This is a genomic window from Klebsiella sp. ME-303 (assembly GCF_007910085.1).
GTDB classification, from domain to species: domain Bacteria; phylum Pseudomonadota; class Gammaproteobacteria; order Enterobacterales; family Enterobacteriaceae; genus Klebsiella; species Klebsiella michiganensis.
In genome coordinates, this window is the sequence record NZ_VOJB01000053.1 from 1 (window position 1) to 57671 (window position 57671).

Consider the following 57671-nt stretch of genomic DNA (forward strand, 5'->3'; position numbering starts at 1 on the left):
GGCTTTCAATATATGTTGTTAAGCGACCAGCTATCTCCTGCCGTACTTGGCTTAAAGTTTTGCCTGCGACCTGAACCTTGCCAATGTATGGATAAAAAATAGAACCATCAGAATTCACCCAGTTACCCGTATCACTGGCACTACGATATTGACCAGCAGGAGTAGTTAACTCTGGATGATCCCAAACAGTCACCATAAGCACATCGCCCACGCCGATACGGTACTCATAACTTTTCAGTAAATTGTCTAACTGCGGATTCGGGCGAGCCATGACGGTTTCGGGACGAAGTTGGTCAACTAAGCCCGGAGTCAATGGATAGACATTCACCAGTTTATCCAGGTCGTAATCGCTATCCGGCAGCTCAACCACATTCTTACGAAGGCTATTCAACCCTTGGCCCGGCATGATTGTACAGCCCGATAAAAACCCTATTGCTAATGCCAATGCCGAAAATCTAACAATTTTTTTCTTCATAATGTCACATCATCAGTAAACCAAAAGTTTCTAATTCCCAAACAACAGCCCATTTCCAAAGCTGCGTAAAGGCTATAAATTAAATGGGATTTCTATCCCCGCGCTCGCACCCACATCATCGCTATCGCTATTGTCTGCATCTGTATACCAGAGAGAGGTGTTCAGGCGTACCGATTTATACACATCCCCGCTCCAGCCCAATTGTAGGCCTTTCAAGGTATCCGAACGAGGAAATGCATTATTAATTGACTGATTTTCGGGATTGACTTTCGCATACGCTAAACGCGCACTCCAACGTTGATTATCCTCGGTCACCAGCTCGACTTTTCCTGCAAAGAGCTGACCATCGCCCCCCATTGCATCGCCGAGTGAATATCCCTGTTGGTAGTAACCATCTTTGTAGATATGGTGCGTATAGCTATAGTTGGTTCGGCTCATATTCGTCCGGGTATCATGAGCTTCCAGATACCAGTTGATAGCATCTTTACCCCAACCGTGATGCCCTTCAACGCCACCAAGGAACATATTCGCTGAAGGTAAGAAACCAGACTCGTCTTCACCAATCATCTGCCCATAGACACTAACCGGCCAGCCAAGTGTGGGTTCCAGCTTCAACTTAAAGTCAAATCCAGCCAACTGGTTGCCGGGTTCATTGGGATCGTTTGCTGCTGTATTATCTTTGCCGGTCAGACCATCCCAAAAATTACTAAATGACTCCGGTCTCCCCTCCCCGCCCCACTGCATAATGCGCGATGCGCCCAGTTCAAGGGACTGGAAAGGAGCAAACGTCAGACGCCCGCCGATAATTTTGGTATGCGGTACGGCGGTATATTGATTCATCTGGCTAGCGGAAATCTGATACTGCCATGGGCCAATCCAGCGCAGCCACCAGGTTTCCGGTGCGGCCTGTTCAGCACGCTGCATTAAAACGCCGGTCATTGGCCGCATCGCATCACCGCGGATCAGGCTGCCTTCATAACCCGGCCCCCACCACTGCGGCATCTGACCAAATGAGAGCCACTGGTTCCAGAACTTAACCGCACCATAGGCGCCGTTAGCATTAAAACGTGAACCGTTGCTGATGCGCTCGTCACCTTCAACGTTACCCTGCAGGTGCACATCCCACCATTCGCCGCTGTTATTAAAGGCTAATGATAAAGAGCTATCCGCAGGCTGATTCTGACCAAAACCCTGCGGCGTTCCGGGCTTATCCGTTGAGGTGTAGCCGCTCACACGAAAATCCGCTTTTAAAGAGTCGAGGCGCTGGTTGATTCGCGCCAGAACAACCTGTTCGGAAGAGTAAGAGGGTTTTGCCTTCTTAAGGGCCCGGTTAATCTCTTCCTGGCTCAGCGGCCAGGTCGACAGGCTGAGATGAATAACGCCACGATCGGAGAGCCACGCCAGATCGTTGCGCAGTTCGTTGTCATTCATCACTAACCCGGAGGCATAGGCAAGTGAGCTGGCAGAAGTAAGCAGCCCTAATGCGAGTGCGATTCGCGCAATTTTTATCATTGTACAAGATCCATTTAAAGCCCCGTTTCCGCAAGCTGGTGCGACAAGGGGAACACTGGTAGATGCAGCGCCCTCTGACGCCAACCTTTGCTATGTTTGGTCTACAGGTTTTGGCCCAAGAAAACGAAAGCATGCCGATCGGAACGCCGTGCTAAAGCTCGTTTTCTACTCGCAGGCTACCTGCAGTACACAATGTATGCGAAATTGTTATTGAAGGCTATTCCATCGCACCTCATACCCGCAGTTTATCAGCCCGCCTCAAGATGAATAGGTCCTGATTTGATGACAACTCGCTAGTATATACAGGTTGCGAAGAGAATCACCTGCATGGAGTCCACTTTAGGAATTTCTGTCGCATAAAATGAGATGTGATATAGAGAAAAGGCCTGGTCGCAGGTACGCTACCGCCCTTGGCTTAACAGCTACCAATGCACTGTACTTCTTTCCCTGTAAATTCGATCGTAGATTCCGATAAATCGGCGATTAATCCATCAAAGCAAACAATTTCGCGGCCATAAGTTTACGAGATTCTACCCTCAATTGGGAGCGTAATCTCACATTATCAGTTACGTTGCCAGCGCCACGAACCAATTGCCGATAACGCTATTGTTTTCTGCTCTTCACGTAAAAACGGAACCAGTACAAAGCAACTGAATAATCTCAACTTTATGATTTTATTGCTTTTTTCACCACAAAAAGTGTGTTGACTTAGCTTCAAGTTAATTATAGTTAGTCAACTACAAAAATTGATAGTAAAAAGAAGTATGCCACGCTGTTGTTATCATTAATAAATTCGATATTTAGACAGAAAACTTATTTAGGAAACATCCTGGCTGATTATCATTGCGCTAATTATTGCGCAGAATGACCCAGCACAAATTTATTTCATGGATATGAAATATCGCCGCCACTGACACTTTCTTCATAAATTTCATATTGCATACAATGTGAACACGACATGATTCTTTCTGAATCCTTCATCTTTTCCACGTTTGTCTGAATCAGTAAAATCGCTTATGCAGATCGGCTCGGGTAAAAGGTTTTTCCAGTGGGCCAATCTTCACCGCAATCTCGTTCAGCAAAGATTGGGTTGGCGCCTTCGCCCCCGTATTCAGCAGAAGCGCCGGGATAACCACCATGCTCGCCAGACTGCCAAAGGATAACCGCGCTGTATGAGTGGCGCGAACGCGTGACTGTAGCAGCAGAAAAATTGCGCTGCCTGCGGCTCCCAGCAGTAAGCCGGCAATGACTTCAGAAGTTGAATGTGCGTGGACCATCAGTCGGGAGTAGCCAACCAGTCCGGCCAGAGCATAACCCACTATGACAGCAGTAAAACGAAGAGCTGGTGTAGCACGCGCGCACAGCAGCCATAAGAGGATTGGCCAGAAAGCTGAAGATAATGCGGTGTGCCCGCTAAAGCCAGTGAAGTCCAGCTCGCGAATCCCAATACCCCAACCCATAAATGCCAGTTTTGATGCGCAGACAATTGCGCCGGTTATGCCAAACAGCAGCGCCCAGTGCCAGGCCAGCTGCTTTGAATCTTTTCGCAGAAAAAGCACGATAAACAATACTGCCGCACTGGGTAACAGTACGGTGCTATCGCCAAAAAAAGTGACAACCTGCCAGTTCATTTATCTTTCATCCTTTGACGATCTCTCCAGTTCGCAACGCCTTTCCCGCGACATTTGTGTGGGCGTATGCAATCGTTAAATTCACATTAATATGCACACGCTACCGTTGTTTAATGCGCAAACATGATCTCAGTCAAGTTTTATTTTCATGTTACACCTTGACTAAGGGCTGCTTACTTAAGAAAAATCTTAGTAAGTAATTATCAGCAAAGAGTAAATTTTGCTTGTCTGACCATTTCATCATGCTGCGTCTTATTCGACTACCAGAAGTCTCCGAACATTTGCTGCGTTCAAAAGCGATACACTATAACAATAAAACCAGCTAACTCATTGTATTTATAGGGCTATTAACCAGTTCTACGCGCAGTATCTGATATTGTGAATCTGACGTTGTGAACGGCCACGAATCCTCTTTTCGTCATCAGATAATTCGGACCGTTCACTCTCACGCGCTAATAAGCACTGACGCGAAAACTACGCCAGCAGCTTCTTAATACTCTCGCGGAATTTTGCCCCTTCTTTATGGTTACGCAGCCCGTAGCTGACAAAAGCCTGCATATAGCCCATTTTTTTACCGCAGTCATAGCTGTCGCCAGTCATTAACATCGCATCGACCGACTGTTTTTTCGCCAGCTCGGCGATCGCATCGGTTAACTGAATACGTCCCCAGGCGCCCGGCTCGGTACGCTCCAGTTCAGCCCAGACATCGGCAGAGAGGACATAGCGCCCTACCGCCATCAGGTCGGAATCCAGAGTTTGCGGTTCATCAGGTTTTTCGATGAACTCAACGATTCGGGCAACCTGCCCCGCCGATTCCAGAGAGTCCTTAGTCTGGATAACGGAATACTCGGAGAGATCGCCTTCCATCCGTTTGGCCAGTACCTGGCTACGACCCGTTTCATTGAAACGCGCCACCATCGCGGCAAGGTTATAGCGCAGAGGGTCGGCGCTGGCATCGTCCAGAATGATATCCGGGAGCACCACCACAAACGGGTTATCGCCAATCAGCGGGCGCGCGCAAAGAATGGAGTGACCTAAGCCCAGCTGCTGGCCCTGACGCACATTCATGATCGTTACGCCAGGAGGACAGATAGCCTGCACCTCCGCCAGAAGCTGACGTTTTACGCGTTGTTCAAGCAAGGCTTCCAGTTCGTAGGAGGTGTCGAAATGGTTTTCTACGGCATTCTTGGATGAATGCGTCACCAGCACGATTTCCTTGATACCCGCAGCTACAATTTCATCAACAATGTACTGCACCATTGGCTTGTCGACGATCGGCAACATCTCTTTCGGAATGGCCTTGGTGGCGGGCAACATATGCATCCCTAATCCTGCTACCGGTATAACTGCTTTCAAACTCACCATTTTCATATCCACCCGTATGGTTATAAACCTTTTGATCCTGTCAGTTTGTATGTATCACTGGCATTTATCAGTGATGATACACGCTTGATACCTGCCATTCTGTCCGTCAAATTCTGAAATTACACGCTGAATTTAAGAATACACGCAAAGTCTACATACCAATAGACAGTTTTAAGAAAATTCTTATACGCATAGCTTCTAAAGAATTTCCATTTAATTACAATGAGTTACTCACCAGCAGCACCTTATTTTATTCATAAGGTAGCGTAATGACGCTCATCGCTTCTCCATCATTTCTCTTTTAATACCTTGTAATCTTTCATCATGAATTGACACAGAACAAGTGACTGCAAAAAAATAAAAATCCAGCCCAAATAATCAATTATATTGATAATAAAATTATTTAACGTACAAAAGCGCCTGAATTGCAGCCAATTACCCGTCACGTCTGACTTCACGGTCAGCAATGATATTGCTGAAAAAAACGACGGGCAGCCCGCTGACTTAAACCCTCTTCGCTGCTGTTTTTACCGCTTGCCATCACATATAACGCTCATTACATCGTCCTGCAAAAATTGATCTACGGCAAGCCACGACATTAAGTAGTATAAAAATCCAAATTCAAGAAAATCGTTGATATATACATCAAATCTATTGATTGACTCTCGCGTTATCTAAGTAACGTATCCGCCTTCTGCTGCAGAGCAGCATGGTCCTTCACCGCTCGGGTGACATCTGGCTTAAAATCGTACGCACCGTCTCCGCCCGTATCGCTGAAATTTCGCGCGTTAATTAATAAGTACCATCCCATGGGCGCATTGTGGAAAGGTTATATCCTGCACAACTGACTCTTTTATTTGTTGGTTTATTGGGAGGCGGGTTCAGGGCTGAGCTAATTAACAGCAGAAAATATTGCATTTTATCTATAGCTTATCCATGATCGATTCATGGCACTCTTAGGTTGTAAAGGTTTTAACTGAATATGGAATGGATTGCCGACCCCTCTATCTGGGCCGGGCTCATTACGCTTGTCGTTATTGAACTGGTACTCGGTATTGATAATCTGGTCTTTATCGCCATTCTCGCGGAAAAACTTCCTCCCGCGCAGCGAGACCGGGCCCGCGTCACCGGTCTGCTACTCGCAATGGTGATGCGCCTGCTGCTGCTGGCTTCGATCTCCTGGCTGGTCACGCTAACCAAACCGCTCATGACCTGGCACGATCTGAGCTTTAGCGCCCGCGATCTGATTATGCTGTTTGGCGGATTATTCCTCCTCTTCAAAGCCACCGTTGAACTTAACGAACGGCTGGAAGGGAAAGATAGCGATAACCCGACCCAGCGCAAAGGCGCCAGGTTCTGGGGGGTGGTAGCGCAAATCGTGGTGCTTGATGCCATCTTCTCTCTCGACTCGGTGATAACCGCGGTCGGCATGGTTGACCACCTGGCGGTCATGATGGCTGCGGTGATTATTGCCATTAGCCTGATGCTGATGGCCAGTAAAGCCCTCACCCGCTTTGTTAACAGCCATCCGACCATCGTTATTCTCTGTCTGAGCTTCCTGCTGATGATCGGCTTTAGCCTGATTGCCGAAGGCTTTGGTTTCCCTATTCCTAAAGGCTACCTGTACGCGGCTATCGGCTTCTCGGTCATGATTGAATCCTTCAACCAGCTGGCGATTTTTAACCGCCATCGCTTTCTCTCGGCCAACCTGACCCTACGCCAGCGAACCACCGAAGCGGTGATGAATTTGTTGAGCGGGCGCAAAGACAGTAGCGAACTGGATAGCGAGACCGCCTCGCTGGTTGCCGATCGCGACGATAACCCACTCTTCAATCCGCAAGAGCGGCGGATGATTGAGCGGGTACTGAATCTCAATCAGCGTACCGTCAGCAGCATCATGACCTCGCGTCATGACATTGAACATATTGATCTCAGCGCGCCGGAAGAGGAGATTCGCGCCTTACTCGACAAAAATCAGCATACCCGCCTCGTGGTTACCGGCGGCGATGATGACGAGGATATGCTTGGCGTCGTGCACGTGATCGATCTTCTGCAGCAATCATTACGTCATGAACCGCTCAATCTGCAGGTTCTGATTCGTCAGCCGCTGGTGTTCCCGGAAACGCTGCCGCTGCTTCCTGCGCTGGAGCAGTTCCGAAGAGCCAGAACCCACTTCGCCTTTGTGGTCGATGAATTTGGCTCCGTAGAAGGAATTGTGACGCTCAGCGACGTCATGGAGACCATCGCCGGAAATCTGCCTAATGAAGCAGAAGAGATCGATGCCCGTCACGATATTCACAAAAACGGCGACGGGAGCTGGACGGTCAACGGGCATATGCCGCTGGAAGACCTGGTCCAGTCCGTTCCTCTGCCGCTGGATGAGAAACGTGAATACCATACGGTTGCCGGTCTGCTGATGGAGTACCTACAGCATGTGCCGCAGGAAGGTGAAGAAGTGAAACTTGACGGCTACGTGCTGCGCACGCTGCAGGTGGACAGCCATCGGGTACAAAAAGTACTGATAGTGCCGCCGGCGCAGGATGAAGATGAACTGGATTATGAAGTGTGATGATTTCTTCGATGAAGCATCAAAAGCCGGACGCAGGCGGTTAACCAATTTTTAAGGGTCTGCTAATCTGTCGGCCGGGTAGTGGCTATCGCCTTACCCGGCCGAAAAAAGCCACACGCTCAACGCATCCCTCTTTAGCCGTAGGCCCGCGCAGGCGAAGCGCCGCCGGCAATTCCAGAGGAATGCGCATTGCCGGCAATCTTAGCACGATGCGCTTCTTCTGCTTTTCCTGGCTAACTTACAGTTTGTCGAGCAGCTTCTTCACATCCTTGCCGTCCTGGGTGTTTTTATTGCGTTCAGCCCATTCGCTGAGCCGTTTCCTGGCTTCATCCTGCAGCTGCTTGCGGAGTATCTGGTCAACCTGCAGGCTGTAGCTCAGCGTCTGCCAGTTACCATAAATTCGCAAAGGGATCGCCGTCTGCTTGAGCCTGTCGATGAGTTTGCTTTCGCCCTTCCAGCCGCCCAGTACCCGGACGTTGAAGAGCATATCACAATCTTCTTTCAGCAGGTTGAGCTCACCCTGACCGGTCAGCGCCATCATGTCAGATTGGCCCTGCATATGCGTCAAGGTGACCAGCCCATTATTCAGCGCAAACTCGGTGCTGACAGAGTCCAGACGGGTCGCATTGTCGTAATTTTCCTGCGCCTGAACGTTGGTGCTGCGCTCGACGGCCTGCTGTACCAGCTGCTGGAAGTTGAGCCCTTCAGTGCGCGTATCAGTGAGCTGCGTTACCGCCTGCCCCTGCCAGCTGCGGCGGAACTCGTCGGCATCGATCTTACCGCCGGAGAACTCGCCGGTCAGCGAGAGCTTGCCGGTGAGGTTTATCGAATAATTAAACGCTTTCAGAATCGAGCCGATCTCGACGTTGTCAAGTTGCGGCTGGAAAGAGGCATGCGGCGTTGCGCCCCGCGCGTCGAGCGAGCCGGGGAGCGAGAGTCGTCCACCGTCCAGGCTCCCCTGCATCTGATGAATCGTCAGCAGCCCCTGCTGATTGCTGATTTCACTTTTCACCTGGGTAAAGTGCATTCCCCGCCACTGCAGCTGGTCAGCCGTCAGGTTCAGCCGGGCGTTAAAACCGCGCAGGGCGTTGTAATCCTGCTGAATATCGTTATCCGCAATAACCGGGCGTAGCTGCCTGTTCTGGCTTTGCCCCTGCTGGTTAACGCTATTATCGCCAGAGGCGGAGGCATGAGAAAGCAGGCTATCGAGGTTGAGCGTGCCCGCCTGAAGGTTCAGCGTCCAGTCAGGCTGGTCGCCCAGCACGACGCTGCCGTTGCCGGCAATGGTGCTGCCGTTAGCCGTTAAGTTCAGCCCATCGAAGCTGAGCTTTTTTGCATCCTCGACCCAGCTGGCCTGCATGCTGGCCTGGCCGCTAATCCCTTCGGGGGGAAGCTCCGCGCCGCGAAGCTGCCAGTTCAGTTGTGAAATATCCGCCTTCAGAGAATGAGGATAATCACCGCCCTGCACCTGGGCGGAGAAGGAAAGCGCCAGATCGCGCTGATCGCGGTTCACCCGACCAGAGAAATCGACCGTGGCGCGATGGCTGCTGTCCTGCTCCATCTGCAAACGGATATCGCGCACCGTAACCTGCTCGCCATCTTCATGCTGAAAAAAGAGCACGCTATCGGCAATCTGTAGCTTCTGGACATCATACGACCAGCCGCGATCCTCCGGCACCTGAGGCAGCGTATTGTCGTGCGGGACGACCGGAGCCCCCTTGCTACGCACGGCTTCGGTTTTGGAGGTCAGCTGGATCACCGCGCCCTTCAACATCACCTGCTTGACCTGCAGCTGATGGGAGATCAGCGGCAGCAGCCCGACGTCAAGGCGCATATTATCCGCGCGAATAACGGGTTCTTCAGCACCCGGCGCGGTCAGGGTCATGCGGCCTGAGAGAATGCTGAGCTGCGGCCAGACGTGCCAGCGCAGCGGCCCATTGAGCTCGAGCTGATAGCCGCTACGATCCGCCACCTCTTTAACCATATAGGCGCGAAAATCGTTGGGGTTGACCAGCAATACCAGCGCGGTAAGACCGGCGACAACTACCGCCAGTAAGATCATCAGCGTGGTCAGAATTCGTCTCATGGCATCCTCAGCAAACCGCTAAAATTATCAATCCTTGTCGATTCGACTCGCTACCGCGCCCTGCTGGTCGCGATATTTCGCATCTTCGCGGCGATTATAAGGCCGCATCGCCGGCCCGGATAACGGCTCAAAACTTAACGCCCCGATCAGCATCCCCGGACGCAGCGCCAGCGGCAGCTTACCCGAATTATAGAATTCCAGTACGATGCAGCCGGACCAGCCCGGATCGATGCGGTGCGCGGTGACGTGCACCATCAGGCCCAGACGCGCCAGCGAAGAACGGCCATCCAGCCAGCCGACGAGATCCGGCGGCAGGGTGACCGATTCAAAGGTCACCGCCAGCGCCAGCTCGCCCGGATGCAGGAAGAACGCTTCACCATCCGGCAGAACAATCTCTTCGCTCATCACGCGATCCAGGGCCGCGCTGACTTCCGCTTTAGGCCCGCTCAGGTCAATGAAGCCCGCCGTGTGCCCGCGGAAAGTCCGAAACTTATTTCCCAGCCGAACATCGACCGTCGCGCCGTTAATGCGCTCAACGGGCGGGCGCGGGTTAATGGCCAGACGCCCCTCATCCAACCAGGCTTCTATATCTCGGTCGCACAGACGCATGAACGTTCTCCTTTAAGGCATTGCGCCCCTACGCCTTCCGGGGATAAGGGCAAATTGGCTTCTCTTTGCACGTTACACAATTCGTTCGTGTTATTCAAAGAACTGACTGATTTTGGCCTTCAATATATCGATGGCGATACGGTTCTTACCGCCGCGAGGCACGATAATATCGGCATACTGTTTGGAAGGGTCGATAAACTGCAGGAACATCGGGCGCACCGTTTTCTGGTACTGCGCCATTACCGAATCCATCGAACGCCCACGCTCGTTAACGTCTCGCTTGATGCGCCGCATCAGGCAGATATCCAGCGGGGTGTCGACAAAAATGGAGAAGCTGAGTTCGTTGCGCAGGCGGGCGTCGGTCAGCAGCAGAATCCCTTCGAGAATGATGACTTTCTTCGGTTCAATATGAATGGTTTCCGGCATACGGGTATGCTCAACGTAGCTATACACCGGCAACTCTATCGGCTGGCCGCTTCTCAGCATCTGCAAATGCTGAAACAGCAGACTATGATCCATGGAGCTTGGGTGGTCATAGTTGGTTTTTACACGCTCTTCCATCGACAGATGACCTTGATCCTTGTAATAGCTGTCTTCCGGAATAACGCCGATATGTTCATCGCCGACCTGTTCACGTAATTCACGATATAGCGTACTGGCGATAAGGCTTTTGCCCGAAGCCGATGCGCCGGCGATGCCTATAATGACGCACTGATGAGACGTATCAGTCATAAATTTTTGCGACCTGATTAACCTGGGAATGTAGGAAGGGTGGCGGTTGACCGCCAAACGCCGCAATTATAGGGATTTCAGCGCGTCGATACCAGTGCTAAGCGCCTCCCGGGTCTATTCCTCCTCCGGCGACCAGCCTTGCGTATACCAGATATGCAGTAAAGCGTACGAGCGCCAGGGGTGCCAGCGGCTGGCATAGCGCGCAATCCGCGCCGGCGTCATGCCGGGAAAACGCTGTTTAATCAGATAATCATCCGCCAGGAAGATATCCGGCGCCTGCCAGCCGCGCAGCGCGAAATAGTTCGCCGTCCAGCGGCCTATGCCGGGCAGCGTCTGCAGCTGCTTTATTCCGGCGTCGATATTCTCCGGCGCGGAGAGGGGGAGATCGCCGCGGATAGCCGCCTGCGCCAGGTGGATCAGCGCCTCCGCGCGCCGCAGGGGCATGCCCAGCGCCTTTAGCGCCAGCGGATCGGCCTGCGCCAGCCGCTGCGCGCTCGGGAAGAGATAAAAGCCCGGCGCGTCGGTCAACGGTTCCCCGAATGCGGCCACCACTTTCCCGGTGAGCTTTGCCGCCATGGCCACGCTCACCAGCTGGCCGAGCACCGCCCGTACCGCTTGTTCAAACGCATCCAGGGAGCCCGGCAGACGAAGCCCCGGCCTTGGCAGCGCAAGGCTTCCCAGCGTCAGGGCGATCTGCTGCGGGTCGCAGGACAAATCAAATAAGCGCGCAACCCGCGCCAGGCACGACTCCGCGACCGGCTGCAGCCCGGCGGAAAGCGTCACCCGCATGCCCTGCGCGGCGTCATCCGGCGTCACCGTGATGAGTCCGGCGTGGCCATTCAGGGCGAAGCTGCGGCAATAGCTGTCGCCGGCAAAAGTTTCAATTCCCTGCACCGTACGCGCGCCAAGAAAATGAAACATCCATTGCCAGTCGTAGGGGGAATGCCAGGGTAGCAGCGTCATCATTTCTCCTTTTTTAGCGCTTCAATCATAGCGGCTCCGCGCCGCCTGCGCCTTGCTTTTAAATTCCAGTTGTCGCAGTGCCGTCAATCCGCTAAAGTCGCCCCCCTTCTTCACCGGCATGGGGATTTTGCAGGCTATGTTTATTGGTTTTGACTACGGTACCGCTAACTGTTCAGTGGCGGTGATGCGCGACAATACGCCGCAGCTGCTGACGCTGGAAAACGGCAGTTCACTACTGCCATCAATGCTTTGCGCGCCGACCCGCGAAGCGGTCAGCGAGTGGCTCTACCGCCATCACGACGTCCCGCCCAACGGTGATGAAAACCAGGCGCTGCTGCGTCGCGCGATAAGCTTCAACCGCGAGGAAGATATCGACGTACTCGGCAACAGCGTGCAGTTTGGTCTCGCTTCGCTGCATCAGTACGTTGAAGATCCGCAAGAAGTCTACTTCGTAAAGTCGCCGAAATCGTTTCTCGGCGCCAGCGGGCTCAAGCCGCAGCAGGTAGCGCTGTTTGAAGACTTAGTGTGCGCCATGATGCTGCATATCAAACTCCAGGCGCAAACGCAGCTGCCGGAAACCATCGACCAGGCGGTTATCGGACGGCCGATTAACTTCCAGGGGCTTGGCGGCGATGATGCCAACGCCCAGGCGCAGGGCATTCTCGAACGTGCGGCAAAGCGCGCGGGCTTTCGCGACGTCGTGTTTCAGTTTGAGCCGGTCGCCGCCGGTCTGGATTTCGAAGCGACGCTGAGTGAAGAAAAACGCGTGCTGGTCGTCGATATCGGCGGCGGTACCACCGACTGTTCGCTGCTGTTGATGGGGCCGCAGTGGCGGGAAAAAGCCGATCGCCAGCAAAGCCTGCTCGGCCACAGCGGCTGCCGCGTCGGCGGTAACGACCTGGATATCGCCCTGGCCTTTAAATGCCTGATGCCGCTGCTGGGGATGGGCGGCGATACCGAAAAAGGCATCGCGCTACCGATTCTGCCGTGGTGGAATGCGGTGGCCATTAACGACGTGCCGGCGCAGACCGACTTTTACAGCGCCGCCAACGGTCGCCTGCTTAACGATTTGCTGCGCAGCGCCCGCGATAGCGAAAAAGTCGCGCTGCTGCTGAAGGTCTGGCGTCAGCGCCTGAGCTATCGCCTGGTGCGCAGCGCGGAAGAGAGTAAAATCGCCCTTTCCGCGCAGCCGAGCGTCAACGCGGGGCTGCCGTTTATTAGCGACGAGCTGGCGACAGCCATCAGCCAGCAGGGTCTGGAAGCTGCGCTGGATCAGCCGCTGGCCCGGATCATGGAGCAGGTTCAGCTGGCGCTGGATAACAGTAATGAAAAACCGGACGTGATTTACCTGACCGGCGGCAGCGCTCGATCGCCGTTGATTAAAAAAGCGCTGGCGGCACACCTGCCGGGTATTCCGGTTGCCGGAGGCGATGATTTTGGCTCGGTTACCGCCGGGCTGGCCCGCTGGGCGCAGGTGATGTTTCGTTAAACATCCGCTGCGTTCCCGCACCACAGAACGCAGTGAATTTGTAGCCCGGCTCAGCGCAGCGCGAGCCGGGCTAAATCTTCCCGATTGCCGTCACCCTTCACGCCGCGAAACGTAATCCCGCCGCTTTTCGCCGGTATAAATCTGCCGGGGGCGATAAATATTCAGCGGCGCTTCGTGCATTTCGTTCCAGTGCGCCACCCAGCCAAGCGTTCTGCCTACGGCGGTAATCGCCACAAACATCGATGAAGGCAGCCCCATCGCTTTAAGGATCACCGCGGTGTAGAAATCCACGCTCGGCGACAGGCCATTTTCAACAAAGTAGGGGTCAGTCAGCGCCACCTCTTCAAGGGCCATCGCCACCTGTAGCGGCATATCGGACATCCCCAGTTCCTTCAGCACCCGGTGACAGGTTTCGCGCAAAATAGCGGCGCGCGGATCAAGATGACGGTAGCGAGAGTTACCGAATCCCAGACGACGAAACGCCTGCGGATCGCGTTTCGCTTTGCTCAGAAACGCCGGAATTTGGTCGACGGTGTTGATCTCCTCCAGCATCCGCATACTGGCTTCGTTCGCCCCGCCGTGGGCCGGTCCCCATAAAGAAGCGAGCCCGGCGGCAATGCAGGCAAAAAGATTCGCCCCGGAGGAGCCCGCCGCCCGGACGGTGGTCGTCGATGCGCACTGGCCGTGGTCGGCGTGCAGCACCAGGATCTGGTTCATCGCCTGCTCAATCACCGGATTCAGCTGATACGGCTCCGCCGGGATAGCAAACAGCATATGCAGGAAATTCCCCGCGTAGGAAAGATCGTTGCGCGGATACTGCGCCGGTTGCTCAATAGAAAACTTATAGCTCATCGCCGCCAGCGTCGGCATTTTCGACAGCAGGCGGGTGGCGGCCAGCGCGCGGTGCTCAGGATTTTCAACGTCCAGCACATCGTGATAGAACGCCGCCAGCGTGCCCACCAGAGCGCACATTAAGGCCATCGGATGCGAGTCGCGCCGAAAGCTGCTGCACATGCGGCCAATCTGCTCGTGTACCAGGCTATGGCGGGTAATCGTGTTTTTGAACGACTGATAGCTGGCTTCGTCAGGCGCATCGCCCCGCAGCAGAATCCAGGCTACCTCAAGGAAGTCGCACTGGCGAGCCAGCTGATCGACCGGATAGCCGCGGTGCAGCAAAACGCTGTTTTCGGTATCAATCCAGGAGATGGCCGACGTACAGCCTGCGGTGTTAGCAAAACCGGGGTCGAAACTGCATATACCTGCGGACGCCAGCGGACGAATATCCATGCCGGGATAGCCCTGCGTCCCTGAGACCGTACTCAACGGAATGGACTGTTGTTCATCCAAAGACAGCGTTAGCGATTTCGTCGTCATCCTGTCAGGTCTCCTTGCACAACGAGTGAATGATTTACCTGGTCATTTTTCCAGGCGGAATAACCAACATAACCACAGTCGTCCGCGGATTCTTTGATGTAAATAACCAAAACATTGATAAAGGACCGCTATTACGGGTGGGGAAGAAACAGAAAATCGCCCTTTCAACCGCATAAAATACGCTTACCCCGAAATTACCCTCATCTAAATTCTACTATCACGCCTTAGAATACTGATTTTATTTCATCACAGGTCAATATATAACCATTTTATTTTTTTGCCCGCATAAATCCGCTACTCGTACGCGGTGCCATGGACTGCCGGTGTCAGTTTTTTATCACACGCTCGTCGGCGGTCTTTTATGAGGGTCTGTGCGACCGGTCATCCCATCAGCCGCGGTGGATTCATCGCCAAATGCGCCTCACTCGCCGCAGATATTGTCCGTTATCGTTATTTCAGCGTAAATTAAACTTGAATATAACCCGCTGCTTTTATATGCGCTGATTAAATAATCTAATGCCAATTTTATATAGCTGTCGCGTCAATTTATGGCATAACATCATAAACTCGTATGCTGCGCCTGAACTTTCAGGTTGCTTATTATGCACCTCCCCCCTACTTTAACGTTGATTGAGAATCTTCTTACAGCAGGTCTGGCCAGTTACCCGGCGTGCAGATAACGCTGGAATAATATCTTCGGCACCAGCAGAATGCTGCGTTGCCCGGTCCTGGACGTTTATTTCCCGAATGCGGAGGGGTACCTGTGCCTGCGGCAGCGTTCCTCTGCGTTTATACCGTCTGATTGATTAATCCATGCCACAAGGGGGCGTGATTGAATCGTTTGTGCGCTTTTTATGATCTTATTCGCAGGAGCCGCAGCGCGCATTTCTGGGCATGGTGCGGCGTCATTATCGCTCTGCAGATAGGGGTGCCAGCCCGCGCGGAGGTCCGCCAGCTGGGTATTGATATTCCGGTCTACTGGTACGCCGACGCCAGCGACACGCTGACCCTCAACGCCTTTCTTTCACTCCCTGAAGAGGTGCTAAAAACGGCGCCGCTTATCCCGTCGTTCGGCTACTCGACAAAGGCCTACTGGCTACGTACTTCGCTCCCGGCGGCCTTATTTGCTGGCGAACAGCGCTGGCTGCAGCTCGGTCCGTCGTTTGTCGATCGTTTGACCGTGTTTTATCGCCCCTACGGCAGCGACAGTCCATGGCGACAGAAAGAGTTTGGCGACCATGCGTCTGCCCGGGATAACGATCTCGACTACCGCGAAAGCGTTCTGATTTTGCCGCCCCCGCCGACGGCGGCTGGCTACGAGATGGTATTCCGTCTCCAGAGCAGCAGCACCCTGATTCTGCTGGCGACGCTCTCCTCGCCGCAGGAGTTCGTGCGTTCGGCCACGCTCGATACCGCTTTCTGGAGCTTCTATTTTGGCCTGGCGGTAATTGCCAGCGGCATCGCCCTGTGGCTTGCCATCGCGCTGCGTCGGCGCCTGCTGTGGGGGATCTGCCTGTTCTCGCTAAACTATCCGCTCGTCGCGGCCCTGCATGGCTACCCGGAGTGGTTATTTGGCAGCGCCCTGCTGCCGGTTCAGGATTATATGATCAGCTGCCTGTCGCTAGTGAGCTACGCCACCGCGCTGTGGCTGCATAGCGAAGTTTTCGATCTCAAGAAAAATATGCCGCGGCTGCATCAACTGCTGCTGGCGGCGATCGGTTTAAACATCGTTCTGCAAATCAGTATTCCGCTGGGCTTTTACGGCCTGGCGATGCAGATAGAGGCCGGGATATTTTTTATCGCCGCCCCTATTCTGTTAATCACGTCATGGATGCTGTGGCGGCGCAAAGCGATTGATATCAATACGCTGCTGCTGGGGCTGCTGCCGCCGATATATGTCGTCTCCGCCGGGCTGGCACTGCTCTCTATCCACGGCGTCATTCCGTTTCATAATGGGGTCTATTCCACCTGGCAGTACGCGCTGATTATTCATATCGTCACCGTCCTGATCATCGCCGTACTGCGGGTGCGGGCGGAAAACCGGACTCTGGTACGCAAGCAGCAGCTGGCGCGAGAGCTACAGATTGAACGCGAGGCCAGCTTCCACCAGCGCCAGTTTATGGGAATGGTGGCGCATGAGTTCAGAACGCCGCTGGCGATCCTCCAGGCCGCGCTGGAAAACCTGCGCCTGTGCCCCGCAACGGTGACGCAGAGCTCGCGCCTCGACCGCATGCAGCGGGCGACAACCCGTCTGGTACAGCTTACCGATAATTGCCTGGCCGACGCCCGGCTCTCCTCCAGGGACCTGCACGCCGACAGGCAGGATGCAGCGCTGCTGCCCGTGATCTATATGGCCGCGACGGTCGTGGATCTTTCGCTTAACCATTATCTGGATGTCACCCTTGAGGGGCAAACTGTGGGTCCGGACTCCCCTTCACCGGTGCTGTTTATTGATAGCGGGCTACTGTGTATCGCCATCGCCAACCTGCTCGACAACTCGGTGAAATATGCCGCCTCCGGGGAGATAAGCATCGAGATTTATCCGCAGGAAAAACACGTGGAATTACGCATTGGCGATCGCGGTCCCGGCATCCCGCCTGAACAGGTCGAACATATTTTCGAGCGCTATCGGCGCGGCGAAACGGATACCGCAACGCCGGCCGGGACCGGGCTTGGCCTGTATGTCGCCCGACAAATCATCCAGGCTCACGGCGGGGACCTGTGGCTGGCAGAGAACACGTCGGCCGGATGCAAATTTGCGCTCACGCTCCCGGTTAACGGACAGCAGAAGGACACATCATGACATTACGCGTCGCAATCATCGAAGATAGCGCTGATTTACTCGACGAGCTGCTGGCTTTTCTGCGCCATCGCGGCTTCGATGCCTGGGGCGTGCGCAGCGCCGAAGCCTTCTGGCGGCAGCTGCATCGCGATCCGGTTGATATTGTGCTTATCGATATTGGCTTGCCGGGTGAGGACGGCTTTAGCGTGCTGGACTATTTGCACGAAATTGGCCAGTTCGGCCTGGTGGTGGTGACCGCCAGAGGGCATGAGCAGGATCGGCTCCAGGCCTTAAACGCCGGCGCCGATCTCTATCTCATCAAGCCGGTCAACTTTTCCGACCTAGCGGAGAGTATTCAGGCGCTTGGCTCCCGGCTTCGCCAGCAAAAACCGACGGAACGCGTCAACCCGCCGCCATCAGCAGAGCGGCCAGCGCCGTCTCACTGGGTGCTCCAGAACGAGCACCTTGTGGCGCCGTCTGGGCTGGCCCTGCCGCTCACGCAGCAAGAGTACCGACTGCTGGAAGTGTTAATGCGTAACCGCAATGAGGTCTGCAGCAAGGTTGACCTGCACACCTCTCTGTTTACCGATGAAGGCGAACCGGAACTGCACCGAATCGACGTCGTGATCAGCCGCCTGCGCCACAAGGCCCGCCTTCACGGTATCACCCTGCCGATTCGCGCGATTTTTGGCAAAGGGCTGGCGTTTCTCTCCTGACCTTTCCCCGGCCGGCAGCAGCAGCGCTGCCGGTCAGTATTCCGCCATCCGCGCGGCGTCATTGCGAAGTTGTTTTCAGTTTTGCTCCTCTTGTTAATTTTTTTCAGTTTTTGAGAGGAATGAGAGAAATGAGACTGACAGCACATTAAGAATTTTCTTACATTGACATGGTGTCGTGAGCGTACCGGCCCAAAGCGTCCCTGAGCGAACCGACTATTGCTGATCCAGCGATAGCTGAATTCAGGACGCTTGCCGCGCGCTTTTCGTACGCGTATCGCGAGCACGGTTTAAAGAAGAGTATAAAAATATTCCCGTGCCGGCGAGGTACATTTTTAACACCTAAAATTAAGTTAAAGGATATCTATCATGGCCATGCAAACATGGTTAGCCTTATTGCTGTGCATATTTTGCCTTTGCGTGTCTGTTTACAGCCTTGTTTCCTATATCAGAGACAGGAGAAAACAAAAATTTCCGTTTTCAACTAAGAATTCATCGCGCAGAAAATAACTAAAGCCCCGCGAATAATAACCAAATCTGTCCAGCAGCAGCCACCGCATACGCCCGGAGGATTGATCACAACATGGCGTTATGTTGATTTATCAGGGAAATAACGCCATGAAAAAAATAAACATCGCTATCAACACCAGGAATACTTTTCTCCGAGAGTCGTTGGTTGCCATAGTCAATGAGCTCATCAGCCGCAGCGGCAACCTTAAAGCCGCTTTTTCTTATAAGCATAATGATTTTTTAGATAAGGATATCATCATCGCTGAAGTTCTTCCCGGCGAGATCTATCTGTGCAATACCAGTATTAAGAACCGTAAAAAAAACAGTTCGGTGATTATATTACACAGCTATGACAAACTTCCGGAAAAGGAGCTGATCGTCAACTGCCTTAAGGGCGTTACCTTTGTCTCAATCAAAGCCGTTAATATCGATAAGATGTTTGAAATTATTGCCCACGAGCTGAAAAGAAGTGAACTGCTTCCTCTGACGCAGAAGATCGACTCGCCGCTAATTTGCACAAACTGCCCGCATAAGATGTTGTCCAAATCGCAGGTAGCCGTCGCCACCGGCATTATTCATGGCTTTGATATCGGTAAAATTTCTGCTCTCAACAAAGTCACTCCCAAAACCATCACCTGGCACAAAAGCAAAATTATGGAAAAATACAGCCTTAATAACAATTATGACTTTTTCCAGTTTATTAACTTATTAAAAGAACGCTGGTAAACGCGCGCACGCGCCATCGACGATCGGATTATGTACCGTAAAATTAAGAATTTGCTGGCTTGCGAGGAACGGGATTCCGAAAAAGATCGGTAAAATGAAAAACATCTACTCAGGCGTTACGGGCAGCGGGTAACATGACCCGGTTCCCTGGTATGAAAATACCGGAGCGTATTTTTATACAATAAAAAATGCCTCTACCAGGGAATCTGTTACTTCGTCACATTGCCCCTGGCGTGCCTGTCAGGGGCCTCTTTTTCTGCGCAAAAAGCGACCCCGTCAGAGAGGCCGCCCGACGATCAGGCTTGCGCCTGCTGAGACGCGACTTCAGCCTCGGGTACCTCATTCTGCGACAGACCTTCATTTTTTGACAGCATCGCCGTCGCAATCCCGTTACCCAGCACGTTAATCGCTGAACGCCCCATATCGAGGAAATGGTCAATCCCCATCAGCAGCAAAATACCCGCCACCGGAATATTGAAGCTCGGGATGGTCGCCGCCAGCACCACCAGCGCCGAACGCGGTACCCCGGCAATCCCTTTCGAAGCCAGCATCAGCGTCAGCATCATTACGGTAATCTCGCTAAAGCTCAGCTGAATATTGTAAGCCTGGGCGATAAACATGGCGGCAAAAGAGCAGTACACCATTGAACCGACCAGATTAAAGGAGTAGCCAATTGGCAGCACAAACGACGCGATATTACGCGAGCAGCCAAATTCCACCAGACGCTCCAGGGTCTTCGGATAGGCAGCCTCGGAGCTGCTGGTCGTGAACGCCACCAGCACCGGATCTTTGAGCATATTCAGCAGGCGAAAAACCTCTTTTTTGAGCACCATATACCCCACCGCCAGCAGCACCGCGCTGGTCAGCAGAATCGCGACATAGTATCCGCCGATAAACGAGGCGTAATTAAGCAGGATCCCCAGCCCCTGCGAGGCGATAACCGAAGAGATCGCGGCGAAAATGGCCAGCGGCGCGACGTACATCACGTACCCGGTCACCTTCAGCATAATATGGGAAACCACGTTCAGCGCCGCCACCAGCGGGGCGTTGAATTTCTCCCCCAGCGATGCCCCGGCTATACCGAAGAACATAGAGAAGACCACGATTTGCAGAATCTCGTTGTTGGACATCGCCTCGGTAATGCTGGTGGGGATGGTATGGGTCAGAAAGCCTTTCAGGCTCATCCCACTCACCGCCAGCCCGGTATCCACGGACTCTTTCGGGATCGCCAGGTTCAAACCGGCGCCGGGATGCTCGAGGGTAACAATCACCAGCCCGACCAGAATGGAGAGAATGGACGAGGTAATAAACCACACCATGGCTTTACCGCCGACCCGCCCAATGGTCGCCGTTTCGCCCAGCCGCATAATCCCCACCGTCAGGGTACTGAACACCAACGGCGCAATGACCATCTTAATCAGGCGCAGAAACACGTCGGTAAGCAGCGTAATGTTTTCCGACCATGCGGTAATAGTCGTTTGCCCGGCGTAAGCGTGGATGGCCGCGCCGGAGAGGATCCCCAACAGCATGAAGATGACGATGAACAGCGTGAGTTTGTTTGCACTTGCCACAAAAATTAACCCCTGATTTATTTAACGTGTTGTTTTTTAATGTATATATGTTTTATTTATTGGAATACATTAAACATTCACCACATAAATTGAATAAAAGCAGGCGGGGTTACAACTCTTTTTTAGTTTTTATAGTAAAAGTTAATGTGCTCGTTGATGTGCATCAAACCGTGCCGCGCCGCCGGTAAGATGAAAAAGGCGCCGGCGTCAGAAGACAACCGGCGCAAAGAGGCATTAGTGTTTTACGGTATCCTCCAGGAAGAAACGTCCCAGCGGATTCTGATAAAAACCATCGATATTTTTGCGGCTGACGTTGCGGTACGGGCTGTAATACAGATCGACCCAGTTCACGTCGGCCTTGGCCATTTTTTGCAGGTCGATATACATCTGCTCGCGCTTTTTACTGTCCATTTCAACGCGCGCGGCGGCCACCAGCGCTTTAACCTGGTCGTTATGATAGCGGGTCATATAGTTCATATTGGCATCGTGACCCAGCACGAAGGTGGTTTTCTGATCGGGGTCGAGAATATCGTTGGTCCAGTACATCACCGATATATCGTACTCCCCGGCCACCAGCATATCCCAGCTCTGGCTCGGGTCGACTTTTTGCAAATTCACCGTCACCCCGGCTTTTGCCAGCTGCTGTTGTAGCAAAATGGCAATTTGCTCATCGACTTCATCCCCGGCATTGACCACATAGTTCAGCTTCAGGTCGGCAGCACCCGCCGCTTTCAGCATCGCTTTGGCCTTTTGCGGATCGTATGGCCGGCGAAGATTATCCTGATAGTGGTAAAGCGCTCCGGCGGGAATATAGGAATTGGCCACCTGACCGTAGCCAAAGGTCACGGTTTTTACAATCGCGTCTTTATCAATCGCGAAGTCCAGCGCCTGACGGACTTCCACCTTGCCCAGCGCGCCGTGAGAATGATTGATCAGCAGATGGTCCTCGCGAGTAGAAGGATCCAGCTCCACCTTCAGATTGGCATCCTTTTGTAACGATGCAATGCGCGAGAAAGGCACGGTCAGCGCGGCGTCAAGTTCGCCGGCCTGCACTTTCAGCATGCGGGTATTGTCGTCCGGAATGGTTAACCACTCCACGCCATCCAGGCTGACGTTTTTCGCCTGCCAGAAGTTCGGGTTCTTCACCAGCACGATCTTTTCTCCGCGCAGCCACTCTTTCACGCTAAACGCGCCGGAGCCCACGGGCTTTTCGGCAAACGCCTCTTCGCCTTCCGCCTTCATCGCCTGCTGGGAAATCACCGAAGCGTTCGGCAGCGCCAGCTGCGATAAGAACGGCGCTGAAGGCGATTTCAGCGTCACCACCAGCGTGCGCGGGTCCGTGGCTTCCGCTTTGGCAATAATGCTATAGGAATCCCGCCACAGCGAGCCTTCATCATCGCGGATACGGATCAGGCTAAACGCCGCATCGCTGGCGGTCAGCGGCGTACCGTCCGAGAACCGGGTTGCGCGAATTTTGAAGGTATAGACTTTGCCATCCGGTGAAATCGTCCAGCTCTCGGCCACGCCCGGCTCCAGCTTCGTCCCGCTTTTATCCACCCGCACCAGCGGGTCAAAGACGTTGGAAAAGACCCAGTTATCCGCATTTTGCGCCGATTTTATCGGGTCAAACGTGGTGCTGTCCTCCCGGCGGCCAATGGTCAATACGCCGGCCGCCTGAGCTATTTCACTCACCACGCTGAGCGCCAGAAAAACGCTCGCCGCCAGTAACTTAATCTGCCTGTGCTTCATCAAAAGATCCCCCAGTTAACGGAAAAACGGTCTCATCGCCCGCGAGGTTGAGCACGCAGGCATAAGCGCGATCGGCAATCTGCCGGGTTGGTGGTGGTGCGCCGGTGCGGCACTGCACCTGCGCATAAGGGCAGCGCGGATGAAATGCACAGCCTTGTGGAACGGCTACGGGACTGGGCGGCTCGCCCCCCAGCAAATTTTTCGGCAGCGGTTTATCCGGGTCGATTTCCGGGATCGCCGAGACCAGCGCGGCGGTATAGGGATGCAGCGGTCGAGTGAAGACCGCTTCTGCCGGCCCCTCTTCCACAATTCTCCCAAGATACATCACCGCAACGCGATCGCAGAGCCGCCGCACAATCGCCAGATCGTGGGCGATAAACAGAATCGCCAGCCCCATCTTTTCCCGCAGATCCATCAGCAGGTTGACGATCTGTCCCTGAATAGAGACGTCCAGCGCCGCGACGCACTCATCGGCCACGATCAGCCGCGGCTCCATGGCCAGCGCTCTGGCAATACCGACGCGCTGGCACTGGCCGCCGCTTAGCTGAGACGGTTTCGCGCTGGCCTGCTGCGGACGCAGGCCGACCAGGGTGAGCAGTTCCGCAACCCGCAGCGCTTCCTGCCCGCGCGGGACTTTCTGATGCACGCGCAGCACCTCGGAGATGCTTTCTCCTACGGTCTGCCGGGGATTCAACGAGGCATAGGGATCCTGGAAAATCATCGCGCTTTGCTGGCGCAGACGGGCAATATCGCTGGTTAAGCCATGGGTAATGCGCTGTCCGGCGAACCGCACCTCGCCATCGGCAACCCGTTCAAGCTGTAACAGCGCTCGGCCAAGCGTGCTCTTACCGCTGCCGGATTCGCCGACAAGGCCCAGCGTCTCGCCAGGAAAGATCTGCATCGTGACCCGGTTTACCGCGTGTACGACCCGCTTCGGCCGCCAAAGGCCGCCGGAAACCGGGAAGGTGACGCAAAGATTATCGGCCTCAAGCAGCGGCCAGCGAGCGTTAACCATTATCCCTCCTGCCGTGCTGGCAAAATGTGATGGCAGGCCACCGCGTGGCTATGGCAATCCTGCCCGTAACGCAGCAATGGCTGGCTCTGACACGCCTCATCGGCGCGGCGGCAGCGCGGGTGAAAGCGACACCCTGATGGGAAGTGGTCGGCGCTGGGCGGCTGGCCGTCGATGATCGTCAACCTCCCCTGCCCGCCTTCGCTGGCCGGCTGACAATCAATGAGCCCGCGGGTGTAGGGATGCAGGGGCCCGCCAAGCACTTCGCGTTTGCCGCCCACTTCACACAGCCTGCCGCCGTACATCACCGCAATCCGGTCGCAGGTTTGCGCCACCACCCCGAGATCGTGGGTGATCATAATGACCGCCAGCCCCAGCTCGGCGCGCAGATCGCTGAGCAGGCGCAGAATCTGCATCTGCACGGTGACATCCAGCGCGGTGGTCGGTTCGTCAGCAATCAGCAGCCGGGGTTCCGGCGCGAGGGCAACGGCGATCATCGCCCTCTGGCGCATGCCGCCGGAAAATTCGTGCGGATAGCTATTGAGCCGATTCTGCGGGTCCGGGATACCGACCTGGCGCAGCAAGGCCAGCGCATCCTCCCGCGCCTGACGGCGGTTTGCCGCAAAGTGAAGGCGGCGACTTTCTGCAATCTGCTCTCCAATGGTCATCACCGGATTGAGATGGCTGGTCGGGTTCTGGAAAATCATGCCGATTTCCCGGCCGCGCACCGCCGACATTTGCCCTTCGCTGAGGGACAAGATATCCCGGCCGTCCAGCAGAACCTCACCGCCGGTAATCCGCAGTCCGGCCCCCGGCAGCAGGCGCATCAGCGCCCGGCAGGTCACGGTTTTCCCCGACCCGCTTTCGCCAACCAGCCCAAGCATCTCCCCGGCTTCAAGCGTTAACGAGACGTTATCCACCAGCGCGACATCCTCGCCGCGCATGACCGTCAGCTGATTTACCTTCAGCAAGCTCATACGCGTTCCCCTAGCTTATCGCCCAGCCCATCGGCCAGCAGGCTGAAGCCCATCGCCAGCAGCACGATGGCAAGCCCCGGAAAGGTGGTTATCCACCATGCGGTGGTGATAAAGCTCTGCCCTTCGGCCACCATAATCCCCCATTCGGCGGTAGGAGGCTGCACGCCGAGCCCGAGATAGCTCACCGAGGCCCCGTTCAGCAGCACCAGAACGCAGTCAGACATCGAAAAAATTATGGCTCCGGTTAGCGCATTGGGCAGCAGATGGCGGAACAAAATCCGCAGATGGCCGTAGCCCAGACTGCGGGCCGCCAGAATAAAATCGCGCTGTTTCAGCGTCAGTACCTGAGCGCGTACCAGCCGGGCGTAGGAGACCCAGCCCACCATCGCCATCGCCATATAAAAGCTGCTCAGCCCCGGCCCGAGGATGGCGATAATCGCCAGCATCAGCACCAGAAACGGAAAGGCCAGCACGATATCAATAACCCGCATCACCAGCGCGTCGGCCACGCCGCCGAGATAGCCCGCCAGCGCCCCCAGGGTGGTGCCGAGCATAAAGGGGAACAGGACCCCCAGCAGGCAGATTTGCAGATCGACCCGCGCCCCCCACAGCACGCGGGAAAAAACGTCGCGGCCAAAGTTGTCGGTACCGAAGAGATGCGCGCCGCCCGGCGGCAGCAGGCTGGAAGAGGCGTCCTGGACAATAGGATCGAACGGCGCTATCCACGGCGCCAGACAGGCGACCAGTAGCCATAGTCCGACTATCGCCAGCCCGGCGAAGAGCGCCTGCTGACGCGGGATCGCCCGCTGACGCAGGCGGGAAAAGGTCGCTATCGCCTTCATAGTTTTATCCTTGGGTCGAGGGCCACGGTCAGAATATCCGCCAGCAGGCTGACCGCCACGGTGGCAAGGGCAAAGACCATTACCACGCCCTGCACCACCATGTAGTCGCGGCTAAAAATCGCCTTAACCAGCAGCTGTCCGAGGCCGGGGATAGCAAACACGCTTTCAATCACCACCGTACTGCCTATAAGCCAGCCAATATTCACCGCCAGCAGATTGATGGTCGGCACCAGCGAGTTCGGCAGCACGTGCCGCCAGAAGATACGTCTTTCCTGCTGCCCGCGCGCCCGGGCCGCCACCACATAGTCGCTATTCATCTCCATCAGCAGGCTGGCGCGCAGGTTGCGAATCAATACCGCCGACAGCGCCAGCGCCACGGTCAGGCACGGCAAAACCATATGGTGCAGCTGGTCTAAAAAATCGCTGCCGTAGCCGGAGACCGGAAACCAGCCGAGCACGATACTGAACAGCAGAATCAGCATGATGCCGAGCCAGAACGCCGGGAATCCGAGCCCGGCGGTCGTAAACAGACGAATCAACCGATCGGCGAGACGCCCGCGCTGGCGTGCGGCTATCGCCGCCAGCGGCACCGTCAACGCTACTGCCAGCAGAACGCTGCCGAGCACCAGCCACAGCGTCGGTTCCAGCCGCGAGGCAATCAGCTTCAGGGTATCCACCCGGTATACAATCGACTTCCCCAGCTCGCCCTGCAGCAGGTTGCGCAGAAAATAGCCGTACTGAACCCACAGCGGTTCATCGAGGGCAAACTGCGCGCGAATGCGGGCCAGCGCCGCCGGCGTGCTGCGCACCCCCAGCAGAATACGCGCCGGATCGCCGGGGATCGCGCGCACCATCATGAAGGTGATCAGGCTGATACCCAGCAGAACCGGCAGCAGCTGTAGCGGGCGAAAAAGCAGAAAGCGGTAACGATGCATTAACAGCCTCCCGCGTCGCGCTGGCGTGCCAGAAAATCGAGCAGCACCGGGTAGTAAGCCTGCGGCTCTTCGTAAAACGGCATATGGCTGCTGTTGGCAAAAATGGCTATTTCAGCGTTCGCCAGGCCCTGCTTCATTTTCAGGGCGCAGGCGGGCGTCAGTTCATCGTGCTGGCCGCTGGTGATCAAACAGGGCACGCGGATTGACGCCAGCTCAGCGCTGCGGTTCCAGTTTTTTAAATTACCGGTATAGAGGAATTCGTTCGGCCCCTGCATGGTGATATACGGGCCCATATTCCAGTCCCCAAGCGAGCGGGTAACCGGCTCTGGCCAGACGTCAAGACGGCACACGTGACGGTAATTCAGCAGCGTAATCGCCGCCTGATAGGCTGGGTGGTCTAGCCAGCCGAGCGCTTCGTAGCGCTGCATCATCGCGACGGTTTCTGGCCCCAGCGCCCCGCGCAGACGGTTCAGCTCCTGCACCAGATGCGGCATATCGGCGACGGTGTTTTCAAGAATCAGCGAGCGAATTGCGCCAGGATGGTGCAATGCCACTTCAATCGCCAGCCATCCGCCCCACGAGTGACCAAGCAGATGCACCTGACCAAGGCCCAAAGTCCGGCGGACGGTCTCCACTTCACGCACATAGCGCGCCATCGTCCACAGGCTGGCGTCATCCGGCCGGTCGGACTTTCCGGTCCCCAACTGGTCAAAGGCGATCACCCGATAGCCGTGCTGTTTCAGGCAGGCGTGGGCTTCGCGCAGATAGTCGCAGGGCAGCCCCGGTCCGCCGTTGAGGCAGAGAACGGTCTCATCGCCGTCGCCAAACTGATAGGCCACGACGTTATAGCCTTCCACCGCAATGTTATGGCACCGGTCGGGCGCTATTTCGCTCCACATGGTCTATTCCTCATCGTCGATGGTAAGAGGGTTGGGGTCTGTCTTAACGCTAACGGCAACCCCGGACGCTGAACAGTTAGCAAAAATACTAGTTTTGCGCTGCGCCGGGACGGCACCGGAATTGCATATCTTTGGGCCAGCTACTGACGGATTTGCACAAATCGTGCCCGTCGCAGGTCTCGTTTTAGGTGAAGGGGGTTATATGCGACTGGAGTTTGACCACCCCGGCAGCGCGCGGGCGGCCAGCCTGGATGACGCATTCAGCGGGCTTTTTCAGCACACCCGGAGGTTGGGATTTGAGGCGGTGATTTACGATTACACGCCGGTTCCGCGTTCTCTGGAAGGAGAACTGATTACGCCCTCGCTGCTGAAAACGTTCAACGTGCCGGAAGATATGCGCCAGCTATGGTGCGAGCGCGGATATTACCAGGTGGATCCGGTACAGCACTGCGCGCTCGAGAGCTGCGCGCCTTTTGTCTGGTCCTATCAACGGCCGGACAGCAGCATGCTGCGCGGGAGGCTGGACAATCATCCCACCGCGGTCACCGACTATATGCGCGAACACAATATGCCCTGCGGCGCGACGGTTCCCCTGCATCTCCCCAACGGGGGATTCGTGACCCTCACCGGCATCCATACCGGCCAGCGCCAGGAGCGGGAAATCAGCGCCACCCTGGCGCAGCTGATGCTGCTCGCCTGGCAGTTTCAGGAGTCCGCCTTCCCGCTGTTCGACAGCACTATGCTCACCTGCCATCACGTCAAGCTGAGCAACCGCGAGCGCGAATGCCTGGCGTGGTCCGCCGAGGGGCTTACCGCCAAAGAGATCGCCCGCAAGCTGCATCGCTCGGTGGCGACGGTGACGCTGCATCTCAATACCGCGGCCAAAAAGCTGGGCGCCAGCAACCGCGTGCAGGCGGTGGTCCGCGCCCTGCACTACCGTCTGCTCGACAGCTAAGAACTAGCATTTTTGCTAGTGTTCAGCCGCGGTTGCCAGCCTTTACCCTGAAAGCCGGTCCACTTAGCAGGGTAAAGATGATTCATGTATACCATCCGCGAAGGTTACGCCCCGTTTCGGCACTATCAAACCTGGTTTCGCGTTTGCGGCGATATCGATAGCGGACTCACGCCGCTGGTCGTCGCCCACGGCGGGCCGGGGTGCACGCATGATTACGTCGATGCGTTCCGCGATATCGCCCTCAGCGGGCGAGCGGTGATCCACTACGATCAGTTAGGCAACGGGCGTTCAACCCATTTACCGCAGCAGCCCGCCGACTTCTGGCAACCGGCGCTGTTTCTTGACGAACTGGCTAACCTGCTGCTGCATCTCAATATTGCCGATAATTACGCCCTGCTCGGCCAATCTTGGGGAGGTATGCTCGGCGCGGAGCACGCCGTGACGCAGCCAAAGGGGTTAAAGGCGCTGATTATCGCCAACTCCCCGGCATCGATGGCGCTGTGGCTGCAGGGTGCGGCAAAGCTGCGGGCGCAGCTGCCCGCCGACGTCCAGCAGACGCTGCTGGACCATGAGGCGGCGGGAACGCTGGACAGCGCGGAATATAAGGCGGCAAGCGCAGTATTTTATCAACGCCACGTCTGTCGGCTCGATCCCTGGCCGGCGGAAGTGCGGCGCACCTTCGACGCCATGGATGCCGACCCGACGGTTTATCACGCCATGAATGGCCCCACCGAATTCCACGTTATCGGCAGCATGAAAGCGTGGACGATTATCGACCGCCTCGCGCGCATTACGGTTCCGGTTCTGCTGCTTTCCGGGCGCTACGATGAAGCCACGCCGGAAGTGGTACAGCCCTTTATGGACCATATCTCCGGCGCCGAGTGGGTCATTTTTGAAGCCTCGAGCCATATGCCGCACGTCGAAGAGCGCGAGCTGTGCATGAAGACGGTGAACGACTTTTTAGGCCGGGCGATACCATAAAAGCCGCTTACAGCGCCAGTCCGCCTCCGCCACTGAAGGGCCGCTCGCCGGCGATTTTCATCACTTCAGCCCCTAAAGTGACAAACGGCGCCCGACGGCTGGCATAAATCAGGCCGCCCGATGTCGGCCGCACCGCTTTGACCATATCGGTCAGCGGATCGATGATTTCCGCGACGACATCGTCAGCGCTGACCCACTCGCCGGGCTGTTTTAGCTGCACCAGGATGCCGGTCGCCGGCGCGGTGACAATCTCCCCGGCGGCAAACGGCAGCATCACCGTTTCCTGCTGCGGAACCTCGGGCCTGGCGCCCGCCAGCACGCCGCGGTACTGCAGGTAACGGTAAATGCGTTCGGCGTCGTCGCAGGCGGTGGCGTGATTCACCTCCTGCTGGCCGCGCAGCTCGACGGTCACCGCCATGCAGCCGGGCTGCTGCTGGCGCCACGACGGATTCCTCGCGCAAAGACGCTGCCACGGCAGGCCGCAGGCTTCATCAAACGAGTTGCCCCCGCTCTCCTGCGACAGCAGCACGGCGCCAATACCGAGGAAAGCCGCCAGAACTTTCGCCTCGCGTTGCCAGGCCGGGTCGGCGTAGAGGTGCAAAATCGCCTGGTCATCGCAGTGCAGATCGAGCACCAGATCGGCATCGCAGGCGAGGCTCAGCAGATGGTGGCGCAGGGCCTGCGCCTCGCTCACGGCGGGAAGCGCCGCCAGCGCCTCCCGCATCGCCGCGCGCACCCGCTGCAGATACTCGGGGCGCGTACCGGGCAAATCCGCCGGTAAACCGGCCTGCGCCAGCGCCGCCAGATCGGGAAAATCGCGGTTAAAATTGCGCCCGCTCGCCAGATCGAAACGGCCAATACCGCTGCTGAGCAGCACCTGGGCCAGCCCCGGCGGGTTGGCTACCGGCACAAGAATGATTTCGCCGCGCAGTTCGCCGCGCCGTTCCGCCTGGCTGAGTAATCTTTTAAGATAATGCAGAACCAGCATGCCCGGGATTTCATCGGCGTGCAGCCCCGCCTGCAGATAGACCTTCTCTCCCGTGCCGGGCGCGCCGAAATGAAAATGGCTTAATTGCCGCTGCCCACCGAGTGCATGTTCAGGTAATGTATAGTGTTTAATTTTCATTGGACGTCCTGGTTGTGGAAAAGAAAGCCCGGCTTGACCGTATCGATCATAAGATCCTTGAAATTCTGCGCCGGGATGGCCGCATTTCTTATCAGAAGCTCTCGGAGCAGGTAAACCTCACCGCCCGTCCATGCCTGGAGCGGGTGCGCGGCCTCGAGCGCGACGGCATTATTCGCGGCTACAGCGCCATTGTAGAACTGCCCGAGCCGGAGCACGCGTTTGTGGTACAGGCGCAAATCGCGCTGGCCGACCACGGGCGCTCGCAGCCGATGTTTGAGCAGGAGATGCGCCAGACGCCCGAAGTGCTGGACTGCTGGCTGGTCAGCGGCAGCTTCGACTTTCTGGTACGCATCGGCTGCCGCAGCATGGCGCACTACTGCCAGCTGGCGGATAGCTGGCTGACCAGTAAAAAGTTTCACGTCGATAAAATCGTCACCCTGACCGAACTGCAGGCCATTAAGCGCTCCTGACTAGCCGCGCCGGATAAACGCCAGCCAGCGCCGCTCGGCGCGGGAAAAGGCGAAAATCAGCATAAAGGTGCAGAGCAGATACAGCGCCGCGGCCATCAGAAACGGAATAAACGGCGAATAGGTCATGGCGTAGAACGCGCGGGCCACGCCGGTAATATCCAGCAGGGTGACGGTGCTGGCCAGCGACGTGGCGTGCAGTAAAAAGACCATTTCATTATTCAGCGCCGGGATCCCGCGTCTGAGCGTCGCAGGCAGCACCAGACGACGAATAATCTGCCATTTCCCCATCCCGTAGGCCTCCCCGGCGACCCACTCCTGGCGCGGAAAGGTCACCATCATCCCCGCCAGGAGCTCCGCGACGTACGCGGCAGTGTTGAGGACCAGCGCCAGCGTGGCGCAGAAGGTCGCATCGCGGAACAACAGCCAGAACGGCTGGTCGTTCATCCAGCCCGTCTGCACGATATCGAACTGCGACAGGCCGTAGTAAATCAGCATCAGCTGGAGATAGAGCGGCGTGCTGCGGAAAAAATACGTAAAACCACGGATGGGCAGCGCCAGCGCGCGCGGTCCATACACCTGCCCCACCGCCATCGCTATCGCCAGCGCCATCCCGGGAACGATGGAGAGCAAAAACAGCTCCGCCGTGACCGCCAGCCCGCTGGCGGCGCCGTTGCCGTCGCTCCACAAAAAGCTCGGGATCGCATCGAGAAAGGTTTGCAGATTCATAAGGCCGTCCCCGCCGTGGAAGAGCGCAGCGCGTAACGCTTCGCCAGGCGGCTGAAAAGCCAGCTGGAGAGTGCGGTAATCACCATGTAAATCAGCGAGACCAGAAAATAGAAGAGGAACGGCTTTTGCGTGGCGCGCCCGGCCTGTTCGGCCAGCCATACCATATCCTCAAGGCCCAGGATCGACACCAGCGCCGATGCTTTCATCAGCCCCAGCCAGTTGTTGTTGATGCCCGGGATCGCGAAGCTCAGCATCTGCGGCAGCATCACCCGGCGGAACACCGTCCACGGCCGCATCCCGTAGGCCTGCGCAGCTTCGGTTTGCCCGCGATCGACGGTCAGAAAGGCGCCGCGAAAGGTCTCGGTGTAATAGGCGCCGAAAACAAAGCCGATCGCCAGCACGCCGGAGATAAAGGTATTGAAGCGCACCGGCCCGAGCCCCACCAGACCCAGCAGCAGGTTCACCAGCATCTCGCCGCCGAAAAACAGCAGCAGCATAATCACCAGCTCCGGGATACCGCGCACCAGCGTGGTGTAGGCGGTGGAAAACAGGCGCAGCCACGGCGGGCCAAAGAGCTTAACCAGCGAGTTAATCAGCCCCAGCAGCAGAGCGACCAGTAATGAAGAGAGCATCACGCACAGCGAAAGCGCCGCGCCGCGTAACAACAGGGGTAAATAGTCTGCGACCATATTCAGCCTTCCGCGGAGGTCGTAAAGGGGCGCAGGCCATCACCCGCGCCCGCATCTTCACGACTTATTTGCCATAAATATCAAAGCTAAAGTATTTTTTCTGGATCGCGTCGTAGGTGCCGTCGGTGCGGATTGCCTTAATGGCCCCGTTCAGCGCATCGCGCAGCGCCGGGTTGTCTTTATTCACCGCAATCCCCACGTCGGAAGAGATGCCGCCGTCCTGGATAACCGGACCGGCAAAGGCGAATTTCTGCCCGCGCGGGGTATCAATAAAGCCGGTCGCCGCCTGAATATTATCCTGCAACGCGGCGTCGATTCGCCCGGAGAGCAGGTCGAGGTAGACGTTATCCTGGTTAGCGTAACCGACAATCTTCACGCCATGATTGGCCCAGTTGGCCTTCGCAAACGCTTCATGGGTGGAGCCGGTCTGGACGCCGACGGTTTTGCCTTTCAGGCTGGCGACGTCAGGCATCAGCGGGCTGCCTTTGCGCGCCACCAGCTGCGCCGCGCTGCGGTAGTAGCGGTCGGTGAAATCCACTTCCTTTTTACGCTCATCGGTAATATTGAGCGAAGCGATAATGGCATCGAACTTATGCGCGTTGAGGGCGGCAATCATGCTTTCGAACGGCTGCTTCACGAAAACGCATTTGGCTTTTAGCTGGGTGCACAGCGCATTGGCGATATCAATATCAAAGCCGGTAATTTCACCGCTGGGCGCCAGCACGTCAAACGGCGGATAGCCGCCATCGACGCCAAAGCTGATGGTGTCAAACTGCTGGGCGGCCAGCGGCGCGCTGAGCGCCATGCAGGCCAGTAGTGCGGCAAGGCGTATTTTCATTTCGATCTCCCCGGTGTTGGCGCGGTGATTAAAAACGCAGTGAGAGGCAGGTCAGGCCGCCATCCATTTTCTTAAATTCGCTGGTGTCGAGCTGCACGATAGGCATTCCCAGCTTGCTGATTTCGCCCAGGGTATAGGGGTAGCCCTGCGGCGTAATTAAGGTATCGTTGATCCACAGCGTATTTCCGGCGTAGGCCTCCTCTTCCGGGATCACGATGCTGTTGAAGCCGCTAAACGCCGGATGGCTAACGTAGCCTTCCGTCAGCAGCAGCGTATTGCGGCCCACATAGTTGACGATCGATTTCAGATGCAGACCGGCGCTCACTTCAATCGCCGCGACCTGATAGCCGTGCGGCTCAACGGCGGCGGCAAACTCGCGGATCCCCTGCTCATCGGTGCGCGCCGTCAGGCCGATAAAAAACTGCTTATCCACTAACAGCACGTCGCCGCCGTCCATATGCCCGCGCTCGCTCATTCGCGCCAGCGGACGGAACCCCGCCAGCACCGGCGCAATGGTATCGACCTCGCCCTGACGGCTCGGCGCGCCCGGATGGGTGATCACCGCCAGTTCCGGCATCACCACCGCGGTATCTTCAACAAAGTGCGCATCAGGATAATCCGCCGCCGCGGGCAGTACGGTGACCTTCAGGCCAAGCTGCAGCAGGGTTTCTACATAGGAGAGAAACTGGCGGGTGGTGGCGGCGATATCCGGCGCGCCCAGCCGGGCGGTAGTTTGTCCTGCGCCGCAGGTGGCGGCCGGGAGACGGGCGATAGCTTGGGTAAAATGCATAAAGAACCCTCTGGTAGTGGTCGCATTGCTTAAGGCAAAATCGTGAGTGAATTTGATTATCAAACAGATGCCGCCGCCAATCAGGCTGAATCACTTTCCGGAGCCGCTTATTCACGCTGTATATCAGTTCAGATTCGACGTATTCCGCTGTGACCCTTAAGAAACAGCGGATGACGGGCAATAACTAACCGGGTTCATCGCCCGGCTAAGCAAAATCGTTAAGCGAATATTACGCCTAACTATTCACCGTAACCGGCTCTGCGAAAAGCATTTTTTACAGACATATCTGGACAGTCTTTTCATAATTCCTCCATTTTTAAGCAGCGTTCGCTGGCTAAACTAGTATCATTCCGTGAAACGTTTCAGGATGAGATAGCAAATTAATGAAAGGTAGCAATAAAAGCCGTTGGGCTGCGGTGCTGGTGGTCGCGATCGTCGCGGGCGCCGCGTACTGGTTCTGGCAGGGTCGCGAAGCGGCAAACAGCGGCGCGCCGACGGCATCAGGCGCGCGTCAGCAGGGGCCCGGAGGCGGACGCCCCGGTCGTTTTGGCGCCGCCCTCGCGCCGGTACAGGCGGCCACCGCCACCAGCGAAGCGGTACCCCGCTACCTTTCCGGCCTCGGCACCGTGACGGCGGCGAATACCGTCACCGTCCGCAGCCGCGTCGACGGCCAGCTGCTGGCCATCCACTTTACCGAAGGCCAGCAGGTCAAAGCGGGCGATCTGCTCGCGGAAATCGACCCCAGCCAGTTTAAAGTTGCCCTCGCCCAGGCCGAAGGCCAGCTGGCCAAAGATCGGGCGACCCTCGCCAACGCCCGTCGCGATCTGGCGCGCTACCAGCAGCTGGTCAAAACCAATCTGGTTTCCCGGCAGGAGCTGGACACCCAGCAGTCGCTGGTCAGCGAAACCCAGGGTACGATCAAAGCGGACGAAGCCGCCGTCGCCAGCGCCCAGCTGCAGCTGGACTGGAGCCGCATCACCGCGCCAATCGACGGCCGGGTCGGCTTAAAACAGGTGGATATCGGCAACCAGATCGCCAGCGGCGACACCACCGGGATTGTGGTGCTGACGCAAACCCACCCTATCGACGTGGTCTTTACGCTGCCGGAAAACCAAATCGCCACCGTAGTACAGGCGCAGAAGGCGGGAAAAAAGCTGGCTGTCGAAGCCTGGGACCGCACCAATAAACAGAAAATCAGCGAAGGCTCACTGCTGAGCCTCGATAACCAGATTGACGCCACCACCGGCACCATCAAGCTGAAAGCGCGCTTTACTAACCTGGACGATGCCCTGTTCCCGAATCAGTTCGTCAACGCCCGTATGCTGGTCGATACCGAGCAGAACGCGGTGGTGATCCCAACCGCCGCGCTGCAAATGGGTAACGAAGGCCATTTCGTCTGGGTACTGAACGATGAGAACAAGGTCAGCAAGCACACCGTCACGCCGGGTATTCAGGACAGCCTGAAAGTGGTGATCAACGCCGGGCTTTCCGCCGGCGATCGCGTCGTAACCGACGGTATCGACCGTCTGACCGAAGGCGCGAAGGTTGAGGTGGTGGAAGCCCACGATGCGGCTACCGCCGCCGAGCCGGAAAAAGCCACCAGCCGCGAGTACGGTAAAAAAGGAGCGCGCTCCTGATGCAAGTGTTACCGCCGAGCAGCACGGGTGGCCCTTCCCGTCTGTTTATCATGCGCCCGGTCGCCACGACGCTGTTAATGGTGGCCATTATGCTGGCCGGGATTATCGGCTATCGTTTCCTGCCGGTTTCGGCGCTGCCGGAAGTGGACTACCCGACGATTCAGGTGGTAACCCTCTATCCCGGCGCCAGCCCGGACGTGATGACCTCGTCGGTGACCGCCCCGCTGGAGCGCCAGTTTGGCCAGATGTCCGGCCTCAAGCAGATGTCCTCCCAGAGCTCCGGCGGCGCGTCGGTGGTGACGCTCCAGTTCCAGCTCACGCTGCCGCTGGACGTCGCGGAGCAGGAAGTGCAGGCGGCCATCAACGCCGCCACCAACCTGCTGCCTTCGGACCTGCCTAACCCGCCGGTCTACAGTAAGGTGAACCCCGCCGATCCGCCGATTATGACCCTCGCGGTCACCTCTTCCGCCGTGCCGATGACCCAGGTCGAGGATATGGTGGAGACCCGCGTGGCGCAGAAAATCTCCCAGGTTTCCGGCGTCGGGCTGGTCACCCTCGCGGGCGGCCAGCGCCCGGCGGTACGCGTCAAGCTCAACGCCCAGGCCATCGCCGCCCTCGGGCTGACCAGCGAAACGGTGCGCACCGCGATAACCAGCGCCAACGTCAACTCGGCGAAGGGGAGCCTTGACGGCCCGTCGCGGGCGGTGACCCTCTCCGCCAACGATCAGATGCAGTCGGCGGAAGATTACCGCCGGCTGATTATCGCTTATCAGAACGGCGCGCCGATTCGCCTCGGCGACGTCGCCACCGTGGAACAGGGCGCGGAAAACAGCTGGCTTGGGGCATGGGCCAACAATCAGCGGGCGATCGTCATGAACGTCCAGCGCCAGCCGGGGGCCAACATTATCTCGACCGCCGACAGCATCCGCCAGATGCTGCCGCAGCTCACCGAAAGCCTGCCGAAATCGGTTAAAGTACAGGTACTTTCCGACCGAACCACCAATATCCGCGCCTCGGTTAGCGATACCCAGTTCGAGCTGATGCTGGCCATCGCCCTGGTGGTGATGATTATCTACGTCTTTCTGCGCAACGTCCCGGCGACGATTATTCCCGGCATCGCCGTACCGCTATCGCTGGTCGGCACCTTTGCGGTGATGGTATTTCTCGATTTTTCAATTAACAACCTGACGCTGATGGCCCTGACCATCGCCACCGGCTTTGTGGTCGATGACGCCATCGTGGTGATTGAAAACATCTCGCGCTATATCGAGAAAGGCGAAAAGCCGCTGGCCGCCGCCCTGAAAGGGGCCGGAGAGATTGGCTTTACCATTATCTCGCTGACCTTCTCGCTGATTGCGGTGCTGATCCCGCTGCTGTTTATGGGCGATATCGTGGGCCGTCTGTTCCGCGAGTTCGCCATTACCCTGGCGGTGGCGATCCTGATTTCCGCGGTGGTGTCGCTGACCCTGACGCCGATGATGTGCGCCCGCATGCTGAGCCACGAGTCTCTGCGCAAGCAGAACCGCTTCTCGCGCGCCAGCGAGCGTTTCTTTGAGCGGGTGATTGCCGTCTATGGCCGCTGGCTGAGCCGGGTGCTGAATCATCCGTGGCTGACCCTGAGCGTGGCCCTCGGTACGCTGGTGCTGTCGATTATGCTGTGGGTGTTTATTCCGAAGGGCTTCTTCCCGATTCAGGACAACGGCATTATCCAGGGGACGCTGCAGGCGCCGCAGTCGGCGTCGTTCGCCAACATGGCCGAGCGCCAGCAGCAGGTGTCGGCAGCGATACTCAACGATCCGGCGGTGGAAAGCCTGACCTCCTACGTCGGCGTCGACGGTACCAACCCGGCGCTCAACAGCGCCCGCCTGCAAATCAACCTTAAGCCGCTGGACGAGCGCGACGATCGCGTGCAGACGGTGATCGCCCGCCTGCAGAACGCGGTGAGCGGCATCCCCGGCATTGAGCTTTACCTCCAGCCGACGCAGGATCTGACCATTGACACCACCGTCAGCCGCACCCAGTATCAGTTCACCCTGCAGGCCAACTCGCTGGACGCGCTCAGCAACTGGGTCCCGCAGCTGCTGGCCCGGCTGCAGGCGCTGCCGCAGCTCTCCGACGTCAGCAGCGACTGGCAGGATAAGGGCCTGGCGGCGTATATCAACGTTGACCGCGATAGCGCCAGCCGTCTCGGCATCAGCATGGCGGACGTGGATAACGCGCTGTATAACGCCTTCGGTCAGCGCTTAATCTCCACCATTTATACCCAGGCGAATCAGTACCGCGTGGTGCTGGAGCATGATACCCAGGCCACGCCGGGGCTGGCGGCGCTGGATAATATTCGCCTGACCAGCAGCGACGGCGGGATTGTGCCGCTGAAATCCATCGCCAGCGTCGAGGAGCGCTTTGCCCCGCTATCCATAAACCATCTCGATCAGTTCCCGGTTACCACCATCTCGTTTAACGTGCCGGACAACTATTCGCTGGGCGATGCGGTCGAAGCGATTCTTGGCGCCGAGCAGGCGCTGGAATTCCCGAGCGATATCCGTACCCAGTTCCAGGGCAGCTCTCTGGCCTTCCAGTCGGCGCTCGGCAGCACCGTCTGGCTGGTGGTTGCCGCGGTGGTGGCGATGTATATCGTCCTCGGGGTGCTGTATGAAAGCTTTATTCATCCGATAACGATTCTCTCCACCCTGCCGACGGCGGGCGTCGGCGCGCTGCTGGCGCTATGGCTGGCGGGGAGCGAACTGGACGTTATCGCGATTATCGGCATCATTCTGCTGATCGGCATCGTCAAGAAAAACGCCATCATGATGATCGACTTCGCGCTGGCCGCCGAACGCGAGCAGGGCATGCCGCCGCGCGAGGCGATCTACCAGGCCTGCCTGCTGCGCTTCCGCCCGATCCTGATGACCACCCTCGCCGCCCTGCTGGGCGCACTGCCGCTGATGCTCAGTACCGGCGTCGGCGCGGAGCTGCGGCGTCCGCTGGGGATTGGCATGGTCGGCGGTCTGATGCTCAGCCAGGTGCTGACGCTGTTCACGACTCCGGTTATCTATCTGCTGTTCGACCGGCTGTCGCTGTATATAAAGAGCCGGTTCCCGCGGCGTGAGGAGGAGGCGTAGGTGAAGTTTTTCGCCCTCTTCATTTACCGTCCGGTGGCGACGATTCTGATTTCGCTCGCCATCACCCTGTGCGGCATCCTCGGTTTCCGCCTGCTGCCGGTGGCGCCGCTGCCGCAGGTGGATTTCCCGGTCATCATGGTCAGCGCCTCGCTGCCCGGCGCGTCGCCGGAGACCATGGCCTCTTCGGTGGCGACGCCGCTGGAGCGCTCTTTGGGGCGGATTGCCGGGGTCAATGAGATGACCTCCTCCAGCTCGCTCGGCAGTACGCGCATCATTCTTGAGTTCAACTTTGACCGCGATATCAACGGCGCGGCCCGCGACGTGCAGGCGGCGATTAACGCCGCGCAAAGCCTGCTGCCGAGCGGCATGCCGAGCCGTCCGACCTACCGCAAAGCCAACCCGTCAGACGCGCCGATCATGATCCTCACCCTCACCTCGGATACCTGGTCCCAGGGTGAACTGTACGACTTCGCCTCTACCCAGCTGGCGCAGACCATTGCCCAGATTGACGGCGTCGGCGACGTGGACGTCGGCGGCAGTTCGCTGCCCGCGGTGCGCGTCGACCTCAACCCGCAGGCGCTGTTTAACCAGGGCGTATCGCTGGACGCGGTGCGCACCGCCATCAGCAACGCCAACGTACGTAAACCGCAGGGGGCGCTGGAAGATGCCACCCACCGCTGGCAGGTGGCGACCAACGACGAGCTGAAGACCGCCGCCGAATACCAGCCGCTGATCGTGCACTATAACAACGGCGCGGCGGTGCGCCTCGGCGACGTCGCCAACGTCACCGATTCGGTGCAGGACGTGCGCAACGCCGGGATGACTAACGCCAAACCGGCGATTTTGCTGATGATCCGCAAGCTGCCGGAAGCCAATATCATCGAGACGGTGGACAGCATTCGCGCCCGCCTGCCGGAGCTGCAGCGCACCATCCCGGCCTCTGTCGATCTGCAAATCGCCCAGGACCGCTCGCCGACCATCCGCGCCTCGCTGGAGGAAGTGGAGCAAACGCTGGTCATCTCGGTGGCGCTGGTGATCCTCGTGGTCTTCCTCTTCCTCCGCTCGGGGCGCGCGACGCTGATCCCGGCGGTGGCGGTTCCGGTTTCGCTGATCGGCACCTTCGCCGCCATGTACCTGTGCGGCTTCAGCCTTAACAACCTGTCGCTGATGGCGCTGACTATCGCTACCGGCTTCGTGGTCGATGACGCCATCGTGGTGCTGGAAAATATTTCCCGCCATCTGGAAGCCGGCATGAAGCCGCTGCAGGCGGCGCTGCAGGGGAGCCGGGAAGTCGGTTTTACCGTCCTGTCGATGAGCCTGTCGCTGGTGGCGGTGTTCCTGCCGCTGCTGCTGATGGGCGGCCTGCCGGGAAGGCTGCTGCGCGAATTCGCCGTTACCCTGTCGGTGGCGATTGGCATTTCGCTGGCGGTCTCTCTGACCCTGACGCCGATGATGTGCGGCTGGCTGCTGAAAAGCGGCAAGCCCCACGAGCCGACGCGCAAGCGCGGGGTTGGCCGCCTGCTGGTGGCGATTCAGGGCGGATACGGCAAATCGCTGAAGTGGGTGCTGAAGCACAGCCGCTTAACCGGACTGGTGCTGCTTGGCACCATCGCGCTGAGCGTCTGGCTCTATATCTCAATTCCCAAAACCTTCTTTCCGGAGCAGGACACCGGGGTGCTGATGGGCGGTATCCAGGCAGACCAGAGCATCTCGTTCCAGGCGATGCGCGGCAAGCTGGAGGACTTTATGAAGATCATTCGTGAAGATCCGGCGGTGGACAACGTCACCGGTTTTACCGGCGGCTCGCGGGTCAACAGCGGAATGATGTTTATCACCCTCAAGTCGCGCGATGAGCGCCATGAAACGGCGCAGCAGATTATCGATCGGCTGCGGAAGAAGCTGGCCAAAGAGCCGGGGGCCAACCTGTTCCTGATGGCGGTACAGGATATCCGCGTCGGCGGCCGTCAGGCCAACGCCAGCTACCAGTATACGCTGCTGTCGGACGACCTTGCGGCGCTGCGGGAATGGGAGCCGAAAATCCGCAAAACGCTGGCGGCGCTGCCGGAGCTGGCGGACGTCAACTCCGACAGCCAGAATAACGGCGCGGAGATGGATCTGATCTACGATCGCGATACCATGTCGCGGCTCGGCATCAGCGTGCAGGACGCCAACAATCTGCTGAACAACGCCTTCGGTCAGCGGCAGATCTCAACCATCTACCAGCCGCTGAACCAGTATAAAGTGGTGATGCAGGTCGACCCGGTCTACACCCAGGACGTCAGCGCCCTCGATAAGATGTTTGTAATCAACAGCGAAGACAAGCCGATTCCGCTCTCCTATTTCGCCAAATGGCAGCCGGCTAACGCGCCGCTGTCGGTGAACCACCAGGGGCTGTCGGCGGCGTCGACCATCTCCTTTAACCTGCCTACCGGCAAGTCGCTGTCGGAAGCCAGCGACGCCATCAACCGGGCGATGACCCAGATTGGCGTGCCGTCCAGCGTCCGCGGGTCCTTCGCCGGGACCGCGCAGGTGTTCCAGGAGACCATGAACTCGCAGGTGATCCTGATTCTGGCGGCCATCGCCACGGTCTATATCGTGCTGGGGATCCTCTATGAGAGCTACGTTCATCCGCTGACCATTCTGTCGACCATTCCGTCCGCCGGCGTCGGCGCGCTGCTGGCGCTGGAGCTTTTCGATGCCCCGTTCAGCCTAATCGCGCTTATCGGGATTATGCTATTAATTGGCATCGTGAAGAAAAACGCCATCATGATGGTCGATTTCGCCCTTGAGGCGCAGCGCAACGGCAACCTGCCGCCGGAAGAGGCGATCTTCCAGGCCTGTCTGCTGCGCTTCCGGCCGATAATGATGACCACCCTGGCGGCGCTGTTCGGCGCGCTGCCGCTGGTTATCTCCGGCGGCGACGGCTCCGAGCTGCGCCAGCCGCTGGGGATTACCATTGTCGGCGGCCTGGTGATGAGTCAGCTGTTGACCCTGTACACCACGCCGGTGGTCTATCTGTTCTTCGACCGTCTGCGGCTGCGTTTTTCGCGAAAAGTCCCTCAACCGGTAAGCGAATAACATGACAGATCTTCCCTCCAGCGTGCGCTGGCAGCTGTGGATAGTGGCCTTCGGCTTTTTTATGCAGGCGCTGGATACCACTATCGTTAACACCGCCCTCCCCTCCATGGCGCAGAGCCTCGGGGAGAGCCCGCTGCATATGCATATGGTTATCGTCTCCTATGTGCTGACGGTGGCGGTGATGCTGCCCGCCAGCGGCTGGCTGGCGGATCGGGTCGGGGTGCGGAATATCTTTTTTAGCGCCATCGTGCTGTTTACCGCCGGCTCCCTGTTCTGCGCGCAGGCCGCCACGCTCGATCAGCTGATACTCGCCCGCGTGCTGCAGGGCGTCGGCGGCGCGATGATGGTGCCGGTTGGCCGCCTGACGGTGATGAAAATCGTCCCGCGCAGTCAATACATGGCGGCGATGACCTTCGTCACCCTGCCCGGCCAGGTGGGTCCGCTGCTCGGCCCGGCGCTCGGCGGGATGCTGGTGGAGTACGCCTCCTGGCACTGGATCTTCCTGATCAACATTCCGGTCGGCATCGTCGGCGCCATCGCCACGCTGTGCCTGATGCCCAACTACACCCTGCAAACCCGGCGCTTTGATATCTTCGGCTTTATTCTGCTGGCCGCCGGCATGGCGACGCTGACCCTGGCGCTCGACGGTAAAAAAGGGCTCGGGCTCTCCCCCCTGTGGCTGACGGCGCTGGTGGCCATCGGCGCGGCGTCAATGCTGTGCTATCTGTGGCACGCGCGCGGCAACCGCAACGCGCTGTTTAGCCTGAAACTGTTTACCAACCGCACCTTTTCTCTCGGCCTTGGCGGCAGCTTCGCCGGGCGTATCGGCAGCGGCATGCTGCCGTTTATGACGCCGGTGTTTTTACAGATCGGCCTCGGCTTTACGCCGTTCCACGCCGGGCTGATGATGATCCCGATGGTGCTCGGCAGCATGGGGATGAAGCGCATTGTGGTCCAGGTGGTCAACCGCTTCGGCTATCGCCGGGTACTGGTGACCTCGACGATTGGCCTCGCGCTGGTCAGCCTGCTGTTTATGGCCGTTGCGCTCGCGGGCTGGTACTGGCTGCTGCCGGTGGTGCTGTTCCTGCAGGGGATGATTAACTCCAGCCGCTTTTCTTCAATGAATACGCTGACCCTGAAAGATCTGCCCGACGATCTGGCCAGCAGCGGCAACAGCTTGCTGTCGATGGTCATGCAGCTGTCGATGAGTATCGGCGTCACTATCGCCGGGATGCTGCTCGGTCTCTACGGCCAGCAGCATATCAGCGCCGATGCGGCGATCGCTCATCAGGTCTTTCTCTATACCTACTTAAGCATGGCGGTGATTATCGCGCTGCCGGCGCTGCTTTTTTCCCGCGTACCGGACGACACCACGACCAATACCGTGATTCGTCGCCGTAAAAGGAGTGAGTCTTGAAGTTCTGGCGTCCCGGCATTACCGGCAAGCTGTTTATCGCGATCCTCGCCACCTGCATCGTGCTGCTGATCAGTATGCACTGGGCGGTGCGTATCAGCTTTGAACGCGGCTTTATTGACTATATCAAGCGCGGCAACGAACAGCGCCTGACCATGCTCGGCGATGCCCTGAGCGAGCAGTATGCCCAGCACGGCAGCTGGACGTTCCTGCGCAACAACGACCGCTTTATTTTCCAGCTGCTGAAAACCTTTGAACGCGACAACGATGACCGCTCGCCGCCGGGCCGCGGTATGGGCCACGGTCCGATGGATGAGCCGCACGGTGGCCCCGGCCCGGAAGAGATGCCGCCGGACGCCGCGCCGGACCGGCCGCTCGACGGTCCACGCGGCGATCGTGGCGACCGCGGTCCCGGCCCCGATATGCCTCCGCACGGCTGGCGCACGATGTTCTGGGTGGTCGATCAAAAAGGACGCGTACTGGTGGGCCCGCGCGAACGCGTGCCGAAGGACGGTACCCGGCGCAGTATTATGGTCGACGGCGTTGAGGTTGGCGCGGTCATCGCCTCGCCGGTTGAACGCCTGACGCGCAACACCGATATCAACTTTGACCGCCAGCAGAAACGTACCAGCTGGCTGATTGTCGCCCTCGCCACGCTGCTGGCGGCGCTGGCCACCTTCCCGCTGGCGCGCGGCCTGCTCGCGCCGGTTAAACGCCTGGTTGAGGGGACGCACCGTCTGGCGGCCGGCGATTTCTCCACCCGCGTCGCCGCCACCAGCAGCGATGAGCTGGGGCGTCTGGCCAAAGATTTTAACCAGCTGGCCAGCACTCTGGAACGCAACCAGCAGATGCGCCGGGACCTGATGGCCGATATTTCCCACGAGCTGCGCACGCCGCTGGCGGTGCTGCGCGGCGAGCTGGAGGCGATTCAGGATGGGATCCGCAAATTTACCCCGGACTCCATCGCCTCCCTGCAGGCGGAAGTCGCCACCCTCACCAAACTGGTCGATGACTTACACCAGCTGTCGATGTCCGATGAAGGCGCCCTCTCCTACCAGAAAACCTCGGTGGATATCATCAATCTGCTGGAGGTCGCCGCCGGCGCGTTTCGCGAGCGCTTCGCCAGCCGCGGGCTGTCGATCGGCGTTTCGCTGCCGGAAAGCGCAACGATTTTCGGCGACCGGGATCGCCTGATGCAGCTGTTTAATAACCTGCTGGAAAACAGCCTGCGCTATACCGATAGCGGCGGCGGCCTGCAGATTAGCGCCAGCCAGAGCGGGGATGGGCTGGTTCTCGAGTTTGCCGATAGCGCCCCCGGCGTCACCGATGAACAGCTGGAGCGGTTGGTTGAGCGTTTTTATCGTACTGAGGGGTCGCGCAATCGTGCCAGCGGCGGCTCTGGTTTAGGGCTGGCGATTTGCCTTAACATTGTCGCGGCCCACGGCGGTACTTTGCGTGCCGGCCATTCGCCTTTGGGCGGGGTTAGCATTAAAGTAGAACTACCTCTGGAACGTAATTTATCGAGAGACGTATGACTGAATTACCTGTTGATGAAAACACGCCACGCATTCTTATCGTGGAAGATGAGCCCAAGCTGGGTCAGCTGCTGATCGATTATCTTCAGGCGGCGGGCTATGCGCCGACGCTGATTAATCACGGCGATCGGGTTCTCCCGTACGTTCGCCAGACGCCGCCGCATCTGATCCTGCTGGATCTGATGCTGCCCGGCACCGACGGCCTGACCCTGTGTCGGGAAATCCGCCGTTTCTCTGAGGTACCGGTGGTTATGGTCACCGCCAAAATCGAGGAGATCGACCGCCTGCTGGGGTTAGAAATCGGCGCCGATGACTATATCTGTAAGCCCTACAGCCCGCGTGAGGTGGTGGCCCGCGTGAAGACCATTCTTCGCCGCTGCAAACCGCAGCGCGATCTGCAGGCGCTGGATGCGGAAAGCCCGCTGATTGTCGACGAAGGTCGTTTTCAGGCTTCCTGGCGCGACAAGCTGCTGGACCTCACGCCCGCCGAGTTCCGCCTGCTGAAAACCCTCTCCCAGGAACCGGGTAAAGTCTTCTCGCGCGAACAGCTGCTGAATCACCTGTACGATGATTACCGCGTGGTGACCGACCGAACGATCGATAGCCATATCAAAAACCTGCGGCGTAAGCTGGAGTCGCTGGACGCCGAGCAGTCGTTTATCCGCGCCGTTTACGGCGTAGGGTACCGCTGGGAAGCCGACGCCTGCCGGCTGGCATAGTTAGCCCCTGCCCGACTTTTCCCCGGTTCGCGCTGCGCTTAGCCGGGCTACAGGCTCACCGCCGTCTGCGGGCCGGGTAGCCCGGACAGGCGCGTCAAGCGCCGCCTCCGGGGAAAAAGCAGCGGCTGAAACCGGCAGATAGCGGCCGCTTGATGCATACCCGGAACTGATTTGCCGTCCGCTTATCGCCAAAGATACCCGACTGATATTTACTCCCCTCCCCCACGGCGCTACAATGCCCGCCCTTAATGTGGGGGCACTCCCCAACTCGCCGTACCGGGTGCGGCGAATCTGACCTGTCATCAGAACGAGAAAATCATGTTTAAACCGGAACTCCTTTCCCCGGCGGGAACGCTGAAAAATATGCGTTACGCTTTCGCTTATGGCGCAGATGCCGTTTACGCAGGCCAACCGCGCTACTCCCTGCGCGTGCGTAATAACGAATTCAATCACGAAAATCTGCAGCTCGGCATCAACGAAGCCCACGCGCTGGGTAAAAAATTCTATGTGGTGGTCAACATTGCCCCGCATAACGCCAAGCTGAAAACGTTTATTCGCGATCTGAAGCCGGTGGTGGAAATGGGACCGGACGCGCTGATCATGTCCGACCCGGGGTTGATCATGCTGGTGCGCGAAAATTTCCCGCATATGGATATTCACCTGTCGGTACAGGCCAACGCCGTCAACTGGGCGACGGTCAAGTTCTGGCAGCAAATGGGGCTCACCCGCGCTATTCTCTCCCGCGAGCTGTCGCTGGATGAAATCGCCGAAATTCGCAGCCAGGTGCCGGAAATGGAGATCGAAATTTTCGTTCACGGCGCGCTGTGCATGGCCTACTCCGGCCGCTGCCTGCTCTCTGGCTATATCAACAAACGCGACCCAAACCAGGGGACCTGCACCAACGCCTGCCGCTGGGAGTATAACGTGCAGGAAGGTAAAGAAGACGACGTCGGTAATATCGTGCATAAGCACGAACCGATCCCGGTGCAGAACGTCGAGCCGACGCTGGGCATCGGCGCGCCGACTGACCAGGTGTTTATGATTGAAGAGGCCAAACGTCCGGGCGAATACATGACCGCTTTCGAAGACGAACACGGCACCTACATCATGAACTCGAAGGATCTGCGCGCGATTGCCCACGTTGAGCGCCTGACCCAGATGGGCGTCCACTCGCTGAAAATCGAAGGCCGCACCAAATCACATTACTATTGCGCCCGTACCGCTCAGGTCTACCGCAAGGCCATTGACGATGCTGCCGCTGGCAAACCGTTCGATACCTCCCTGCTGGATACCCTGGAAAACCTCGCGCACCGTGGCTATACCGAAGGCTTCCTGCGTCGCCATACGCACGATGACTACCAGAACTACGAGCACGGCTACTCCGTTTCCGAACGCCAGCAGTTTGTCGGCGAATTTACCGGCGAGCGCAACGGCCAGCTGGCAGCGGTGGCGGTGAAAAACAAATTTTCCGTCGGCGACAGCCTTGAGCTGATGACCCCGCAGGGCAACGTTAACTTTACCCTCGAGCATATGGAAAATGGCAAAGGTGAACGCATGCCGGTGGCGCCGGGCGATGGCCACACAGTATGGTTGCCTGTTCCGGAAGATATGGCGCTGCAGTATGCGCTGCTGATGCGTAATTTTACTGGTCAGACGACCAGAAATCCGCACAGTAACTAGTTAATTTGGGTTATTTTTTCACGATGTAAAGATATTAGAAACGGATCACATACCGGTTCGTTCAAAGCAGATATCATCCATTTCGCTGAAAAACATAACCCATAAATGCTAGCTGTACCAGGAACCACCTCCTTAGCCTGCGTAATCTCCCTTACGCGGGCTTATTTTTTTATCTCTCTCCCGGCCTTCCCTTTCCGCATGCGGTACACTTTATGCATCATTGAGCAACAAAGGTCCCCTGATAATGTCCACGTTTCCAGCCAGCTTACTGATTCTGAATGGTAAAGGCGCCAATGAACCGTCCCTGCGAGAGGCGGTTAAACTGTTACGCGACGAAGGTATCGATATTCACGTCCGCGTCACCTGGGAAAAGGGCGATGCCGTTCGGTTTATCGATGAAGCCCTGACGCTGAATGTCGAAACGGTGATTGCCGGCGGCGGCGATGGCACCATCAATGAGGTGGCGACGGCGCTGGTGGAGCGCGACGGCAATCTGGCGCTGGGGATTTTACCGCTGGGCACGGCGAACGACTTCGCCACCAGCGTCGGCATCCCCCAGGATCTGGCCAGCGCCCTGAAGCTGGCCATCGTTGGCCGCGATGTGGCGATAGATGTTGCACGGGTTAACGATAAGACCGGTTTTATTAATATGGCCACCGGCGGTTTCGGCACCCGAATCACGACCGAAACCCCGGAGAAGCTCAAGGCCGCGCTGGGCGGCGTCTCTTATTTAATCCACGGCCTGATGCGCATGGATACGCTTAAGCCGGACCGCTGCGAAATCCGCGGCGAGAACTTTCACTGGCATGGCGACGCGCTAGTCATCGGCATCGGCAACGGGCGCCAGGCCGGCGGCGGCCAGCAGCTGTGCCCGGAAGCGTTAATCAACGACGGCCTGCTGCATCTGCGCATTTTCACCGGCGAAGAGCTAATCCCCGCGCTGTTCAGCACCCTGGCCAATCCGGAAACCTCGCCGAATATTATCGACGGCGTCTCATCGTGGTTCGAGATCACCGCACCCCACGAGATGACGTTTAATCTCGATGGTGAACCGCTAACCGGCAAAACCTTCCGTATGGAGCTGTTACCGGCCGCGCTTCGCTGCCGACTGCCGCCGGACTGCCCGCTGCTACGTTAATCAGGTTTCGCAAAGCAAAGACGGCGCCCGGCTGGTATACAGCAGCCGGGTACGTTCGTTGAGCCGCTGGATGTTAAGGTAAAACGGTACCTGCGGCTGGAGGAAAAACGCTGGCAGGATACGCTTTACATGCTCCTCCTGCTCGGTCTCGCCGATGCTGGCTGAGACGGTTTCCGAACGCAGGAAGTAGTGCTGGCCGTCGCGGGTAAAGCTAAACCAGATGTTCTGATTAATGGTAAACGCAGCGCCCTGCGGCGGCGTAATTTCCCCCCGGACCATCGCCAGCCCGCGACTGCTATCAAATACGTAGCGTAAGGAAATATCGCCCTGGTAGCCTGCGTTAATTAGCCGCATCTCGCCGCTGCACTGGAAATGATTGCGCTGCCAGTATTGCCAGGATTTGATCATTATTCCGCTAAGCACCCCGATAAATACGATAGCGATTAACCATTTAATTTCACGCGGGCGCATTGGCTACCTCCTTAATGTAATATTTGGTGAGGCATTGATTATCACGCCATTGACTAAATGGCTGACGGCAGCGAATCACCGACACCCGCGCTTGCCCGGGATAAAGCGTCAAATAAATCCACGAGTATTCTTCACATTCAAATTTGCTGCGCTTGATAAAATTGACATGACGAACGTGATCAACCACATCATTATTGGCAAAAAAATGACATTGTTGCGAAAATTTAGCAATTATGGGCGAATAAGTTTGCAAATAAGAGTCGAATTCTGTTTGCCACGCAACAAAACCGCCGACCAGACAGCTCAGCAGCGCCGCAAGCCCCCATAACAGAGAGCATCGCGGCCTTAACCGCTTTTTTTCAGGCACACTCGCAGCCGCGACCTCCTCGTGCACGGGCCCATCCAGGGGCACCTGTGGCTCCGGTGCCTTCTCCATCTCGCACGGCTGGGACTCCGTCACCGATATTGTCGCATCCAGCCTGACGCCAACCCTCGGCAGCGTAATAATAATATCGCCCTCCATGCCCAGCTCTTTAAATGCCCGGCGCAGCAGAGAAATATTCTGGTAGAAACCGTTGCTGGTTACCTGGGAGCCATGCTTTATCCACACTTCCTCGAAAAAGGTTTCGCGGGCAACGGTTTTGCCATCCTGCTGAATAAGCAGCAATAAACAACGGCTGGCCGGCATATTTAATGAAACCGTTTTCGTCTCGTCAGCAATGAGTATTAGAGCACCACGTTGAGGAATAAATGTAATTATTCCATTAATCGTATATGTTTTTTCCATCCTGTTCCCTGAGAATAGTAATCAAGTGGATAAGCGGCATGGGTACCCTACTCTAAATACGGTAATCCTTTATGACGCAGCTGATAACTTAAGATTATTCGCAGGCGAGTTTACTCTATTACTCAGCGGATCTGGAGGCGTAATACGCAGTTTTTCCTTGCAATTAACAAGGTTTAAATGAATTTACAGCATGGAATATTTTGAGATTTGAAGAAAATCTGGTTATTTATTTCAAAATGAATAATAAACACAAGTTATGATTCCATATATTTTCATTCATACAACAGATACTTTCATTTTAGATCTAAACACCACTTTTACATTAATAGACGATATTTATAACTATTAATACATATCATTTCAAAGTTTTATCCAAAAACAGGGCGCATTGTCCGCGAGACAATGCGCCATATCGCTTAGTATGCCGCCACCTCGCGCGCCATTTCGCGCGTATATTGCCGGCTGGCGTTAACCAGCATCTGCGTATAGGCCGTTTGCGCCTCGCCGTTGACCAGCGCATCGACCGTCAGGGTTTCAAGGATTTTCCCGTACTGCATTACCGCCACCTTCTGGCATAAATGGGCAATGACGCCCAAATCGTGGGTCACCATCAGGTAAGTGAGTTTAGCCTCCTGCTGCAATTCTGCCAGCAGGTTGAGGATCTCGGCCTGCACCGACACATCCAGCGCCGACGTCGGCTCATCCAGCAGCAGCACCTGCGGCTCAAGGATCAGCGCTCTGGCAATCGCCACGCGCTGCCGCTGGCCACCGGAAAGCTGATGCGGATAGCGTTCGCGAAACGCACGATTGAGGCCCACTTTGTCCAGCAGCGCATGAATCCGCCGGTCGCGATCGTGAATGCGATGAATCTGCAGCGGCTCTTCAAGGATATCGCCAATAGTGTGACGGGGATGCAGCGATCCGTACGGGTCCTGAAATACCATCTGCACCTGACGGCAGCGCTCGCGGCTAATCTCATGCCCTAAGCGCTGCCCGTCAATAGTTAACTCCCCCTGCCAGTGGGTAAACAGCCCCGCCAGGCACTTCAGCACCGTGGTTTTGCCGGAGCCGGACTCCCCCACCAGACCGTAGATCTCGCCGGGCTTAACGTGGAAATTAACGTCGTACAGCACCTGGTTACGCTTCTCCCCTTCGCCAAACGCGAGGTTGAGACGTTGAACTTCAATCATCATCCACTCCTTATTCCGTTAACCAGCTGGCCTGGCGCTGCAGCACCGGCAGTATCGGGCGACGATGCTGCATATCCGGCAGCGAGTTAATCAGCCCCTGAGTATAGGGATGACGGGCGTTATCGAGGTCGCAGGCGGCAATAGACTCCACCACCCGTCCGGCGTACATCACCAGCACGCGGTCGCAAAAGCTGCGCACCAGGTTGATGTCGTGGCTAATAAAAATCAGCCCCAGCCCGCGCGACTGAACCAGATCATCCAGCAGGCCCAGCACCTGCAGGCGCACCGACACGTCCAGCGCGGAGGTCGGCTCATCGGCAATGATCAATTCCGGGTCGGTAATCAGCATCATGGCGATCATGATGCGCTGCCCCTGTCCGCCGGATATTTCATGTGGATAAAGCTGATAAACGCGCTCCGGCTGGCGAATACGCACCACCTCCAGCATCTCCAGCGCCTTTGCCTTCGCCTCATCTTTGCGTCCCGGATGATGGGTCAGCCAGGCCTCGGCGATTTGCTTACCGACGCAGACCACCGGATTAAGCGAATATTTCGGGTCCTGCATAATCATGGAGATACGTTTGCCGCGCACGCCACGCATCTGCGCTTCAGTAAGATGCAGCAGATCGAGGTTGGCAAACTGCATCCGGCTGGCGCTGACGCGGGCCTTTTTCGGATGCAGCTGCAGCAGGGCGCGCCCAACGGTGGATTTACCTGAACCGGACTCGCCGACAATGGCCAGCTTTTCGCGCCCCAGCTGGAAGGAGACGCCGCGCACGGCATGGGTCACCGCGCTGCCGTTAACAAAGTCGACGCACAGATCGCGCACGTCGAGCAGCGGAGCATTATTCGCTGCGGGGATCGAGGATGTCACGTAGGCCATCTCCTAAGAAGTTAAACGCTAAGCTGTTGATCAGAATCGCCAGCCCCGGAATCGTAACCACCCACCAGCACTCCATCATGTAAGTGCGCCCGCTGGAGATCATCGCCCCCCACTCCGGCTCCGGCGGCTGCGCGCCGAGCCCGAGAAAGCCCAGACCGGCCGCGGTCAGAATGATCCCGGCCATATTCATGGTGATACGGATAATGACCGAGGGCAGACACAGCGGCACGATATGGCGCCAGAGGACGCGGGCCGATGATGCGCCCTGCAGACGTACGGCGGAGATAAAATCGGCCTGGCGCAGAGAGAGCGTTTCGGCGCGCGCCAGGCGGGCTATCGGCGGCCAGGCGGTGAGCGTGATGGCGATAACCACGTGCTCCAGCCCCGGACCTAAGGCGGCGACAAACGCCAGCGCCAGGACCAGACTCGGGAAGGAGATGAAAATATCGGTGACGCGCATCAGCACCATATCGACCTTACCGCCAAAATAGCCGGCGCAAACGCCGAGCAGCAGCCCGAGCGGACCGACGGTCACCGAGACCAGCAGCACGATATAGAGCGTGATGCGCGAGCCGTACACCAGGCGGCTAAATATATCCCGGCCAAACTCATCGGTGCCGAACCAGTGCTGCGCGTTCGGCGCGACCAGCGCGCTGTTCAGGTCCTGCACCAGCGGGTTATACGGCGCAATCAGCGGCGCGAAAATCGCCACCACCAGCAGCAGAAAGATAATTCCGCCGCCGATGGCCGTTAGCGGGTTGCGCGCCATTTTGCCGATAAACCCGACGGCCCGCGCCGCCGCGCGTTGCAGCCGCTGACGGCCTTCGCCCGTGCCGCCCGAAAGCGGCGAATCCAGAGAAACGGTCATGATTTTGTCCTCGGGTCAAAGAATTGATACAGCATGTCGGAGAGCAGGTTGAGCATCACGAAGATCGCCCCCACCAGCAGCACGCAGCCCATTACCGCATTCATATCGCCCAGCAGCAGGCTACCGGTGAGGTAGGAGCCGAAACCCGGCCACGAGAAGACGGTTTCAATCAGCACCGCGCCTTCCAGCAGCGCGCCGTAGGCCAGCGCCACCACCGTCAGCAGCTGTACGAGGATATTGCGAAACGCATGGTTCCAGATGACCTGACGCTCGGTCAGCCCCTTCACCCGCGCGGTAATAATGAACTCCTGCGACAGCTGGGCCAGCATAAAGCTGCGGGTCATGCGGCTGATGTAGGCCAGCGAGTGAAAGCCGAGCAGCGAGGCGGGCAGAATCAGGTGATTAATGGCGTTCCAGAAGACCTGGCCGTTGCCCGCCAGCAGCGCATCAACGGTCATCAGGCCGGTGCGGCGCGGCACCACACCATCCAGCCCGAGATCTACCCTCCCGGCGCCACCCACCCAGCCGAGCCAGGCATAGAACACCAGCAGTCCCATCATCCCGACCCAGAAGATCGGCGTCGAGTAGCCCGCCAGGCTGATAATGCGCACGACATAATCGGCGACGCTATTGCGCCGCGCCGCCGCCAGCACGCCCAGCGGAATACCGAGGCCCGCGCCGACGAGAATCGCCATCGTCGCCAGCTCCATGGTGGCCGGGAAGACGCGGATAATGTCGTCCACCACCGGTTTCCCGGTCAGCAGCGCGTTGCCCAGATCGCCGTGCAGCAGGTTGACGAAATAGATGCCAAACTGGGTGGTCAGCGATTTATCAAACCCCAGCTGATGGTAAACCTGCTGGTAGGTACTCTGGTCAGCATCCGGGCCGACAATCGCCAGCACCGGGTCGATGGGCATGACGCGGCCAATGGTAAAGGTCAGCAGCAGCAGGCCGAACAGCGTAATCACCACCTGCAGCAGCCGTTTTGATAAGCGCCGGCCGCGTGAGCCGGGCGCAAGGATTGCGATACTCATCCTTTTTCTCCTTCGCGGACTTTATCGACGTCACGCAGAAAAGTGGTGGCAGAGGGGTGCGGCTGATACTGCCGCACCTCGTTACGCACCACCACGGAATCGACCATCTGCGAAAGCGGAATAAGGGCCGGGACCAGCTGGTCGTAGCGCGTCTGGATGGCCTGGTAGTCGGCCACCTGTTTTTGCGGATCGCGTTCCAGCAGGGCGCGGTCAATCATCGCGTTGAGCTGCGGGTCGTAAAAGCCGGTGCGCCAGCCCTGGAAGTTGGTCAGGCGCGCCTCATCGCTGTTATCCGGGTTATAGACCAGCGCGCGCAGGCTGGAGTGCGGGTGCGGCTCCATTCCGCTGCCGCCGCGTCCTACCAGCAGGTCAAATTTACGCTCGCGCATCGCGCCGTAGATCTGGTTACCGGTGCCGGTGATAATTTTGGCGTTAATCCCCGCCTGCATCAGCGTCGACTGCACGGCGATTGCAATGTTCAGGAACGGCTGATCCGAGAGGACCCGCAACGTGGTATCAAAGCCGTTGGGATAGCCTGCTTCCGCCAGCAGCTTTTTCGCCCGCGCCACGTCCAGCTTATAGCCCGGGTCGGGCAGCGTTGACGGCATGCCCGCCTTAATCGGCCGCTGGTGCAGCACCCCGTAGCCCGGCATCAGCGCTTTATTGATGCCCTGGTAGTCAATCAGATAGCGCACCGCTTCACGCACTTTCGGATGGGCGAAGTGCGCCTCTTTCATGCTCATCGCCACGTAGTACATGGTGCCGCGCTGCACCGCGTCGACGGTCAGCTGGGGGTCGCTGCGCAGGGCGTTGATGTCGGAAACCGCCATATTGTTGGCAATATCGAGGTCGCCTTTTTCGATCATCAGGCGCAGGGTTTGCGACTCCTGGAAATGGCGCAGCACCACGCGGCTCATTTTCGCCTCGCCGCGCCAGTAGTCAGGATTGCGCTTCATGCGCAGCACATCTTTCGCCTGCCAGGTTTCCAGCGTGAACGGCCCGGAGCCGGCTTCATGGGTGGTCAGCCAGCGGTTACCCCAGTCGTTATCCTGCTGGTGGCTTTGCACCGTTTTGCTGTCGAGCACTCCGAGGTTGCCCAGCGCCGCCAGCGAGTAGATCACCAGCTGCGGGTCGTTATCTTTGGGCAACACGATCTGCACCGTGAAGCTGTCCGGCGCGCTGACCTGGCCGTCGATGTTTTTCTGACTGAAGCCGTAGGATTTCCATACCGAGGCCTGCGCCAGGTTGAGGTGCAGGATGCGCCGCATCGACCACACCACGTCGGCGGCGGTCAGCGGATTGCCGGAGTGAAATTTCACGTCGTCGCGCAGATGAAAGGTCAGGGTTTTGCCGTCGGGGCTGATATCCCAGGATTTCGCCAGCGCGGGCTTAACGTTGGTGAGCTGCTCAGGGTCAAGCTCCACCAGCGAGTCGTAGAGGTTGACCACGATCCCCACCACTTCATTACCGGTCATCGCCGCCGGGTCCAGGGTGAGCAGGTTATTCATATTCATACCGATGATGAGCTGGTCGGGCGGCGTTTTCGCCATCGCCGCCCCGCTCCCCATCGACACGGCGAGCGCGAGCAAGCACGCTGCCAGTCGGGAGGTTTTTTTCATATCTCTGTTTGCCTGTACTGTAGGGTACATGTTGCCGGATGACGGCATTTTCGCCTTATCCGGTCTACCGGGCCGCAGACCCGATAAGCGCAGCGCCATCGGGCATTTATTTTTTTGAATCAGTCGTGGCTAACGGTATTGGCTTCGATATACGCAAAATTAATGTCTTCGCCGAGGCCCGGACGTTGTGACAGATGCACAAAGCCCTGGTCATCCATGGGGTCGACAAGGCTGTTGAGATAAGCCGCCGGTTCATCGTAGTCGAGGAACGGATGCAGCAGGCCGCGCTCGTACCAGCGGCAGTTGCGGATCGCCCCGACCACCGCCAGGCTTGCCGCGCCGTTGCCGTGGACTTCGCAATCCATGCCGAAAGATTCCGCCAGCGCCGCGACCTTCATGGTCGGGGTAATACCGCCCACGCCGTTAGCGCCGGCGCGCAGAATGTCGCAGGCTCCGGCTTTCACCCATTCGGCGCGCATGCGGTGCTTGCCGCCGAAGCTCTCCGGCCCGACGATGGGGATCGACAGGTTTTCCGCCAGCCACGCGTAGGAGGACATCGAATCCTCCTCCATCGGCTCCTCAAACCAGGCGAAGTTGAGTTTTTCCAGCTCTTTGCCGATCCACAGCGCCTCGGCGCGGCTGTACCAGTGATAGCCGTCAATCATCAGGTCAATATCCGGCCCCACCGCTTCGCGCACCGCCGCGCAGGCTTTAATGTCCATTTTGGGATTGGGCGCAAAAGAGATTGGCGGCATCCAGGTGTGCAGCTTGATGGCCTTGTAGCCGCGGGCGACCAGCTTTTCGGCAAAGGCGGCATACTCCTCCGGGGTCGACAGACCGCCCGGCAGATCGTCGCCGCACATCGTGCTGCCGTAGGCCGGGACGATGTCGCGATAGCCGCCGAGCAGCTTGTAAACCGGCATCTTAAGGCTGCGGCCTATCAGGTCCCACAGCGCCTGTTCAATAAACGACAGCGCGCGCTCGGTCAGCTGGTGAGCGCTGCCGCGCTGCCAGTGGTTAAGATCCTGCCAGATACGCTCGCGGTTAAACGGGTCCTGCCCCACCAGCACCTTGCGGAAAAAGGTATTCACCACGAACGGGCGCACCACTTCCGGAGGCGCAAACGAAAAGCCCTGCGCGCCATCATCGGCGGTGATGGTCAGCATCGCCATTTTGGCCATGCTTTCAGCCCCCGGATGGGAGTGCCCGGCGCTGTCGGAAACCCGACGCGTGGGATACTGGAAAACGGTGACATTTACAGATTCAATTTTCATGCTCGGTCCTTATCACGGCCAAATCCGATCGATAGAAGCAAATCGGCAAAGTGGTTTCACATTATTGAAAATACGTTTCAATATCTAATCTAAGCACAATTACGCAGCAGTGCCTCGGACAAACACCGCTAAGCAAGGCAATAAATTTGGGCATTGGCACAACAAGGCGTGACTGTTTTCACAAAAGATAAGCGAAATGTGAGGCGGATCGGCATGGTGAAAAAGGGGGGCGTGAGCGCAGAAAAGAGAGTAACCGACCGTGTACATCCCGGGATTTTCTGCGCTCACGAAAGGGTGAGTTATTCGACCGCCTCCGCCTCGGCGGTGAGGGCTTCCAGCAGTTCAGGCAGCGCCCGATAGCGGCCAGCGGCGCCCTGAAAACGCGCGTGCTGGCTATCTTCGGCAATCACTATCGTGGCAATCCCCGCCGCCCGGGCGGCGCTAAAGCCGTTGAAGCTGTCTTCGATCACCAGGCACCGGCTGGCGTCGAGATTCAGCTTATCCAACGTCGTCAGATACACCGCCGGATGCGGCTTGCCCTGCGCTTCATCGTCCGCGCTGCAAATCACATCAAAATAGTGCCAGAGCGAGAGCTTGTTCAGCACGGCGGCGATAACCTGCCGGGACGAGGAGGTGGCGAGGGCAATTTTATAACCGGCATGGCGAAAATAGCGTAACGCCTCATGCACGCCGCGCATCGGCTCGCCTTCGGCGGCGATCAGGCCGGTAATACGCTGCAATATCGCGGCCTCAAGCCGCTGCGGGGCAAGCTCAAGCTGGCAATAGCGGCACCAGGTGCGGGCAATATCGTCGAGGCGTTTGCCTTTGGTCAGGGTTTCGCACTCCTCGACGCTCGCCGTTGCCCCCCACTGCGCGAGGGCGTCGATTTGCGCCTGCCGCCACAGGGCTTCGGAATCAATAATTACGCCATCCATGTCAAAAATCACTGCCTGAATACTCATCATCCACCTCATTAAGGCCGGCATGCCTGGCATGCCGGCCGCATCACCTTAAGAGAACTCCACCTGCTCGCTGGCCGGCGCTTCCTTGTGGGAAAAACCCGGCTGCTCGACGCGAATAAATGCACAGAGGAAAAAAGCCGCCACGTACAGCGCGGTATAGGCGA

Annotated in this window: 48 protein-coding genes (1 of these 48 running past the window's edge); 17 read left to right on the plus strand and 31 right to left on the minus strand. The window is 57.6% G+C overall.

Going from position 1 to position 57671, the window contains the following annotated elements; all coding sequences use genetic code 11:
- From FQK12_RS02635 to galF, 4 genes are all read right to left on the minus strand, one after another.
- Nucleotides 1–475: polysaccharide biosynthesis/export family protein (locus FQK12_RS02635; RefSeq protein WP_186711172.1), on the minus strand; the 475-nt coding region annotated here is incomplete at its 3' end.
- A 72-nt stretch (nucleotides 476–547) separates the two neighbouring features.
- Nucleotides 548–1987, minus strand: a complete 1440-nt coding sequence (locus FQK12_RS02640; RefSeq protein ID WP_014230071.1) for a capsule assembly Wzi family protein — start codon at nucleotides 1985–1987, stop codon at nucleotides 548–550.
- A 1001-nt stretch (nucleotides 1988–2988) separates the two neighbouring features.
- Nucleotides 2989–3618, minus strand: coding sequence for a phosphatase PAP2 family protein (locus FQK12_RS02650; protein ID WP_014230072.1), 630 nt, complete (start codon nucleotides 3616–3618; stop codon nucleotides 2989–2991).
- Between the two features lie 474 nt (nucleotides 3619–4092).
- Nucleotides 4093–4989 carry a UTP--glucose-1-phosphate uridylyltransferase GalF gene (gene galF, locus FQK12_RS02655; RefSeq protein WP_032719844.1) on the minus strand — a complete coding sequence of 299 codons (897 nt, stop codon included), beginning with the start codon at nucleotides 4987–4989 and terminating at the stop codon, nucleotides 4093–4095.
- Between the two features lie 976 nt (nucleotides 4990–5965).
- On the opposite strand from galF, the gene FQK12_RS02660 reads away from it, so the two are divergent.
- Entirely contained in the window at nucleotides 5966–7552 is a 1587-nt protein-coding gene (locus tag FQK12_RS02660; RefSeq protein ID WP_014230075.1) for a TerC family protein, read from the plus strand.
- Between the two features lie 238 nt (nucleotides 7553–7790).
- Here FQK12_RS02660 and asmA read toward each other — a convergent pair whose 3' ends face one another.
- The 4 genes from asmA to alkA form a co-directional block, all read right to left on the minus strand.
- Nucleotides 7791–9638 carry an outer membrane assembly protein AsmA gene (gene asmA / locus FQK12_RS02665; RefSeq protein ID WP_014230076.1) on the minus strand — a complete coding sequence of 616 codons (1848 nt, stop codon included), beginning with the start codon at nucleotides 9636–9638 and terminating at the stop codon, nucleotides 7791–7793.
- Between the two features lie 27 nt (nucleotides 9639–9665).
- Nucleotides 9666–10247 carry a dCTP deaminase gene (dcd, locus tag FQK12_RS02670; protein ID WP_004852489.1) on the minus strand — a complete coding sequence of 194 codons (582 nt, stop codon included), beginning with the start codon at nucleotides 10245–10247 and terminating at the stop codon, nucleotides 9666–9668.
- A gap of 90 nt (nucleotides 10248–10337) precedes the next feature.
- Entirely contained in the window at nucleotides 10338–10979 is a 642-nt protein-coding gene (udk, locus tag FQK12_RS02675; protein WP_004122537.1) for a uridine kinase, read from the minus strand.
- A 114-nt stretch (nucleotides 10980–11093) separates the two neighbouring features.
- Nucleotides 11094–11942, minus strand: a complete 849-nt coding sequence (gene alkA, locus FQK12_RS02680; protein ID WP_014230077.1) for a DNA-3-methyladenine glycosylase 2 — start codon at nucleotides 11940–11942, stop codon at nucleotides 11094–11096.
- 136 nt (nucleotides 11943–12078) lie between these two features.
- On the opposite strand from alkA, the gene yegD reads away from it, so the two are divergent.
- A complete protein-coding gene (gene yegD / locus FQK12_RS02685) occupies nucleotides 12079–13431 on the plus strand; it encodes a molecular chaperone (protein WP_014230078.1) in 1353 nt (450 codons plus the stop codon).
- Nucleotides 13432–13521: 90 nt separating this feature from the next.
- On the opposite strand, the gene FQK12_RS02690 is transcribed toward yegD, so the two are convergent.
- The gene (locus FQK12_RS02690; protein WP_014230079.1) at nucleotides 13522–14805 is read right to left on the minus strand and encodes a citrate synthase; all 1284 of its coding nucleotides are present in this window, start codon (nucleotides 14803–14805) and stop codon (nucleotides 13522–13524) included.
- 841 nt (nucleotides 14806–15646) lie between these two features.
- On the opposite strand from FQK12_RS02690, the gene FQK12_RS02695 reads away from it, so the two are divergent.
- From FQK12_RS02695 to FQK12_RS02710, 4 genes are all read left to right on the plus strand, one after another.
- Nucleotides 15647–17608, plus strand: a complete 1962-nt coding sequence (locus tag FQK12_RS02695; protein WP_224357474.1) for a sensor histidine kinase — start codon at nucleotides 15647–15649, stop codon at nucleotides 17606–17608.
- Nucleotides 17605–18303, plus strand: coding sequence for a response regulator transcription factor (locus FQK12_RS02700; protein WP_014230081.1), 699 nt, complete (start codon nucleotides 17605–17607; stop codon nucleotides 18301–18303). Before FQK12_RS02695 ends, FQK12_RS02700 begins: the two co-directional genes overlap by 4 nt.
- A 366-nt stretch (nucleotides 18304–18669) precedes the next feature.
- Nucleotides 18670–18810 (plus strand): small membrane protein, encoded by a 141-nt coding sequence (locus FQK12_RS02705; protein ID WP_140416757.1) that lies wholly within the window; start codon nucleotides 18670–18672, stop codon nucleotides 18808–18810.
- Nucleotides 18811–18918: 108 nt separating this feature from the next.
- A complete protein-coding gene (locus tag FQK12_RS02710; protein WP_042934387.1) occupies nucleotides 18919–19536 on the plus strand; it encodes a helix-turn-helix transcriptional regulator in 618 nt (205 codons plus the stop codon).
- Between the two features lie 296 nt (nucleotides 19537–19832).
- Here FQK12_RS02710 and FQK12_RS02715 read toward each other — a convergent pair whose 3' ends face one another.
- From FQK12_RS02715 to FQK12_RS02745, 7 genes are all read right to left on the minus strand, one after another.
- Entirely contained in the window at nucleotides 19833–21107 is a 1275-nt protein-coding gene (locus FQK12_RS02715; protein WP_014230082.1) for a dicarboxylate/amino acid:cation symporter, read from the minus strand.
- Between the two features lie 234 nt (nucleotides 21108–21341).
- Nucleotides 21342–22856: an ABC transporter substrate-binding protein gene (locus tag FQK12_RS02720; protein WP_014230083.1), complete on the minus strand. Its 1515-nt coding sequence runs from the start codon at nucleotides 22854–22856 to the stop codon at nucleotides 21342–21344.
- Nucleotides 22837–23871, minus strand: a complete 1035-nt coding sequence (locus FQK12_RS02725) for an ABC transporter ATP-binding protein (protein ID WP_014230084.1) — start codon at nucleotides 23869–23871, stop codon at nucleotides 22837–22839. Before FQK12_RS02725 ends, FQK12_RS02720 begins: the two co-directional genes overlap by 20 nt.
- The gene (locus FQK12_RS02730) at nucleotides 23871–24845 is read right to left on the minus strand and encodes an ABC transporter ATP-binding protein (protein WP_014230085.1); all 975 of its coding nucleotides are present in this window, start codon (nucleotides 24843–24845) and stop codon (nucleotides 23871–23873) included. The genes FQK12_RS02725 and FQK12_RS02730 overlap by 1 nt, the downstream gene beginning before the upstream one ends.
- A complete protein-coding gene (locus FQK12_RS02735) occupies nucleotides 24842–25687 on the minus strand; it encodes an ABC transporter permease (protein ID WP_014230086.1) in 846 nt (281 codons plus the stop codon). Before FQK12_RS02735 ends, FQK12_RS02730 begins: the two co-directional genes overlap by 4 nt.
- Nucleotides 25684–26622: an ABC transporter permease gene (locus tag FQK12_RS02740; protein ID WP_004852520.1), complete on the minus strand. Its 939-nt coding sequence runs from the start codon at nucleotides 26620–26622 to the stop codon at nucleotides 25684–25686. The genes FQK12_RS02735 and FQK12_RS02740 overlap by 4 nt, the downstream gene beginning before the upstream one ends.
- Nucleotides 26622–27521 carry a proline iminopeptidase-family hydrolase gene (locus FQK12_RS02745; RefSeq protein WP_014230087.1) on the minus strand — a complete coding sequence of 300 codons (900 nt, stop codon included), beginning with the start codon at nucleotides 27519–27521 and terminating at the stop codon, nucleotides 26622–26624. Before FQK12_RS02745 ends, FQK12_RS02740 begins: the two co-directional genes overlap by 1 nt.
- Nucleotides 27522–27723: 202 nt before the next feature.
- Between FQK12_RS02745 and FQK12_RS02750 the strand changes: the two genes are divergently transcribed.
- Both FQK12_RS02750 and FQK12_RS02755 read left to right on the plus strand, forming a co-directional pair.
- Complete coding sequence (locus FQK12_RS02750; protein ID WP_014230088.1) at nucleotides 27724–28476, plus strand: helix-turn-helix transcriptional regulator; 753 nt, start codon at nucleotides 27724–27726, stop codon at nucleotides 28474–28476.
- An 84-nt stretch (nucleotides 28477–28560) separates the two neighbouring features.
- On the plus strand, nucleotides 28561–29457 hold the full coding sequence (locus FQK12_RS02755) for a proline iminopeptidase-family hydrolase (protein ID WP_014230089.1): 897 nt from the start codon (nucleotides 28561–28563) through the stop codon (nucleotides 29455–29457).
- Nucleotides 29458–29464: 7 nt separating this feature from the next.
- Here FQK12_RS02755 and FQK12_RS02760 read toward each other — a convergent pair whose 3' ends face one another.
- Nucleotides 29465–30583, minus strand: a complete 1119-nt coding sequence (locus tag FQK12_RS02760; RefSeq protein ID WP_014230090.1) for a succinylglutamate desuccinylase/aspartoacylase family protein — start codon at nucleotides 30581–30583, stop codon at nucleotides 29465–29467.
- A 14-nt stretch (nucleotides 30584–30597) separates the two neighbouring features.
- Between FQK12_RS02760 and FQK12_RS02765 the strand changes: the two genes are divergently transcribed.
- The gene (locus tag FQK12_RS02765) at nucleotides 30598–31053 is read left to right on the plus strand and encodes an Lrp/AsnC family transcriptional regulator (RefSeq protein WP_038423413.1); all 456 of its coding nucleotides are present in this window, start codon (nucleotides 30598–30600) and stop codon (nucleotides 31051–31053) included.
- On the opposite strand, the gene FQK12_RS02770 is transcribed toward FQK12_RS02765, so the two are convergent.
- The 4 genes from FQK12_RS02770 to FQK12_RS02785 form a co-directional block, all read right to left on the minus strand.
- Complete coding sequence (locus tag FQK12_RS02770; RefSeq protein ID WP_014230092.1) at nucleotides 31054–31779, minus strand: ABC transporter permease; 726 nt, start codon at nucleotides 31777–31779, stop codon at nucleotides 31054–31056.
- Nucleotides 31776–32468, minus strand: coding sequence for an ABC transporter permease (locus FQK12_RS02775; RefSeq protein WP_014230093.1), 693 nt, complete (start codon nucleotides 32466–32468; stop codon nucleotides 31776–31778). Before FQK12_RS02775 ends, FQK12_RS02770 begins: the two co-directional genes overlap by 4 nt.
- Nucleotides 32469–32532: 64 nt before the next feature.
- Nucleotides 32533–33306 (minus strand): ABC transporter substrate-binding protein, encoded by a 774-nt coding sequence (locus FQK12_RS02780; RefSeq protein ID WP_014230094.1) that lies wholly within the window; start codon nucleotides 33304–33306, stop codon nucleotides 32533–32535.
- Between the two features lie 28 nt (nucleotides 33307–33334).
- Nucleotides 33335–34096: a dimethylarginine dimethylaminohydrolase family protein gene (locus FQK12_RS02785; RefSeq protein ID WP_014230095.1), complete on the minus strand. Its 762-nt coding sequence runs from the start codon at nucleotides 34094–34096 to the stop codon at nucleotides 33335–33337.
- Between the two features lie 383 nt (nucleotides 34097–34479).
- Here FQK12_RS02785 and FQK12_RS02790 point away from each other — a divergent pair, with 383 nt between their 5' ends.
- The 8 genes from FQK12_RS02790 to yegS all read left to right on the plus strand — a co-directional run bounded on the left by FQK12_RS02790 (nucleotide 34480) and on the right by yegS (nucleotide 48419).
- Complete coding sequence (locus FQK12_RS02790; protein ID WP_014230096.1) at nucleotides 34480–35733, plus strand: MdtA/MuxA family multidrug efflux RND transporter periplasmic adaptor subunit; 1254 nt, start codon at nucleotides 34480–34482, stop codon at nucleotides 35731–35733.
- Nucleotides 35733–38855 (plus strand): MdtB/MuxB family multidrug efflux RND transporter permease subunit, encoded by a 3123-nt coding sequence (locus FQK12_RS02795; protein WP_014230097.1) that lies wholly within the window; start codon nucleotides 35733–35735, stop codon nucleotides 38853–38855. Before FQK12_RS02790 ends, FQK12_RS02795 begins: the two co-directional genes overlap by 1 nt.
- Nucleotides 38856–41933 (plus strand): multidrug efflux RND transporter permease subunit MdtC, encoded by a 3078-nt coding sequence (gene mdtC, locus FQK12_RS02800; protein ID WP_014230098.1) that lies wholly within the window; start codon nucleotides 38856–38858, stop codon nucleotides 41931–41933.
- 1 nt (nucleotide 41934) lies between these two features.
- Nucleotides 41935–43350, plus strand: a complete 1416-nt coding sequence (locus tag FQK12_RS02805; protein ID WP_014230099.1) for an MFS transporter — start codon at nucleotides 41935–41937, stop codon at nucleotides 43348–43350.
- On the plus strand, nucleotides 43347–44882 hold the full coding sequence (baeS, locus tag FQK12_RS02810) for a two-component system sensor histidine kinase BaeS (protein ID WP_014230100.1): 1536 nt from the start codon (nucleotides 43347–43349) through the stop codon (nucleotides 44880–44882). The genes FQK12_RS02805 and baeS overlap by 4 nt, the downstream gene beginning before the upstream one ends.
- Nucleotides 44879–45601, plus strand: a complete 723-nt coding sequence (baeR, locus tag FQK12_RS02815) for a two-component system response regulator BaeR (RefSeq protein WP_014230101.1) — start codon at nucleotides 44879–44881, stop codon at nucleotides 45599–45601. The genes baeS and baeR overlap by 4 nt, the downstream gene beginning before the upstream one ends.
- Before the next feature lie 318 nt (nucleotides 45602–45919).
- Nucleotides 45920–47281 carry a tRNA 5-hydroxyuridine modification protein YegQ gene (yegQ, locus tag FQK12_RS02820; RefSeq protein ID WP_014230102.1) on the plus strand — a complete coding sequence of 454 codons (1362 nt, stop codon included), beginning with the start codon at nucleotides 45920–45922 and terminating at the stop codon, nucleotides 47279–47281.
- A 244-nt stretch (nucleotides 47282–47525) separates the two neighbouring features.
- Entirely contained in the window at nucleotides 47526–48419 is an 894-nt protein-coding gene (gene yegS / locus FQK12_RS02825) for a lipid kinase YegS (RefSeq protein WP_009654032.1), read from the plus strand.
- On the opposite strand, the gene FQK12_RS02830 is transcribed toward yegS, so the two are convergent.
- From FQK12_RS02830 to dalT, 10 genes are all read right to left on the minus strand, one after another.
- Nucleotides 48420–48890: a hypothetical protein gene (locus FQK12_RS02830; RefSeq protein ID WP_014230103.1), complete on the minus strand. Its 471-nt coding sequence runs from the start codon at nucleotides 48888–48890 to the stop codon at nucleotides 48420–48422.
- A complete protein-coding gene (locus FQK12_RS02835; RefSeq protein WP_038423091.1) occupies nucleotides 48877–49677 on the minus strand; it encodes a transcriptional regulator in 801 nt (266 codons plus the stop codon). Before FQK12_RS02835 ends, FQK12_RS02830 begins: the two co-directional genes overlap by 14 nt.
- Before the next feature lie 416 nt (nucleotides 49678–50093).
- Nucleotides 50094–50867, minus strand: a complete 774-nt coding sequence (locus FQK12_RS02840; RefSeq protein ID WP_014230105.1) for an ABC transporter ATP-binding protein — start codon at nucleotides 50865–50867, stop codon at nucleotides 50094–50096.
- Between the two features lie 10 nt (nucleotides 50868–50877).
- The gene (locus FQK12_RS02845) at nucleotides 50878–51741 is read right to left on the minus strand and encodes an ABC transporter ATP-binding protein (RefSeq protein ID WP_014230106.1); all 864 of its coding nucleotides are present in this window, start codon (nucleotides 51739–51741) and stop codon (nucleotides 50878–50880) included.
- Nucleotides 51713–52618, minus strand: coding sequence for an ABC transporter permease (locus FQK12_RS02850; protein WP_014230107.1), 906 nt, complete (start codon nucleotides 52616–52618; stop codon nucleotides 51713–51715). The genes FQK12_RS02845 and FQK12_RS02850 overlap by 29 nt, the downstream gene beginning before the upstream one ends.
- Nucleotides 52615–53652, minus strand: a complete 1038-nt coding sequence (locus FQK12_RS02855) for an ABC transporter permease (RefSeq protein ID WP_014230108.1) — start codon at nucleotides 53650–53652, stop codon at nucleotides 52615–52617. The genes FQK12_RS02850 and FQK12_RS02855 overlap by 4 nt, the downstream gene beginning before the upstream one ends.
- Nucleotides 53649–55271 (minus strand): ABC transporter substrate-binding protein, encoded by a 1623-nt coding sequence (locus FQK12_RS02860; protein ID WP_014230109.1) that lies wholly within the window; start codon nucleotides 55269–55271, stop codon nucleotides 53649–53651. Before FQK12_RS02860 ends, FQK12_RS02855 begins: the two co-directional genes overlap by 4 nt.
- A gap of 119 nt (nucleotides 55272–55390) precedes the next feature.
- Nucleotides 55391–56545, minus strand: a complete 1155-nt coding sequence (locus tag FQK12_RS02865; RefSeq protein WP_014230110.1) for a mandelate racemase family protein — start codon at nucleotides 56543–56545, stop codon at nucleotides 55391–55393.
- 299 nt (nucleotides 56546–56844) lie between these two features.
- Nucleotides 56845–57507 (minus strand): HAD family hydrolase, encoded by a 663-nt coding sequence (locus FQK12_RS02870; protein ID WP_014230111.1) that lies wholly within the window; start codon nucleotides 57505–57507, stop codon nucleotides 56845–56847.
- Nucleotides 57508–57555: 48 nt separating this feature from the next.
- A protein-coding gene (gene dalT, locus FQK12_RS02875; protein ID WP_014230112.1) for a D-arabinitol transporter crosses the window boundary here: on the minus strand, nucleotides 57556–57671 show its 3' portion. Its footprint extends 1162 nt past the window's final position; the window shows 116 of its 1278 coding nt (coding positions 1163–1278); its start codon lies beyond the right edge, outside the window; it ends in the stop codon at nucleotides 57556–57558.

Bases quoted from the DNA above. Each gene is read 5' to 3' on its own strand.
- FQK12_RS02640 (WP_014230071.1), bottom strand. From the start codon at position 1,987: ATGATAAAAATTGCGCGAATCGCACTCGCATTAGGGCTGCTTACTTCT.
- FQK12_RS02650 (WP_014230072.1), bottom strand. From the start codon at position 3,618: ATGAACTGGCAGGTTGTCACTTTTTTTGGCGATAGCACCGTACTGTTA.
- galF (WP_032719844.1), bottom strand. From the start codon at position 4,989: ATGAAAATGGTGAGTTTGAAAGCAGTTATACCGGTAGCAGGATTAGGG.
- FQK12_RS02660 (WP_014230075.1), top strand. From the start codon at position 5,966: ATGGAATGGATTGCCGACCCCTCTATCTGGGCCGGGCTCATTACGCTT.
- asmA (WP_014230076.1), bottom strand. From the start codon at position 9,638: ATGAGACGAATTCTGACCACGCTGATGATCTTACTGGCGGTAGTTGTC.
- dcd (WP_004852489.1), bottom strand. From the start codon at position 10,247: ATGCGTCTGTGCGACCGAGATATAGAAGCCTGGTTGGATGAGGGGCGT.
- udk (WP_004122537.1), bottom strand. From the start codon at position 10,979: ATGACTGATACGTCTCATCAGTGCGTCATTATAGGCATCGCCGGCGCA.
- alkA (WP_014230077.1), bottom strand. From the start codon at position 11,942: ATGACGCTGCTACCCTGGCATTCCCCCTACGACTGGCAATGGATGTTT.
- yegD (WP_014230078.1), top strand. From the start codon at position 12,079: ATGTTTATTGGTTTTGACTACGGTACCGCTAACTGTTCAGTGGCGGTG.
- FQK12_RS02690 (WP_014230079.1), bottom strand. From the start codon at position 14,805: ATGACGACGAAATCGCTAACGCTGTCTTTGGATGAACAACAGTCCATT.
- FQK12_RS02700 (WP_014230081.1), top strand. From the start codon at position 17,605: ATGACATTACGCGTCGCAATCATCGAAGATAGCGCTGATTTACTCGAC.
- FQK12_RS02705 (WP_140416757.1), top strand. From the start codon at position 18,670: ATGGCCATGCAAACATGGTTAGCCTTATTGCTGTGCATATTTTGCCTT.
- FQK12_RS02710 (WP_042934387.1), top strand. From the start codon at position 18,919: ATGAAAAAAATAAACATCGCTATCAACACCAGGAATACTTTTCTCCGA.
- FQK12_RS02720 (WP_014230083.1), bottom strand. From the start codon at position 22,856: ATGAAGCACAGGCAGATTAAGTTACTGGCGGCGAGCGTTTTTCTGGCG.
- FQK12_RS02725 (WP_014230084.1), bottom strand. From the start codon at position 23,871: ATGGTTAACGCTCGCTGGCCGCTGCTTGAGGCCGATAATCTTTGCGTC.
- FQK12_RS02730 (WP_014230085.1), bottom strand. From the start codon at position 24,845: ATGAGCTTGCTGAAGGTAAATCAGCTGACGGTCATGCGCGGCGAGGAT.
- FQK12_RS02735 (WP_014230086.1), bottom strand. From the start codon at position 25,687: ATGAAGGCGATAGCGACCTTTTCCCGCCTGCGTCAGCGGGCGATCCCG.
- FQK12_RS02740 (WP_004852520.1), bottom strand. From the start codon at position 26,622: ATGCATCGTTACCGCTTTCTGCTTTTTCGCCCGCTACAGCTGCTGCCG.
- FQK12_RS02745 (WP_014230087.1), bottom strand. From the start codon at position 27,521: ATGTGGAGCGAAATAGCGCCCGACCGGTGCCATAACATTGCGGTGGAA.
- FQK12_RS02750 (WP_014230088.1), top strand. From the start codon at position 27,724: ATGCGACTGGAGTTTGACCACCCCGGCAGCGCGCGGGCGGCCAGCCTG.
- FQK12_RS02755 (WP_014230089.1), top strand. From the start codon at position 28,561: ATGTATACCATCCGCGAAGGTTACGCCCCGTTTCGGCACTATCAAACC.
- FQK12_RS02760 (WP_014230090.1), bottom strand. From the start codon at position 30,583: ATGAAAATTAAACACTATACATTACCTGAACATGCACTCGGTGGGCAG.
- FQK12_RS02770 (WP_014230092.1), bottom strand. From the start codon at position 31,779: ATGAATCTGCAAACCTTTCTCGATGCGATCCCGAGCTTTTTGTGGAGC.
- FQK12_RS02775 (WP_014230093.1), bottom strand. From the start codon at position 32,468: ATGGTCGCAGACTATTTACCCCTGTTGTTACGCGGCGCGGCGCTTTCG.
- FQK12_RS02780 (WP_014230094.1), bottom strand. From the start codon at position 33,306: ATGAAAATACGCCTTGCCGCACTACTGGCCTGCATGGCGCTCAGCGCG.
- FQK12_RS02785 (WP_014230095.1), bottom strand. From the start codon at position 34,096: ATGCATTTTACCCAAGCTATCGCCCGTCTCCCGGCCGCCACCTGCGGC.
- FQK12_RS02790 (WP_014230096.1), top strand. From the start codon at position 34,480: ATGAAAGGTAGCAATAAAAGCCGTTGGGCTGCGGTGCTGGTGGTCGCG.
- FQK12_RS02795 (WP_014230097.1), top strand. From the start codon at position 35,733: ATGCAAGTGTTACCGCCGAGCAGCACGGGTGGCCCTTCCCGTCTGTTT.
- FQK12_RS02805 (WP_014230099.1), top strand. From the start codon at position 41,935: ATGACAGATCTTCCCTCCAGCGTGCGCTGGCAGCTGTGGATAGTGGCC.
- baeR (WP_014230101.1), top strand. From the start codon at position 44,879: ATGACTGAATTACCTGTTGATGAAAACACGCCACGCATTCTTATCGTG.
- yegQ (WP_014230102.1), top strand. From the start codon at position 45,920: ATGTTTAAACCGGAACTCCTTTCCCCGGCGGGAACGCTGAAAAATATG.
- yegS (WP_009654032.1), top strand. From the start codon at position 47,526: ATGTCCACGTTTCCAGCCAGCTTACTGATTCTGAATGGTAAAGGCGCC.
- FQK12_RS02830 (WP_014230103.1), bottom strand. From the start codon at position 48,890: ATGCGCCCGCGTGAAATTAAATGGTTAATCGCTATCGTATTTATCGGG.
- FQK12_RS02835 (WP_038423091.1), bottom strand. From the start codon at position 49,677: ATGGAAAAAACATATACGATTAATGGAATAATTACATTTATTCCTCAA.
- FQK12_RS02840 (WP_014230105.1), bottom strand. From the start codon at position 50,867: ATGATTGAAGTTCAACGTCTCAACCTCGCGTTTGGCGAAGGGGAGAAG.
- FQK12_RS02850 (WP_014230107.1), bottom strand. From the start codon at position 52,618: ATGACCGTTTCTCTGGATTCGCCGCTTTCGGGCGGCACGGGCGAAGGC.
- FQK12_RS02855 (WP_014230108.1), bottom strand. From the start codon at position 53,652: ATGAGTATCGCAATCCTTGCGCCCGGCTCACGCGGCCGGCGCTTATCA.
- FQK12_RS02860 (WP_014230109.1), bottom strand. From the start codon at position 55,271: ATGAAAAAAACCTCCCGACTGGCAGCGTGCTTGCTCGCGCTCGCCGTG.
- FQK12_RS02865 (WP_014230110.1), bottom strand. From the start codon at position 56,545: ATGAAAATTGAATCTGTAAATGTCACCGTTTTCCAGTATCCCACGCGT.
- FQK12_RS02870 (WP_014230111.1), bottom strand. From the start codon at position 57,507: ATGAGTATTCAGGCAGTGATTTTTGACATGGATGGCGTAATTATTGAT.